47 protein-coding genes, 2 pseudogenes and 2 CRISPR repeat arrays (2 of these 51 running past the window's edge) are annotated in these 57671 nt (G+C 50.3%); of the genes and pseudogenes, 33 read left to right on the top strand and 16 right to left on the bottom strand.

All coding sequences use genetic code 11. The features are described from left to right. The 4 genes from sdaB to queF form a co-directional block, all read right to left on the bottom strand. A protein-coding gene (sdaB, locus tag HEN33_RS07360; protein WP_000626401.1) for an L-serine ammonia-lyase II crosses the window boundary here: on the bottom strand, positions 1 to 561 show its start. The gene continues 807 nt to the left of window position 1, outside the view; 561 of the gene's 1368 nt are visible here — the first part of the coding sequence; its start codon is at positions 559 to 561; its stop codon lies beyond the left edge, outside the window. Positions 562 to 618: 57 nt separating this feature from the next. Then, complete coding sequence (sdaC, locus tag HEN33_RS07355; protein WP_000450486.1) at positions 619 to 1908, bottom strand: HAAAP family serine/threonine permease SdaC; 1290 nt, start codon at positions 1906 to 1908, stop codon at positions 619 to 621. 556 nt (positions 1909 to 2464) lie between these two features. Next, entirely contained in the window at positions 2465 to 3829 is a 1365-nt protein-coding gene (gene ppnN / locus HEN33_RS07350; protein ID WP_000627995.1) for a nucleotide 5'-monophosphate nucleosidase PpnN, read from the bottom strand. 111 nt (positions 3830 to 3940) lie between these two features. After that, entirely contained in the window at positions 3941 to 4789 is an 849-nt protein-coding gene (gene queF, locus HEN33_RS07345; RefSeq protein ID WP_000100430.1) for an NADPH-dependent 7-cyano-7-deazaguanine reductase QueF, read from the bottom strand. Positions 4790 to 4856: 67 nt separating this feature from the next. Between queF and syd the strand changes: the two genes are divergently transcribed. From syd to gudD, 7 genes are all read left to right on the top strand, one after another. Further along, positions 4857 to 5402 (top strand): SecY-interacting protein, encoded by a 546-nt coding sequence (gene syd, locus HEN33_RS07340; protein ID WP_176262674.1) that lies wholly within the window; start codon positions 4857 to 4859, stop codon positions 5400 to 5402. A gap of 621 nt (positions 5403 to 6023) precedes the next feature. Beyond that, positions 6024 to 6353 (top strand): YqcC family protein, encoded by a 330-nt coding sequence (locus HEN33_RS07335; protein WP_000206991.1) that lies wholly within the window; start codon positions 6024 to 6026, stop codon positions 6351 to 6353. After that, a complete protein-coding gene (gene truC, locus HEN33_RS07330) occupies positions 6353 to 7135 on the top strand; it encodes a tRNA pseudouridine(65) synthase TruC (protein WP_032303690.1) in 783 nt (260 codons plus the stop codon). The genes HEN33_RS07335 and truC overlap by 1 nt, the downstream gene beginning before the upstream one ends. Before the next feature lie 17 nt (positions 7136 to 7152). Continuing rightward, complete coding sequence (locus tag HEN33_RS07325; protein ID WP_000807751.1) at positions 7153 to 7602, top strand: flavodoxin; 450 nt, start codon at positions 7153 to 7155, stop codon at positions 7600 to 7602. A 419-nt stretch (positions 7603 to 8021) separates the two neighbouring features. Next, positions 8022 to 9374 (top strand): galactarate/glucarate/glycerate transporter GudP, encoded by a 1353-nt coding sequence (gudP, locus tag HEN33_RS07320; RefSeq protein ID WP_000097090.1) that lies wholly within the window; start codon positions 8022 to 8024, stop codon positions 9372 to 9374. Between the two features lies 1 nt (position 9375). Beyond that, positions 9376 to 10716 carry an enolase C-terminal domain-like protein gene (locus HEN33_RS07315; RefSeq protein ID WP_176262673.1) on the top strand — a complete coding sequence of 447 codons (1341 nt, stop codon included), beginning with the start codon at positions 9376 to 9378 and terminating at the stop codon, positions 10714 to 10716. A gap of 20 nt (positions 10717 to 10736) precedes the next feature. Next, the gene (gene gudD / locus HEN33_RS07310; protein ID WP_176262672.1) at positions 10737 to 12077 is read left to right on the top strand and encodes a glucarate dehydratase; all 1341 of its coding nucleotides are present in this window, start codon (positions 10737 to 10739) and stop codon (positions 12075 to 12077) included. Between the two features lie 57 nt (positions 12078 to 12134). Here gudD and barA read toward each other — a convergent pair whose 3' ends face one another. Beyond that, complete coding sequence (gene barA, locus HEN33_RS07305; RefSeq protein ID WP_176262671.1) at positions 12135 to 14891, bottom strand: two-component sensor histidine kinase BarA; 2757 nt, start codon at positions 14889 to 14891, stop codon at positions 12135 to 12137. A 56-nt stretch (positions 14892 to 14947) separates the two neighbouring features. Between barA and rlmD the strand changes: the two genes are divergently transcribed. From rlmD to eno, 7 genes are all read left to right on the top strand, one after another. Then, entirely contained in the window at positions 14948 to 16249 is a 1302-nt protein-coding gene (gene rlmD, locus HEN33_RS07300; RefSeq protein ID WP_000046780.1) for a 23S rRNA (uracil(1939)-C(5))-methyltransferase RlmD, read from the top strand. A 47-nt stretch (positions 16250 to 16296) separates the two neighbouring features. Further along, positions 16297 to 18531 carry a GTP diphosphokinase gene (gene relA, locus HEN33_RS07295; RefSeq protein ID WP_000226815.1) on the top strand — a complete coding sequence of 745 codons (2235 nt, stop codon included), beginning with the start codon at positions 16297 to 16299 and terminating at the stop codon, positions 18529 to 18531. 77 nt (positions 18532 to 18608) lie between these two features. After that, positions 18609 to 18857 carry a type II toxin-antitoxin system antitoxin MazE gene (mazE, locus tag HEN33_RS07290; protein ID WP_000581937.1) on the top strand — a complete coding sequence of 83 codons (249 nt, stop codon included), beginning with the start codon at positions 18609 to 18611 and terminating at the stop codon, positions 18855 to 18857. Next, positions 18857 to 19192 (top strand): endoribonuclease MazF, encoded by a 336-nt coding sequence (mazF, locus tag HEN33_RS07285; RefSeq protein WP_000254750.1) that lies wholly within the window; start codon positions 18857 to 18859, stop codon positions 19190 to 19192. The genes mazE and mazF overlap by 1 nt, the downstream gene beginning before the upstream one ends. Positions 19193 to 19263: 71 nt before the next feature. After that, positions 19264 to 20055: a nucleoside triphosphate pyrophosphohydrolase gene (mazG, locus tag HEN33_RS07280; RefSeq protein WP_001071655.1), complete on the top strand. Its 792-nt coding sequence runs from the start codon at positions 19264 to 19266 to the stop codon at positions 20053 to 20055. Positions 20056 to 20282: 227 nt separating this feature from the next. Then, positions 20283 to 21920 (top strand): glutamine hydrolyzing CTP synthase, encoded by a 1638-nt coding sequence (gene pyrG, locus HEN33_RS07275; protein ID WP_000210878.1) that lies wholly within the window; start codon positions 20283 to 20285, stop codon positions 21918 to 21920. 87 nt (positions 21921 to 22007) lie between these two features. After that, on the top strand, positions 22008 to 23306 hold the full coding sequence (gene eno, locus HEN33_RS07270) for a phosphopyruvate hydratase (RefSeq protein WP_000036723.1): 1299 nt from the start codon (positions 22008 to 22010) through the stop codon (positions 23304 to 23306). Between the two features lie 59 nt (positions 23307 to 23365). On the opposite strand, the gene HEN33_RS07265 is transcribed toward eno, so the two are convergent. From HEN33_RS07265 to HEN33_RS07250, 4 genes and pseudogenes are all read right to left on the bottom strand, one after another. Continuing rightward, positions 23366 to 24268 carry a TPM domain-containing protein gene (locus HEN33_RS07265; RefSeq protein WP_176262679.1) on the bottom strand — a complete coding sequence of 301 codons (903 nt, stop codon included), beginning with the start codon at positions 24266 to 24268 and terminating at the stop codon, positions 23366 to 23368. Further along, positions 24265 to 25413 carry a TPM domain-containing protein gene (locus HEN33_RS07260; protein ID WP_176262670.1) on the bottom strand — a complete coding sequence of 383 codons (1149 nt, stop codon included), beginning with the start codon at positions 25411 to 25413 and terminating at the stop codon, positions 24265 to 24267. Before HEN33_RS07260 ends, HEN33_RS07265 begins: the two co-directional genes overlap by 4 nt. Positions 25414 to 25664: 251 nt before the next feature. Next, a pseudogene (locus HEN33_RS07255) lies at positions 25665 to 26336 on the bottom strand (TPM domain-containing protein); the annotation flags it as partial. Positions 26337 to 26349: 13 nt separating this feature from the next. Beyond that, a complete protein-coding gene (locus HEN33_RS07250) occupies positions 26350 to 26952 on the bottom strand; it encodes a LemA family protein (RefSeq protein WP_032185013.1) in 603 nt (200 codons plus the stop codon). 172 nt (positions 26953 to 27124) lie between these two features. Here HEN33_RS07250 and queE point away from each other — a divergent pair, with 172 nt between their 5' ends. After that, positions 27125 to 27796: a 7-carboxy-7-deazaguanine synthase QueE gene (gene queE / locus HEN33_RS07245; protein ID WP_001199973.1), complete on the top strand. Its 672-nt coding sequence runs from the start codon at positions 27125 to 27127 to the stop codon at positions 27794 to 27796. Positions 27797 to 28134: 338 nt separating this feature from the next. Further along, positions 28135 to 29017: a CRISPR direct-repeat array (repeat unit 29 nt; unit sequence GAGTTCCCCGCGCCAGCGGGGATAAACCG). A 637-nt stretch (positions 29018 to 29654) separates the two neighbouring features. Here queE and HEN33_RS07240 read toward each other — a convergent pair. Both HEN33_RS07240 and HEN33_RS07235 read right to left on the bottom strand, forming a co-directional pair. Further along, entirely contained in the window at positions 29655 to 31133 is a 1479-nt protein-coding gene (locus HEN33_RS07240; protein WP_176262980.1) for an FGGY-family carbohydrate kinase, read from the bottom strand. Positions 31134 to 31159: 26 nt separating this feature from the next. Next, entirely contained in the window at positions 31160 to 32437 is a 1278-nt protein-coding gene (locus tag HEN33_RS07235; RefSeq protein ID WP_176262979.1) for an MFS transporter, read from the bottom strand. A gap of 318 nt (positions 32438 to 32755) precedes the next feature. Between HEN33_RS07235 and HEN33_RS07230 the strand changes: the two genes are divergently transcribed. From HEN33_RS07230 to HEN33_RS07210, 5 genes are all read left to right on the top strand, one after another. Next, on the top strand, positions 32756 to 33541 hold the full coding sequence (locus HEN33_RS07230) for an SDR family oxidoreductase (protein ID WP_000021331.1): 786 nt from the start codon (positions 32756 to 32758) through the stop codon (positions 33539 to 33541). A 69-nt stretch (positions 33542 to 33610) separates the two neighbouring features. Beyond that, positions 33611 to 35065 (top strand): FAD-binding oxidoreductase, encoded by a 1455-nt coding sequence (locus HEN33_RS07225; RefSeq protein ID WP_176262978.1) that lies wholly within the window; start codon positions 33611 to 33613, stop codon positions 35063 to 35065. Positions 35066 to 35086: 21 nt separating this feature from the next. After that, complete coding sequence (locus HEN33_RS07220; RefSeq protein ID WP_176262977.1) at positions 35087 to 36496, top strand: MFS transporter; 1410 nt, start codon at positions 35087 to 35089, stop codon at positions 36494 to 36496. Then, positions 36474 to 37253: an electron transfer flavoprotein subunit beta/FixA family protein gene (locus tag HEN33_RS07215; RefSeq protein WP_105271779.1), complete on the top strand. Its 780-nt coding sequence runs from the start codon at positions 36474 to 36476 to the stop codon at positions 37251 to 37253. Before HEN33_RS07220 ends, HEN33_RS07215 begins: the two co-directional genes overlap by 23 nt. Continuing rightward, the gene (locus HEN33_RS07210; RefSeq protein ID WP_176262976.1) at positions 37250 to 38110 is read left to right on the top strand and encodes an electron transfer flavoprotein subunit alpha/FixB family protein; all 861 of its coding nucleotides are present in this window, start codon (positions 37250 to 37252) and stop codon (positions 38108 to 38110) included. Before HEN33_RS07215 ends, HEN33_RS07210 begins: the two co-directional genes overlap by 4 nt. A gap of 145 nt (positions 38111 to 38255) precedes the next feature. Here the strand turns inward: HEN33_RS07210 and HEN33_RS07205 are convergent, their stop codons facing one another. From HEN33_RS07205 to queD, 4 genes are all read right to left on the bottom strand, one after another. After that, the gene (locus tag HEN33_RS07205; protein WP_098401305.1) at positions 38256 to 38831 is read right to left on the bottom strand and encodes a glycerol-3-phosphate responsive antiterminator; all 576 of its coding nucleotides are present in this window, start codon (positions 38829 to 38831) and stop codon (positions 38256 to 38258) included. Between the two features lie 16 nt (positions 38832 to 38847). Next, positions 38848 to 39108, bottom strand: coding sequence for a ferredoxin family protein (locus HEN33_RS07200; protein WP_000109506.1), 261 nt, complete (start codon positions 39106 to 39108; stop codon positions 38848 to 38850). Further along, positions 39099 to 40370 carry an FAD-dependent oxidoreductase gene (locus tag HEN33_RS07195; RefSeq protein WP_176262975.1) on the bottom strand — a complete coding sequence of 424 codons (1272 nt, stop codon included), beginning with the start codon at positions 40368 to 40370 and terminating at the stop codon, positions 39099 to 39101. Before HEN33_RS07195 ends, HEN33_RS07200 begins: the two co-directional genes overlap by 10 nt. A gap of 77 nt (positions 40371 to 40447) precedes the next feature. Beyond that, entirely contained in the window at positions 40448 to 40813 is a 366-nt protein-coding gene (queD, locus tag HEN33_RS07190) for a 6-carboxytetrahydropterin synthase QueD (protein WP_001329795.1), read from the bottom strand. A gap of 315 nt (positions 40814 to 41128) precedes the next feature. Between queD and cysJ the strand changes: the two genes are divergently transcribed. The 12 genes and pseudogenes from cysJ to cas2e all read left to right on the top strand — a co-directional run bounded on the left by cysJ (position 41129) and on the right by cas2e (position 54637). Next, positions 41129 to 42928, top strand: coding sequence for an NADPH-dependent assimilatory sulfite reductase flavoprotein subunit (cysJ, locus tag HEN33_RS07185; protein WP_176262974.1), 1800 nt, complete (start codon positions 41129 to 41131; stop codon positions 42926 to 42928). Next, the gene (gene cysI, locus HEN33_RS07180; RefSeq protein ID WP_001003081.1) at positions 42928 to 44640 is read left to right on the top strand and encodes an assimilatory sulfite reductase (NADPH) hemoprotein subunit; all 1713 of its coding nucleotides are present in this window, start codon (positions 42928 to 42930) and stop codon (positions 44638 to 44640) included. Before cysJ ends, cysI begins: the two co-directional genes overlap by 1 nt. A gap of 73 nt (positions 44641 to 44713) precedes the next feature. After that, positions 44714 to 45448 carry a phosphoadenosine phosphosulfate reductase gene (gene cysH / locus HEN33_RS07175; protein ID WP_176262973.1) on the top strand — a complete coding sequence of 245 codons (735 nt, stop codon included), beginning with the start codon at positions 44714 to 44716 and terminating at the stop codon, positions 45446 to 45448. A 266-nt stretch (positions 45449 to 45714) separates the two neighbouring features. Continuing rightward, positions 45715 to 45867, top strand: coding sequence for a Hok/Gef family protein (locus HEN33_RS07170; RefSeq protein ID WP_000956458.1), 153 nt, complete (start codon positions 45715 to 45717; stop codon positions 45865 to 45867). A 192-nt stretch (positions 45868 to 46059) separates the two neighbouring features. Next, positions 46060 to 48760, top strand: a pseudogene (gene cas3 / locus HEN33_RS07165) (CRISPR-associated helicase Cas3'). A 97-nt stretch (positions 48761 to 48857) separates the two neighbouring features. Then, complete coding sequence (casA, locus tag HEN33_RS07160; protein WP_176262899.1) at positions 48858 to 50420, top strand: type I-E CRISPR-associated protein Cse1/CasA; 1563 nt, start codon at positions 48858 to 48860, stop codon at positions 50418 to 50420. Beyond that, positions 50417 to 50953, top strand: a complete 537-nt coding sequence (gene casB / locus HEN33_RS07155) for a type I-E CRISPR-associated protein Cse2/CasB (protein WP_176262898.1) — start codon at positions 50417 to 50419, stop codon at positions 50951 to 50953. Before casA ends, casB begins: the two co-directional genes overlap by 4 nt. Positions 50954 to 50964: 11 nt before the next feature. After that, entirely contained in the window at positions 50965 to 52038 is a 1074-nt protein-coding gene (gene cas7e / locus HEN33_RS07150) for a type I-E CRISPR-associated protein Cas7/Cse4/CasC (protein WP_176262897.1), read from the top strand. Between the two features lie 10 nt (positions 52039 to 52048). Further along, complete coding sequence (gene cas5e / locus HEN33_RS07145) at positions 52049 to 52795, top strand: type I-E CRISPR-associated protein Cas5/CasD (RefSeq protein ID WP_176262896.1); 747 nt, start codon at positions 52049 to 52051, stop codon at positions 52793 to 52795. Then, positions 52777 to 53427: a type I-E CRISPR-associated protein Cas6/Cse3/CasE gene (cas6e, locus tag HEN33_RS07140; protein WP_176262895.1), complete on the top strand. Its 651-nt coding sequence runs from the start codon at positions 52777 to 52779 to the stop codon at positions 53425 to 53427. The genes cas5e and cas6e overlap by 19 nt, the downstream gene beginning before the upstream one ends. Next, positions 53424 to 54347 carry a type I-E CRISPR-associated endonuclease Cas1e gene (cas1e, locus tag HEN33_RS07135; RefSeq protein WP_000144850.1) on the top strand — a complete coding sequence of 308 codons (924 nt, stop codon included), beginning with the start codon at positions 53424 to 53426 and terminating at the stop codon, positions 54345 to 54347. Before cas6e ends, cas1e begins: the two co-directional genes overlap by 4 nt. Next, positions 54344 to 54637: a type I-E CRISPR-associated endoribonuclease Cas2e gene (gene cas2e / locus HEN33_RS07130; RefSeq protein ID WP_000063171.1), complete on the top strand. Its 294-nt coding sequence runs from the start codon at positions 54344 to 54346 to the stop codon at positions 54635 to 54637. The genes cas1e and cas2e overlap by 4 nt, the downstream gene beginning before the upstream one ends. A gap of 96 nt (positions 54638 to 54733) precedes the next feature. Further along, positions 54734 to 56287: direct repeats of the CRISPR family, unit length 29 nt; unit sequence GTGTTCCCCGCGCCAGCGGGGATAAACCG. 82 nt (positions 56288 to 56369) lie between these two features. Here cas2e and iap read toward each other — a convergent pair. Continuing rightward, positions 56370 to 57407: an alkaline phosphatase isozyme conversion aminopeptidase gene (gene iap, locus HEN33_RS07125; RefSeq protein WP_176262894.1), complete on the bottom strand. Its 1038-nt coding sequence runs from the start codon at positions 57405 to 57407 to the stop codon at positions 56370 to 56372. A 251-nt stretch (positions 57408 to 57658) separates the two neighbouring features. Here iap and cysD point away from each other — a divergent pair, with 251 nt between their 5' ends. Next, on the top strand, positions 57659 to 57671 hold the 5' portion of the coding sequence (cysD, locus tag HEN33_RS07120; protein WP_000372392.1) for a sulfate adenylyltransferase subunit CysD. It continues 896 nt past the right edge of the window; only the first 13 of its 909 coding nucleotides appear in the window; the start codon lies at positions 57659 to 57661; the stop codon falls past the right edge of the window.

The following is a 57671-nucleotide window of genomic DNA, read 5'->3' as shown; positions in this document are numbered from 1 at the left end:
TGACAGCCCGGTCTCCTGACAATGTTTTTGAAGATCGGCAGCGGAACTGTACGGATAAGGAACTTCAACCGGTGCGCTATCCTGCTGGCCAAAATGTTCTTCATCAACGATAAAGCCACCGCCGATAGAGTAGTAAGTCTGGCTGTAAACGACTTTATCGCCCGCCAGCGCGGTAATGCGCATGCCGTTTTCATGCAGAGAAAGGTTATCGGCATGGAAGTTCATGCACTGATCAACCGGGAACTCCACTTCGTGCTGACCGTTTGCCAACATCAGGCGACCATGAGTATTCACATCCTGAATAAAACCAGGGATGGAATCGATATCCACGGTATCCGGCAGGTTACCCGCCAGACCCATAATTATGGCGATATCTGTGTGGTGGCCTTTACCGGTCAGAGAGAGCGAGCCGTACACGTCAACCACCACGCGGGTCACGTCTTTAAGCAGGTTACGGGCAATCAGATCGTCGGTAAATTGCTTACCCGCTTTCATTGGTCCAACGGTATGGGAACTGGAAGGGCCAATGCCGATTTTGAAAATATCGAATACGCTAATCATAGGAAATACATCGCGTTAAAACGAAGGAAGCGCCGCCCGAAAGCGGCGCGAAAGAACTTAGCTGAACAGGGAGTAGAAGATTGCGGAGATTGCAATCAGACCCATCACGACAACGAATACGTTGCTGATGTGACCGCTGTACTTACGCATTGCCGGTACTTTCTGGATTGCGTACATCGGCATCAGGAACAGGATCATCGCGATGATTGGGCCGCCCAGGGTTTCAATCATACCCAGGATGCTCGGGTTCAGGGTGGCAACAATCCAGGTCGTTACCAGCATGAACAGCGCAGTGATACGGTTCAGCTTGTTGATTTCGATAGACTTACCTTTACCACGCAGAGATTTAATCACCATACCGTTGAAGCCTTCACGTGCGCCCAGGTAGTGGCCGAGGAAGGATTTGGTGATAGCGATAATCGCGATAATCGGAGCCATCCAAGCGATAACCGGTGCGTTAAAGTGGTTAGCCAGGTAAGACAGAATCGAGATGTTCTGCTCTTTAGCCGCAGCCAGGTCTGCCGGAGTCAGGCTCAGTACACAGCTGAAGACGAAGAACATTACGGTCAGCACCATCATGATGTGTGCGAATGCCAGGATCTTCGAGCATTTCTGTTCTGCCATATCGCCGTACTCTTCACGCTTCGCAACGGCGAAAGAAGAGATGATCGGAGAGTGGTTGAACGAGAACACCATGACCGGAATCGCCAGCCACAGGGTCATCCACAGACCGTTGCCGGTTGCCGATGCAGTGTCCAGAGACAGCGTTTCCAGTGCTGCGCCGTTCCACTGCGGGATCAGGTACAGAGCCAGCAGCATCAGTACACCAACAAACGGGAATACCAGAATACTCATTGCCTTCACGATCATCTGCTCACCGAAGCGAACAATGGTCATCATACCCACAATCAGGATCAGAGACAGAATCGCACGCGGCGGCGGCGTCATACCCAGCTGGTGAGACATGAAGCTTTCAACCGTGTTGGTGATTGCCACACTGTAAACCAGCAGGATCGGGTAGATAGCAAAGAAGTAGAGCAGGGTAATCAGTTTACCTGCACCAATACCAAAGTGTTCTTCTACAACCTCGGTGATGTCTTCGCCTGGGTTTTTACCAGACAGTACGAAGCGAGTCAGGCCGCGGTGAGCAAAAAACGTCATCGGGAACGCAAGGATAGCCATGATGATCAGCGGGATCATACCGCCAACACCGGCGTTGATTGGCAGGAACAGCACGCCCGCGCCGATTGCCGTGCCGTAAAGGCCCAGCATCCACATGGTGTCTGTCTTGCGCCATGCACTACGTGAGTCTTTCGACACAATCGTGCTGGTTTGAGTCGTTTCCATCAATTTCTCCTGGAGGAATGCAAATAATTCAGCTTTTAGCCAGTTCAGCCCGGGAAGGTGCCTGACCGTAAAAATGAAATCTGTCTATCGGCGATGGCTTAATCATTTTCCGCCGTAATAATTTGAGGGCGGAAAGATACACACAAGTTATGTATCTATCAGTGATCTTGATCTCAAATACAATAATCTACTTGGAAGATAGATAATCTCAACGCTTTACTCTGTAAATCAAAAGTAAAAGAGAATTTAAGGGCAATATTTGCCCATTAAACGACATCTGACCTCTTCCGGGGCGCGCAATATATGTAGGTTGAGCTGAAAAAATCAATACTTTTAGTGAATAATGGGGATAATTTATTTTTCATAGCGATAAAATGTGGTTTGTGAAAACAGGGAAACGTTTGCTTTGCAATATAAATTGTATGACATATTAACTGTGATGATATTTATCGCGTGAGGACGGTAAGAAACATTTATATAACAAATGAAATGAGTTGATGAGTATGTAACCAATAACGAGAAAACCCGGCAACAAACGTCACCGGGGAAGGGGAGATTACGTGCAGATTTCGTAGCAAGGGATGTACGCTGAGCCTGGCAACTTCATACGATGCTGGGCAACAAAACCCTGTAGCAGGTCGTCCATACGACGCATAATCTCTTTATCGCCGTTGATTTTATAAGGACCAAACTCTTCAATGGCGCGAATACCGACTTCTTTTACGTTACCCGCCACAATACCGGAAAACGCACGGCGCAGGTCGGCAGCCAGCACTTCAACGGGTTGATCCGGGTAAAGCTTCAGATTAGCCATATTCTCGTGAGACGGCTCAAACGGCATTTGCAAATCTGGCGCAATGCGCATTGACCAGTTAAAGCTGTAGGCATCGCCTGTGTCGCGGCGATTTTCTTTCACCAGCGGCATCGATTTTTTCATCTGACGAGCGACTTCAGCGGCATCATCAATGATGATGCGGTAATGGCGGCGCGCGTTTTCACCCAACGTATGCACGACAAACTCGTCCAGTACGCGGAAGTAGTCTGCGCTCTCTTTCGGGCCGGTGAGGATCAATGGTAAAACCTGATCTTTGTTGGCCGGGTTCATTAAAATTCCCAGCAAATACAGCAACTCTTCTGCCGTACCCACACCGCCAGGGAAGATAATGATACCGTGAGCGATACGGACAAACGCTTCCAGACGTTTTTCGATATCTGGCATGATGATCAATTCGTTGACCAGCGGGTTAGGCGGTTCAGCGGCGATAATCGACGGCTCTGTCATACCAATAAAACGACTGTCTTTGTAACGCTGCTGTGCGTGTCCGACCGCAGCACCTTTCATCGGCGCTTCCATCGCTCCCGGACCACAGCCGGTGCAGATATTCAGCTCACGCAGGCCCAGCTGATTCCCGACGCGACGGGCATACAAATACTCGTTTTCGTTAATTGAGTGCCCGCCCCAGCAGACCACCATATTTGGCGCTTCACCGACATGCAGTGCGCGAGCGTTACGCAAGATGGAAAAGACCAGGTTAGTGATGTGGACGGAGTTGTCGAGATTCAGGTTGGGAAAACGAACGGTGTTATGGATTTGCCCGTAAACGAAGAGAATGTCACGCAGAACCGCGAACAAGTTGGCCTGCAAAGCGCGAATAATTCGCCCATCGACAAAAGCTTCTTCCGGGGGATTAATCAGTTCCAGCTTTACGCCGCGTTCACGGCGCAGGACGTTAATATCGAAATTTTCAAAACGAGACAGCAATTCTTTGCTGTTATCGGTCAAACTACCGGAGTTCAGTACGGCAAGTGAACAGTTGCGAAACAGTTGATAGAGGTCGCTGCTGGCGGTGCGTTTAAGCATATCCACTTCCAGCTGCGACAGCATATCCATGGAGCCAAGCGGGCTAATATGTGTAATCAAGAAAAACTCCTTATGGGACGAATATCGTCATTCCCTTTGATTACAATAGCCCTGCCTGATGACCTTTCACAACCTTCTGCGTGAATCCAGCACGCAAAATTGAGAAAAAATTTATTGCCGAACCAGTCTTGTGGTCGATGGGACAAAATCGCTATTACTGCGCCACGGGTTAATGTCCAGACCGCCACGACGGGTATAACGTGCGTAAACGCTCAATTTCTCTGGCTGGCAGAAGCGTAACAGGTCATTAAAGATGCGTTCCACGCACTGTTCGTGGAACTCGTTGTGATGACGGAAAGAAACCAGGTAACGCAGCAGTTTTTCTCTGTCAATTTGGCGTCCACGATACTGAATTTGGATCGATCCCCAATCTGGTTGATGGGTGATCAGGCAATTTGATTTCAGCAGATGGCTGACGAGCGTCTCTTCTACTACTTTTTCGCCACTGGTGGCATTCTCCAGATAGTCAGTAGTGAATTCATAGTTATCGATAGTGATATCCTGGTCATCAATGCAAGTGCCATTGAAATGACCTATCGGTTGGCCTTCCAGTTCATCAAGACGATATAACGCCACGCTAACCTTACCTTGGGCGCAAGTGCTTAAGTCGCGCTCCAGCGTCTGGCGCACCTCATCCCAGTTATTAAAACGCGTCTGGTTAAAACTGTTGAGATAGAGCTTAAAACTCTTCGACTCAATCAGGTTCACGCTGGTGTAATCAAGTTCAACATGACCGACGGCGACCTGCGGCAAACCTTTCGCATTCAGCCAGGAAAGTTCATATAGCGTCCAGATATCCGTACCATGAAAAGGCAGGTTATCCGCTTTCAGACCCAGTGGATCGCGATTCAGACTACGCGGAACGCCTTGCAGTAGGCTGGCGTCATAGGTATCCCGGTAATCGGTTGATTTTCCAAGAGTCAGGCCCGCAAGTGCCTGATGGTTTGCATAAGAAGACATGTTTCACCGTCATAAACCAGATAAACTAAACGACAAGTGTATCTGGTTTAAGTGAAGAGAGAAATTAGTGGACGATTTGACCGCACAAGCCTTGAAAGATTTTACTGCACGCTACTGCGATGCGTGGCATGAAGAGCATAAAAGCTGGCCGTTAAGTGAGGAACTGTACGGCGTTCCTTCACCGTGCATTATTTCAACTACTGAAGATGCCGTATACTGGCAACCCCAGCCGTTTACCGGGGAACAAAATGTAAACGCGGTTGAACGCGCTTTTGATATTGTGATACAACCCACAATTCATACCTTTTATACGACTCAGTTTGCCGGGGATATGTACGCGCAGTTTGGCGATATCAAACTGACATTGCTGCAAACCTGGAGTGAAGACGACTTCCGTCGGGTGCAGGAAAATCTGATTGGTCATCTGGTGACTCAGAAAAGGCTAAAACTGCCGCCCACGCTATTTATCGCGACGCTGGAAGAAGAGTTAGAGGTCATCTCGGTGTGTAATCTCTCCGGTGAAGTGTGCAAAGAGACGCTGGGAACACGCAAACGGACGCATTTAGCCTCAAATCTTGCGGAATTCCTTAATCAACTTAAGCCTCTTCTGTAATCCAAATACCCCATCTTGTTGTGAGAGATCTCTTACAGACTCTGTAGGAGATCGCCAGGAAATAAGCGAATACTTAAAAAGATAAGAATCATTATTTTCATTTAAAATCAATATATTGCTTGTTAATTCTTAACTTTCATATGAAATTTTCCTTAAGGCATTGTCTGTAAGCGCCTTGTAAGACTTCGCGAAAAAGACGATTCTATCTTCGTCGACAGGGAGTCAGACAACGAAGTGAACATCAGGATGATGACACTTCTGAAGGACACACCAGGAGGGTGTTTCAGGGAAAGGCTTCTGGATGAAGCGAAGAGGATGACGCAGGACGCGTTAAAGGACACCTCCAGGATGGAGAATGAGAACCGGTCAGGATGATTCGGTGGGTCAGGAAGGCCAGGGACACTTCAGGATGAAGTATCACATCGGGGTGGTGTGAGCAGGAAGCAATAGTTCAGGATGAACGATTGGCCGCAAGGCCAGAGGAAAAGTTGTCAAGGATGAGCAGGGAGCAACAAAAGTAGCTGGAATGCTGCGAAACGAACCGGGAGCACTGTGAATACAGTGCTCCCTTTTTTTATTCCTGCTATCCTTCGCGGCAGTTTTTCTTATTGAGGTTGCTTTATGACCACTCATGACCGCGTTCGTCTCCAGTTGCAGGCGCTTGAAGCGTTACTGCGTGAACATCAGCACTGGCGAAACGATGAACCCCAGCCGCATCAATTTAACAGTACCCAACCGTTCTTTATGGACACCATGGAACCACTGGAGTGGTTGCAGTGGGTGCTGATCCCGCGAATGCACGATTTGTTAGATAATAACCAGCCATTACCGGGCGCTTTTGCTGTTGCACCCTATTATGAAATGGCGCTGGCGACGGACCATCCGCAACGCGCGCTTATTCTGGCTGAGCTGGAAAAACTGGATGCTCTTTTTGCGGATGATGCGAGCTGATGCTGGAAATAATCTACCAGGATGAATGGCTGGTTGCGGTAAATAAACCCTCCGGCTGGCTGGTTCACCGCAGCTGGCTGGATCGCGACGAGAAAGTAGTGGTCATGCAAACCGTGCGTGACCAGATTGGTCAGCATGTATTTACCGCGCATCGGCTGGATCGACCGACGTCCGGCGTATTGCTGATGGGACTATCCAGCGAGGCCGGACGGCTGCTGGCACAACAGTTTGAACAGCACCAAATCCAGAAACGTTACCATGCGATTGTGCGCGGCTGGCTGATGGAAGAGGCTGTGCTGGATTATCCGCTGGTGGAAGAACTGGACAAAATCGCTGATAAATTCGTCCGCGAAGATAAAGGTCCACAGCCAGCGGTGACACATTATCGCGGTCTGGCGACCGTAGAAATGCCTGTAGCGACCGGACGTTACCCGACTACGCGCTACGGTCTGGTGGAACTGGAGCCGAAAACAGGACGCAAGCATCAGCTCCGTCGCCATCTTGCCCACTTGCGCCATCCGATTATTGGCGACAGCAAACATGGTGATTTACGTCAGAATCGTAGCGGTGCTGAACATTTTGGCCTTCAGCGGTTAATGCTGCATGCCAGTCAGTTGTCATTGACACATCCATTTACTGGCGAGCCGCTGACTATTCACGCGGGCCTGGACGGCACCTGGATGCAGGCGTTATCACAATTTGGCTGGCGGGGTCTGCTTCCTGAAAATGAAAGGGTTGAGTTCAGTGCGCCATCGGGTCAGGATGGAGAGATAAGTTCCTAATCCAGGGAGAAAACGGTATGGCGGAAATTGGTATTTTTGTGGGCACAATGTACGGAAATTCGCTGTTAGTGGCGGAAGAAGCGGAAGCAATTCTGACCGCGCAGGGCCACAAAGCAACGGTATTTGAAGATCCTGAATTAAGCGACTGGCTGCCCTATCAGGATAAGTATGTTCTGGTGGTTACGTCCACGACCGGGCAGGGCGACCTTCCTGATAGCATTGTGCCGCTTTTTCAGGGAATCAAAGATAGCCTGGGCTTCCAGCCGAATCTGCGTTATGGCGTGATTGCGCTCGGCGACAGTAGTTATGTGAATTTCTGCAATGGCGGCAAACAGTTCGATGCCTTGTTGCAGGAACAGAGCGCTCAGCGAGTTGGCGAAATGCTGTTGATTGACGCCAGTGAGAACCCGGAACCGGAAACGGAATCAAATCCGTGGGTCGAACATTGGGGCACGCTGTTGTCCTGAAAAATTGCCGTTTTAAGCAAACTGAATCGAATCTTTTCAGGCAAATGCCAGTAAAAACTGCTTCATAGCGCGGATTTTTACTGGCGTTTGCCTGGAGTCAAGCGATCCATTTCATACTCTTCTTTATTTCTTCGTTTTAATCCTTCCTTTCTTGTTCTTGTTTTCATTTCCGTGAAGTGGATTCCACCGTCCAGGGCTAATGCCAAAATCGGGCCTCATTGAACGCATTAATGTTGTGTTGTTGCACGGTGAGCCGCTATGGCGCGCTTTTTATACTGCTATTGCCAGATATAAACACGCGCCGTATTCGGCGAACGACCTATAAAAACGGCAAAAAACACCCTACGTCACCTCTGATTTCCTGGCGATGTCGCAGTCCAGAGTGAGCGTGGCTAACGCGAATTTTCAGGAGTGCAACAATGAGTTCTTTAAGTCAGGCTGCGAGCAGTGTGGAAAAACGCACGAATGCTCGTTACTGGATAGTGGTGATGTTGTTTATCGTCACATCCTTCAACTACGGCGACCGCGCTACGCTCTCTATCGCCGGTTCGGAAATGGCCAAAGATATCGGCCTTGATCCTGTGGGAATGGGCTATGTGTTCTCTGCTTTCTCATGGGCTTATGTTATCGGGCAGATCCCTGGTGGCTGGTTGCTGGACCGTTTTGGTTCAAAACGCGTCTACTTCTGGTCGATCTTTATCTGGTCGATGTTTACCTTGCTGCAAGGCTTCGTCGATATCTTTAGTGGATTCGGCATTATCGTTGCCCTGTTTACGCTGCGCTTCCTGGTCGGGCTTGCTGAAGCGCCATCTTTCCCCGGTAACAGTCGCATTGTAGCGGCCTGGTTTCCGGCGCAGGAAAGGGGAACTGCAGTGTCTATTTTTAACTCCGCCCAATACTTCGCAACGGTGATCTTCGCGCCGATTATGGGCTGGCTGACTCATGAAGTGGGTTGGTCACATGTCTTCTTCTTCATGGGCGGTCTGGGCATTGTCATCAGCTTTATCTGGTTGAAAGTCATCCATGAGCCAAATCAACATCCGGGCGTAAATCAGAAAGAGCTGGAGTACATCGCCGCGGGTGGTGCGCTGATCAATATGGATCAGCAAAATACCAAAGTTAAAGTGTCGTTCAGCGTGAAGTGGGGGCAGATCAAACAGCTGCTCGGGTCACGGATGATGATCGGCGTTTATATCGGTCAGTACTGTATCAACGCCCTGACTTACTTCTTCATTACCTGGTTTCCGGTTTATCTGGTGCAGGCACGCGGGATGTCGATTCTGAAAGCGGGCTTTGTGGCTTCCGTACCGGCGGTTTGCGGTTTTATCGGCGGCGTGTTGGGGGGGATTATTTCAGACTGGCTGATGCGCCGCACAGGTTCGCTGAACATTGCGCGTAAAACACCGATCGTGATGGGCATGTTGCTATCAATGGTGATGGTGTTCTGTAACTACGTCAACGTTGAGTGGATGATCATCGGCTTTATGGCGCTGGCCTTCTTCGGTAAGGGCATTGGGGCGCTGGGTTGGGCTGTAATGGCAGATACCGCGCCAAAAGAGATCAGCGGTCTTTCCGGTGGCCTGTTCAATATGTTTGGTAACATTTCCGGTATCGTCACGCCAATCGCAATTGGTTATATCGTTGGCACGACTGGCTCCTTTAATGGGGCGCTGATTTATGTTGGTGTTCATGCCCTAATCGCGGTACTGAGCTACCTGGTGCTGGTGGGCGATATCAAGCGTATCGAGTTGAAACCTGTTGCGGGGCAATAAGATGGCGACACAATCCAGTCCTGTTATTACTGATATGAAAGTCATTCCGGTGGCCGGGCATGACAGCATGTTGCTTAATATTGGTGGTGCACATAACGCATATTTCACCCGCAATATTGTGGTACTCACCGATAACGCCGGGCATACCGGTATTGGTGAAGCGCCCGGCGGAGAGGTGATTTATCAGACACTGGTCGATGCTATTCCGATGGTGCTGGGCCAGGAGATCGCACGACTGAATAAAGTGGTTCAGCAGGTGCATAAAGGTAATCAGGCAGCCGATTTTGATACCTTCGGCAAAGGTGCCTGGACTTTTGAATTGCGCGTTAATGCCGTGGCGGCGCTGGAAGCCGCCTTGCTTGACCTGCTAGGTAAGGCGCTGAATGTTCCGGTCTGCGAACTGTTAGGGCCAGGCAAGCAACGCGATGCTATTACCGTCCTCGGTTATCTGTTTTATATCGGTGATCGGACCAAAACCGATCTTCCTTATCTGGAAAATACGCCGGGCAACCATGAGTGGTATCAATTGCGGCATCAGAAAGCGATGAACAGCGAAGCCGTTGTGCGTCTGGCGGAAGCTTCACAGGAACGCTATGGCTTTAAAGATTTCAAACTTAAGGGCGGAGTGTTACCTGGCGAGCAAGAAATCGACACTGTTCGTGCATTGAAGAAACGCTTCCCGGATGCGCGAATTACCGTTGATCCCAACAGTGCATGGCTGCTTGATGAAGCCATTTCTCTGTGCAAAGGGCTGAATGATGTTCTCACCTATGCGGAAGACCCGTGCGGCGCTGAGCAGGGTTTCTCCGGACGTGAAGTGATGGCGGAGTTTCGACGGGCGACCGGCTTGCCCGTCGCGACTAACATGATCGCCACCAACTGGCGCGAAATGGGCCATGCGGTGATGCTCAATGCGGTAGATATTCCACTTGCCGATCCGCATTTCTGGACGCTTTCCGGTGCAGTCCGCGTGGCGCAACTTTGCGACGACTGGGGGCTGACCTGGGGCTGCCATTCTAATAACCACTTTGATATCTCTCTGGCGATGTTTACCCATGTGGGCGCGGCGGCACCGGGTAATCCTACCGCTATCGATACCCACTGGATTTGGCAGGAGGGAGATTGTCGCCTGACCAAAAATCCGCTGGAGATTAAAAACGGAAAAATTGCCGTTCCTGATGCGCCCGGTCTGGGCGTGGAACTGGACTGGGAGCAGGTACAAAAGGCGCATGAGGCCTATAAACGTCTGCCTGGCGGTGCGCGTAACGACGCGGGCCCGATGCAGTACCTGATCCCCGGCTGGACCTTTGACCGTAAACGTCCCGTTTTCGGCCGTCATTGATTTTGAAAAAGGACATAGATATGAGTTTTCAATTTACGACGCCTGTTGTTACTGAAATGCAGGTCATCCCGGTGGCGGGCCATGACAGTATGCTGATGAATCTGAGTGGTGCACACGCACCGTTCTTCACGCGTAATATTTTGATTATCAAAGATAATTCTGGTCACGCTGGCGTAGGGGAAATTCCCGGCGGCGAGAAAATCCGTAAAACGCTGGAAGATGCAATTCCGCTGGTGGTGGGTAAAACGCTGGGTGAATACAAAAACGTTCTGACGCTGGTGCGTAATACATTTGCCGATCGTGATGCCGGCGGGCGCGGTTTGCAGACATTTGATTTGCGTACCACTATTCATGTAGTTACCGGGATAGAAGCGGCAATGCTGGATCTGTTGGGGCAGCATCTGGGGGTAAACGTGGCATCGCTGCTGGGCGATGGTCAACAGCGTAGCGAAGTCGAAATGCTCGGTTATCTGTTCTTCGTCGGTAATCGCAAAGCCACACCGCTGCCGTATCAAAGCCAGCCGGATGACTCATGCGACTGGTATCGCCTGCGTCATGAAGAAGCGATGACGCCGGATGCGGTGGTGCGCCTGGCGGAAGCGGCATATGAAAAATATGGCTTCAACGATTTCAAACTGAAGGGCGGTGTACTGGCCGGAGAAGAAGAAGCCGAATCTATTGTGGCACTGGCGCAACGCTTCCCGCAGGCGCGTATTACCCTCGATCCTAACGGTGCCTGGTCGCTGAACGAAGCGATTAAAATCGGTAAATACCTGAAAGGTTCGCTGGCTTATGCAGAAGATCCGTGTGGTGCGGAGCAAGGTTTCTCCGGGCGTGAAGTGATGGCAGAGTTCCGTCGCGCGACTGGCCTGCCGACCGCAACCAATATGATCGCCACCGACTGGCGGCAGATGGGCCATACGCTCTCGTTACAATCCGTTGATATCCCGCTGGCGGATCCGCATTTCTGGACGATGCAAGGTTCGGTACGTGTGGCGCAAATGTGCCATGAGTTTGGCCTGACCTGGGGTTCACACTCTAACAACCACTTCGATATTTCCCTGGCGATGTTTACCCACGTTGCCGCTGCTGCGCCGGGTAAAATTACTGCTATTGATACGCACTGGATCTGGCAGGAAGGTAATCAGCGCCTGACCAAAGAACCGTTTGCGATCAAAGGCGGTCTGGTTCAAGTGCCGCAAAAACCAGGATTGGGCGTAGAAATCGATATGGAGCAGGTGATGAAAGCCCACGAGCTGTATCAGAAGCACGGACTTGGTGCGCGTGACGATGCGATGGGAATGCAGTACCTGATCCCAGGCTGGACGTTCGATAACAAGCGTCCGTGCATGGTGCGTTAAGACAGAAAACCAAAACCGGCTCTGTCTGGAGCCGGTTTTTACTGGATAACATATTTATTACCCAAGAATTTTGCTGGCTTCGCGCGCCACATTATCCATCTCGTCCAGCAGTTCCAGAAGCTCTGGCTCCAAATCTTCTTCTTTAGTACCGCTGCGTAGCTGTTGTTCGATCAGTTGGCAGAGATTCTTCATACGCGGCACACCGCTATAGCCGCAACTGCCATGCAGTTTATGAATCAAATCAACCAGGCCTTCCGGGTTTTCTCCAACCAGCTGTTCCTCAACTTTGTTGCGAACTTCAGGCAGGAAATCGAGTAACATTTGCAGCATATCGCGCGCTAAATCGGTTTTTCCTGCTGTCTGGCGTAGTGCCAGTTGCCAGTCGAGGGTCGCATTCGGGTTCACCACAATTTCATTGACTTCAGGGGTCACGACGCGAGAGGAAATACCGCTGCCAGGCTTGTAGCGCAACAGCAAATTATGCAATCGTTCTTCTTCAATCGGTTTCGCCAGATAATCGCTCATCCCTGCGCCAAGCAGCTTCTCTTTTTGCCCGGCCATTGCATGCGCCGTTACCGCGATAACCGGCGTTTGTTGCTGATGTGGGAGCTGGTGGATGAGTTCGCAGGCCCGAATTCCGTCCATGTCCGGCATTTGAATATCCATTAAGATCAGATCGAACGGCATCTGTTTCGCCCGTTCAACGGCCTGATGCCCGCTATCGCAAAGCTCTACATGTTGCACCATATCTTCCAGTAACGCGCCGATAAGTTTCAGGTTAGCGGGGTTGTCATCAACCGCCATGACAGTCATTGCCAGCTTACTTTCATCGGTAACAGGCAAAAGCGTGTTTTGTTTGTGATGACAAAATTCCGTCAGGGCAGGGAACAGGCGCGTAGGTGTTAATGGTTTCAGCAGACACGCGCCGATACCATCTTGCTTAAGTTTTTCAGCATTGACTTGTGCATGGCAAGGAAGTTCCAGCATCAGAAAATCGGTCATCGATACCGCTTTCGCTAATCGCTCATGTTGCATTGTTAGCGGCTCGCGGAAGGTCACCGCAATGCCTAATAACATCATGTCGTAATGCGCGGGAGGCAGCGCGGAGAACGTTGGGCTATAAACCACTTCCAGCGGCGTTTCACTTAAAATATCCAGCGTGCATTGCGCTGCTGCGGAGTTTGGTTCGACATAGGCCAGGCGCTTGCCGGCGAGGCACTGGGTGGATGGCCCTTCGATAATAATGTTCGGATTCAGATCGAGATTAATGTGGAACCAGAAAGTTGAACCGCGATTCGGCTGGCTATGGAACGAAATATCGCCGCCCATTTCATTAACCAGTTTTTGTGTAATCACCAGCCCCAGCCCGGTGCCACCATGACGGCGGGAAATACTGGCATCAGCCTGTCGGAAGGCCTGGAATAAGCGCGATTGATCGCGTTCAGGAATACCAATGCCGGTATCCCGAATCTGCACTTCAATCTGCACTTTGGTATTACTCAGCGCACGTTTTTCTACCAGAATATCAATGTTGCCATTCTCGGTGAATTTAATTGCATTCCCTACCAGGTTAGTGATGATTTGCTGTAATCGCAGTGGGTCGCCAATTACGTTATCGGGCACGTCGCTCTTAATATTGAGCGTCAGTTCCAGCCCTTTATCGTGAGAAGAATGTGCCAGCAGGGTAACGACTTCATCCAGCGTGCTGCGTAGTGGGAATGGAATACTTTCCAGAATCAGCTTACCTGCTTCCAGTTTCGAGAAGTCGAGAACATCATTAATAATTGCCAGCAAATTATTTGCCGAACGTTCAATCGTATTCAGGTGATCGCGCTGCGTTGGCGTTAATTCTGTTTTCAGCGTCAGGCGGGTAAAGCCAATAACACCATTCAGTGGTGTACGCAGCTCGTGTGACATATTTGCCAGAAACTCGGATTTAATACGCGCCGCTTCCTGGGCGCGCTTTTTCGCCAGATCCAACTCAACGTTCTGAATTTCCATCTGCTCCAGCGTTTCACGTAGATCGGACGTCGCCTGGTCGATATTGTGCTGCATCTCTTCGTGATAAGCTGCCAGCGACATTGCCATCGAGTTGATACCGTTTTTCAGCATATCCAGCTCGCCGAGCATAAATCCTTCCACCCGGCTGTCGAGTTGCCCGCGACGGATGCGGTCGACGGTATTCACCATGTTGCGAATCGGACCGGTTACATCGCGCATTAAGCGCCAGCCAAAAATAAGCGCAATACCGATACAAAACAGCATCATCACGCTGGAAATAAAGATCTCTTTATATTGCTGCAAGCGAACCGATTTAAGATCCAGCTCAAGCGCAATATATCCCAACATATTTTGACTATTTTTGGCATCGCTACTGGGCGATTCGTCGGGGGAGTAACTCTCAGAAATAATCGGCGTGCGGAGGATCATAATATCGCCGTCACGAGTGACAGTGAGCTGGCGAGGAAACGGCACGTTGCTGCCGAGCTGCATTGATGAGGGATCAAGATGAAAATTGGAGGTGACAAAGAGTCGGTTATTTTCATCATAAACCGAAATCGCGCGAACAATATCGGAATGGCGACGATGCAGTACGCTTATTAACTGACCGATAGATTCGCGATTTTGCAGGCTCATGCCATATTCAGTAGAAACTGCAAGCGGCTCAATAATGCTGGCTCCGGCATCTTCCAGTTGACGCTGCAAGTCGTTATAGCGATGCACGACGAAAAAGATACTCAGCAATAAACCAATAAGGACGGTCGGTGCCAGGATCAGAATCATCATGCGTGCGCGCAGGCTGTAGTTGGTCATGGAGTTCCGTTATGGGACAATTAAGGTCACACTGTTAAATTGAGAAAGTCTCGCCAATGGCGCAATTCTACTCTGCAAAACGACGCACGACGACGCGTCAGATCATAACTGTTTCAGTCAACGACCTCGACTCTTTTGGTCAGGGCGTGGCACGACATAACGGCAAAGCGTTATTTATTCCTGGATTATTGCCACAGGAAAACGCGGAAGTTACTGTTACTGAAGATAAAAAACAGTACGCCCGCGCTAAAGTCGTGCGCCGGTTAAGCGATAGCCCGGAACGCGAAACGCCACGCTGCCCTCATTTTGGCGTATGCGGTGGCTGTCAGCAACAACACGCCAGCGAGGATTTACAGCAGCGAAGCAAAAGTGCGGCACTCGCCCGATTAATGAAACACGAAGTCTCTGAAGTGATCGCCGATGTTCCCTGGGGCTATCGCCGTCGCGCGCGTTTAAGTTTGAACTACTTACCGAAAACACAGCAACTTCAGATGGGGTTTCGCAAAGCGGGCTCCAGTGACATTGTCGACGTTAAACAATGCCCCATTTTAGTGCCCCAACTTGAAGCATTGCTGCCCAAAGTCAGGGCATGCCTTGGCAGCTTACAAGCTATGCGCCATCTTGGTCATGTTGAACTGGTACAAGCAACCAGCGGTACGCTGATGATTTTGCGCCATACCGCACCGCTAAGTTCGGCAGATCGCGAAAAACTGGAACGCTTTTCGCATTCTGAAGGCCTGGATCTGTATCTCGCCCCCGATAGTGAGATACTCGAAACCGTCTCTGGTGAGATGCCCTGGTATGACTCAAACGGGTTGCGCTTAACTTTTAGCCCGCGCGATTTTATTCAGGTCAATGCGGGTGTGAACCAAAAAATGGTAGCGCGTGCGTTGGAATGGCTGGATGTACAACCTGAAGATCGCGTACTGGATCTGTTCTGCGGTATGGGCAACTTTACACTGCCATTGGCGACACAAGCTGCCAGTGTGGTGGGTGTAGAAGGCGTTCCGGCGCTGGTTGAAAAAGGCCAGCAGAATGCGCGTCTTAATGGCTTACACAATGTGACGTTTTATCACGAAAATCTTGAAGAAGATGTCACAAAGCAGCCGTGGGCGAAAAACGGCTTCGATAAAGTGTTGCTGGACCCGGCGCGAGCAGGTGCCGCAGGTGTTATGCAGCAAATTATAAAACTGGAACCTATTCGTATAGTTTATGTATCCTGTAATCCTGCAACGCTGGCTCGGGATAGCGAAGCGTTATTAAAAGCAGGATATACCATTGCGCGACTGGCGATGCTGGATATGTTCCCACACACGGGACATCTGGAATCGATGGTACTTTTCTCGCGCGTTAAATAGTTACGATTTGCCGATTTCGGCAGGTCTGGTCCCTAAAGGAGAGGACGATGGTTGCGGTAAGAAGTGCACATATCAATAAGGCTGGTGAATTTGATCCGGAAAAATGGATCGCAAGTCTGGGTATTACCAGCCAGAAGTCGTGTGAGTGCTTAGCCGAAACCTGGGCGTATTGTCTGCAACAGACGCAGGGGCATCCGGATGCCAGTCTGTTATTGTGGCGTGGTGTTGAGATGGTGGAGATCCTCTCGACATTAAGTATGGACATTGACACGCTGCGGGCGGCGCTGCTGTTCCCTCTGGCGGATGCCAACGTAGTTAGCGAAGATGTGCTGCGTGAGAGCGTCGGTAAGTCGGTCGTTAACCTTATTCACGGCGTGCGTGATATGGCGGCGATCCGCCAGCTGAAAGCGACGCATACTGATTCTGTTTCCTCCGAACAGGTCGATAACGTTCGCCGGATGTTATTGGCGATGGTCGATGATTTCCGCTGCGTGGTCATCAAACTGGCAGAGCGTATTGCTCATCTGCGCGAAGTAAAAGACGCGCCGGAAGATGAGCGCGTACTGGCGGCAAAAGAGTGCACCAATATCTACGCGCCGTTGGCGAACCGTCTTGGGATTGGACAACTGAAATGGGAGCTGGAAGATTACTGCTTCCGTTATCTCCACCCGACCGAATACAAACGCATCGCAAAACTGCTGCATGAACGCCGTCTCGACCGCGAACACTATATCGAAGAGTTTGTCGGTCATCTGCGCGCTGAGATGAAAGCTGAAGGCGTTAAAGCTGAAGTGTATGGTCGTCCGAAACACATCTACAGTATCTGGCGCAAAATGCAGAAAAAGAACCTCGCCTTCGATGAGCTGTTTGATGTGCGTGCGGTACGTATTGTCGCCGAGCGTTTACAGGATTGTTATGCCGCACTGGGGATAGTGCACACTCACTATCGCCACCTGCCGGATGAGTTTGACGATTACGTTGCTAACCCGAAACCAAACGGTTATCAGTCTATTCATACCGTGGTTCTGGGGCCGGGTGGCAAAACCGTTGAGATCCAAATCCGCACCAAACAGATGCATGAAGATGCAGAGTTGGGTGTTGCTGCGCACTGGAAATATAAAGAAGGCGCGGCAGCTGGCGGCGCACGTTCGGGACATGAAGACCGAATTGCCTGGCTGCGTAAACTGATTGCGTGGCAGGAAGAGATGGCTGATTCCGGCGAAATGCTCGACGAAGTACGCAGCCAGGTCTTTGACGACCGGGTGTATGTCTTTACGCCGAAAGGTGATGTCGTTGATTTGCCTGCGGGATCAACGCCGCTGGACTTCGCTTACCACATCCACAGTGATGTCGGACACCGCTGCATCGGGGCAAAAATAGGCGGGCGCATTGTGCCGTTCACCTACCAGTTGCAGATGGGCGACCAGATTGAAATTATCACCCAGAAACAGCCGAACCCCAGCCGTGACTGGTTAAACCCAAACCTCGGTTACGTCACAACCAGCCGTGGGCGTTCGAAAATTCACGCTTGGTTCCGTAAACAGGACCGTGACAAAAACATTCTGGCAGGGCGGCAAATCCTTGACGACGAGCTGGAACATCTGGGGATCAGCCTGAAAGAAGCAGAAAAACATCTGCTGCCGCGTTACAACTTCAATGATGTCGACGAGTTGTTGGCAGCGATTGGTGGCGGGGATATCCGTCTCAATCAGATGGTGAACTTCCTGCAATCGCAATTTAATAAGCCGAGTGCCGAAGAGCAGGATGCCGCCGCGCTGAAGCAACTTCAGCAAAAAAGCTATACGCCGCAAAACCGCAGTAAAGATAACGGTCGTGTGGTGGTAGAAGGTGTCGGCAACCTGATGCACCACATCGCGCGTTGCTGCCAGCCGATTCCTGGAGATGAGATTGTCGGCTTCATTACCCAGGGGCGCGGTATTTCAGTACACCGCGCCGATTGCGAACAACTGGCGGAACTGCGCTCCCATGCGCCAGAACGCATTGTTGACGCGGTATGGGGTGAGAGCTACTCCGCCGGATATTCGCTGGTGGTCCGCGTGGTGGCTAATGATCGTAGTGGGTTGTTACGTGATATCACGACCATTCTCGCCAACGAGAAAGTGAACGTGCTTGGCGTTGCCAGCCGTAGCGACACCAAACAGCAACTGGCAACCATCGACATGACTATTGAGATTTACAACCTGCAAGTGCTGGGCCGCGTGCTGGGTAAACTCAACCAGGTGCCGGATGTTATCGACGCGCGTCGGTTGCACGGGAGTTAGGCCGAAATTAGCTCGTATCTACAATGTAGATTGATATATACTGTATCTACATATGATAGCGGTTTGAGGAAAGGGTTATGATCCACAGTAGCGTAAAGCGTTGGGGAAATTCACCGGCGGTGCGGATCCCGGCTACGTTAATGCAGGCGCTCAATCTGAATATTGATGATGAAGTGAAGATTGACCTGGTGGATGGCAAATTAATTATTGAGCCAGTGCGTAAAGAGCCCGTATTTACGCTTGCTGAACTGGTCAACGACATCACGCCGGAAAACCTCCACGAGAATATCGACTGGGGGGAGCCGAAAGATAAGGAAGTCTGGTAATGGTAAGCCGATACGTACCCGATACGGGCGATCTGATTTGGGTTGATTTTGACCCGACAAAAGGTAGCGAGCAAGCCGGACATCGTCCGGCTGTTGTCCTGAGTCCGTTCATGTACAACAACAAAACAGGTATGTGTCTGTGTGTTCCTTGTACAACGCAATCAAAAGGATATCCGTTCGAAGTTGTTTTATCCGGTCAGGAACGTGATGGTGTAGCGTTAGCTGATCAGGTAAAAAGTATCGCCTGGCGGGCAAGAGGAGCAACGAAGAAAGGAACGGTTGCCCCAGAGGAATTACAACTCATTAAAGCCAAAATTAACGTGCTGATTGGCTAGGTGTTACTAACTCACTTCTATTCTGGTCACAGGTTTCCACCTGACAGACCCGCAATTTTCAGGACATTCTAATGAATCAAATCGACCGTTTGCTCACTATCATGCAGCGTCTTCGCGACCCGGAAAACGGCTGCCCGTGGGATAAAGAGCAGACATTTGCCACCATTGCACCTTACACCCTTGAAGAAACCTACGAAGTGCTGGACGCCATCGCCCGCGAAGACTTTGACGATCTGCGCGGTGAACTCGGCGATCTGTTGTTCCAGGTGGTGTTTTACGCGCAAATGGCTCAGGAAGAAGGGCGCTTTGATTTTAATGATATCTGCGCCGCGATTAGCGATAAGCTAGAACGTCGCCATCCACATGTTTTTGCTGACAGTTCTGCCGAAAACAGTAGTGAAGTGCTTGCCCGTTGGGAGCAAATCAAAACCGAAGAGCGCGCGCAGAAAGCGCAGCATTCGGCGCTGGACGATATTCCTCGTAGTTTACCGGCTTTAATGCGTGCGCAAAAAATCCAGAAACGTTGCGCCAACGTTGGCTTCGATTGGACGACGCTTGGTCCGGTAGTCGATAAAGTCTACGAAGAGATCGACGAGGTGATGTACGAGGCGCGGCAGGCTGTTGTCGACCAGGCTAAACTTGAGGAGGAAATGGGTGACCTGCTGTTTGCCACGGTCAACATGGCCCGCCATTTAGGGACAAAAGCAGAGATTGCACTACAAAAAGCCAATGAAAAATTCGAGCGCCGTTTTCGCGAAGTGGAGCGTATTGTTGCCGCGCGTGGACTGGAAATGACAGGTGTTGACCTCGAAACAATGGAAGAAGTCTGGCAACAGGTAAAACGGCAGGAAATTGATCTCTAAGGGAATTACGCGGTCAAGCGCGATTTGTGTCATTTTTTAAATGACAAGCGCTTGATTTGCGTCAAAAACATTTACCCCAAAGGGGCTATTTTCTCACTCCTGATTTCAATGGTGCGCTGGCGAAGAGGAGGGATAATGAAAGTTTGTGGCACAGGTCATGTTCGGGTATACTGCTTTCCCGTCCTGGTTATTCCATCGTCTTTTCAACCTAACTTCTCAGGTTCAGCATGACAACGAACTATATTTTTGTGACCGGCGGGGTCGTATCCTCTCTGGGTAAAGGCATTGCCGCAGCCTCCCTCGCAGCCATTCTTGAAGCCCGTGGCCTCAATGTGACCATCATGAAACTGGATCCGTACATCAACGTCGATCCAGGTACTATGAGCCCAATCCAACACGGGGAAGTGTTCGTTACTGAAGACGGCGCTGAAACCGACCTGGACCTGGGGCACTACGAGCGTTTCATTCGTACCAAAATGAGCCGCCGCAACAACTTCACCACGGGTCGTATCTACTCTGACGTTCTGCGCAAAGAACGCCGCGGCGACTACCTCGGCGCAACCGTACAGGTTATTCCGCACATCACTAACGCTATCAAAGAGCGCGTGCTGGAAGGCGGCGAAGGTCATGACGTGGTACTGGTCGAAATCGGCGGTACTGTAGGTGATATCGAATCCTTGCCGTTCCTTGAAGCGATTCGCCAGATGGCTGTTGAAATTGGCCGTGAGCACACCCTGTTTATGCACCTGACGCTGGTGCCGTACATGGCAGCGTCTGGTGAAGTCAAAACCAAACCGACTCAGCACTCTGTAAAAGAACTGCTCTCCATCGGTATCCAGCCTGACATCCTGATTTGTCGTTCAGATCGCGCTGTTCCGGCGAACGAACGTGCGAAGATTGCATTGTTCTGTAATGTTCCGGAAAAAGCGGTTATTTCTCTGAAAGACGTCGATTCCATCTATAAAATTCCGGGCCTGTTGAAATCGCAGGGGCTGGACGATTATATTTGTAAACGATTCAGCTTAAACTGCCCGGAAGCGAATCTGTCCGAATGGGAACAGGTTATCTTCGAAGAAGCGAATCCGGTAAGTGAAGTCACCATTGGTATGGTCGGCAAGTACATTGAACTGCCGGACGCTTACAAATCCGTGATCGAAGCACTGAAACACGGTGGGCTGAAGAATCGTGTCAGCGTCAACATCAAACTGATCGATTCACAAGATGTTGAAACGCGCGGTGTTGAAATCCTTAAAGGTCTGGACGCGATCCTCGTACCTGGCGGTTTCGGCTATCGTGGCGTTGAAGGCATGATTACGACCGCGCGTTTTGCGCGTGAGAACAATATTCCTTATCTGGGCATTTGCCTGGGTATGCAGGTGGCGTTAATTGATTACGCTCGCCATGTTGCCAACATGGAGAACGCCAACTCTACGGAATTTGTGCCAGACTGTAAGTACCCGGTTGTGGCGCTGATTACCGAGTGGCGCGATGAAAACGGCAACGTTGAAGTTCGTAGCGAGAAGAGCGATCTCGGCGGTACCATGCGTCTCGGCGCACAGCAGTGCCAGTTGGTTGACGATAGCCTGGTTCGCCAGCTGTACAATGCGCCGACAATTGTTGAGCGTCATCGTCACCGTTACGAAGTCAACAACATGCTGTTGAAACAGATTGAAGATGCAGGTCTGCGCGTTGCGGGCCGTTCCGGGGATGATCAGTTGGTCGAGATCATCGAAGTTCCGAATCATCCGTGGTTCGTGGCTTGTCAGTTCCATCCGGAGTTTACTTCTACTCCACGTGATGGCCACCCGCTGTTTGCAGGCTTTGTGAAAGCCGCCAGTGAGTTCCAGAAACGTCAGGCGAAGTAAGTAAAAAAGTTAGAACGGCAACGCGTACCCAGGGTACGCGTTGTTTGTCTGGAGTTTCAGTTTAACTAGTGACTTGAGGAAAACCTAATGTCCAAAATCGTAAAAATCATCGGTCGTGAAATCATCGACTCCCGTGGTAACCCGACTGTTGAAGCCGAAGTACATCTGGAGGGTGGTTTCGTCGGTATGGCAGCTGCTCCGTCAGGTGCTTCTACTGGTTCCCGTGAAGCTCTGGAACTGCGCGATGGTGACAAATCCCGTTTCCTGGGCAAAGGCGTAACTAAAGCTGTTGCTGCAGTTAACGGCCCGATCGCTCAGGCGCTGATTGGCAAAGATGCCAAAGATCAGGCTGGCATTGACAAGATCATGATCGACCTGGACGGCACCGAAAACAAATCCAAATTCGGCGCGAACGCAATCCTGGCTGTATCTCTGGCTAACGCCAAAGCTGCTGCTGCCGCTAAAGGCATGCCGCTGTACGAGCACATCGCTGAACTGAACGGTACTCCGGGCAAATACTCCATGCCGGTTCCGATGATGAACATCATCAACGGTGGTGAGCACGCTGACAACAACGTTGATATCCAGGAATTCATGATTCAGCCGGTTGGCGCGAAAACTGTGAAAGAAGCCATCCGCATGGGTTCTGAAGTTTTCCATCACCTGGCAAAAGTTCTGAAAGCGAAAGGCATGAACACTGCTGTTGGTGACGAAGGTGGCTATGCGCCGAACCTGGGTTCCAACGCTGAAGCTCTGGCTGTTATCGCTGAAGCTGTTAAAGCTGCTGGTTATGAACTGGGCAAAGACATCACTCTGGCGATGGACTGCGCAGCTTCTGAATTCTACAAAGACGGTAAATACGTTCTGGCTGGCGAAGGCAACAAAGCGTTCACCTCTGAAGAATTCACTCACTTCCTGGAAGAACTGACCAAACAGTACCCGATCGTTTCTATCGAAGACGGTCTGGACGAATCTGACTGGGACGGTTTCGCATACCAGACCAAAGTTCTGGGCGACAAAATCCAGCTGGTTGGTGACGACCTGTTCGTAACTAACACCAAGATCCTGAAAGAAGGTATCGAAAAAGGTATCGCTAACTCCATCCTGATCAAATTCAACCAGATCGGTTCTCTGACCGAAACTCTGGCTGCAATCAAGATGGCGAAAGACGCTGGCTACACTGCAGTAATCTCTCACCGTTCTGGCGAAACTGAAGATGCTACCATCGCTGACCTGGCTGTTGGTACTGCTGCAGGCCAGATCAAAACGGGTTCTATGAGCCGTTCTGACCGTGTTGCTAAATACAACCAGCTGATTCGTATCGAAGAAGCTCTGGGCGAAAAAGCACCGTACAACGGTCGTAAAGAGATCAAAGGCCAGGCATAAGCCTGACTTTATCTGATTTAAAAATGCCAGCCTTCGGGCTGGCATTTTTTATGGTTGAGTTACCAGCGGCCAGACGCGCCGCCACCGCCAGAAGAACCGCCACCTCCGCTAAATCCGCCGCCACTTGAGCCGCCACCGGAAGAGGATGAAGAAGAACCTTTTCTTGAAGCTCTTTCTTTACCGAGCGTCTTGTATTTGGCTCGTAGCTTTTTATTAACGATAAGCCAAAAGATAAGCAGCGCTACGATCGCAAAAGGCGTTAACATACCGCAGGCAACGATTAAACTCGTCCATGGTCCTGGCTCGGCAACATAGAGGAATACCATCCCGTAAATTGCGGCAGTGAGAGTTATCCAGGGTAAATTCGACGGATCGGTAAAAACAATAAAATATGAAAGCACTGCCAGCAATATAATTACAGCAAGCGAAAATGGGATAGGGGGATTGATACTGTAATAATTCCCCCTGCCTTCCGGTAATTCACCATTCATCAGAAGTGCGCCGATATTTTCGCTTGCCAGTGTTAACCCCCCCATCAGGTCATCACTTTTGAAAGCAGGGATTAATATATCACGGATAATCTTTGCCGCTTGCAGGTCGGTAACCACCCCTTCCAGCCCATAGCCGACTTCTATACGAACAGCATGATCTTCCCAGGCAACCAGAAGTAAAATGCCATCGTTTCGCTGCTTATCTCCCAGTTTCCAGCTATCAAAAACGCGTGTTGCATATTGTTCAATGGTATCGTCTCCGGTGGATGGCACTATTAATACGGCAACCTGTGCCCGTGTTTTTTGTGTAATATCCTGCAGCTGTTGTGTCAGTGATTGTTGTTCAGACGTGCTTAAGGTACCAGTAATATCGGTCACCTGTTGGCGCAGCTCCGGCACAGCAATTTGCTGGGCAAGCACAGGAAGGCACCATAAAGTGAGTAGAAAAAGGATTATACGCATAACGATCACCAACGGTCGGATGAACCGCCACCGCCAGAAGAACCGCCGCCACCGCGGAAAGAGTTTTTCGACGAAGAACGAGAATGAGCATTACGATTCCCCGTTTTCTTGTTGCTTTTATGCCCTGATCCCAGTTTAAGATTGCCAGTAAATTTGGCCACAATGATCAGCAGAACGATGCCAGCAATGGTTATTGGGCCGATAAAATGATCAATTAGCCCAATAATTGTTGAGATGAACGCAATATCTTTATTACTGGCAAATACCAGGCACCATCCCACAACAATTATCAGCAGCACGACAAACAATGAATTTCGTCCTGATTCACGAACCTGCGGAGCCTTCTTTTGTTTTTTCACTTTAGCGTTTTTATTTTGGGGGGCCAGCATCATAGGAAATGCGCGGCATATATTAAAAACTACCGCGAGACGCTGCCAGCAGATTGCTGCGAAAAATAAACTAAAACAAACGACCGATATCCGTCGAATGATGACATCGTTCTGAAAGCAGAAAAACCAGACCATAGGGGTAATCATCGATATCATCCATATGCCAGGCCCTGGATGGGTGGTAAATCGCCAGAGGACAACGATGGCAACGATCATCAGCAGTGTCCAGGCAAGACATGGCAGAGAGCGTTGCGGATTAGCAAACAGATGATTGGCTAAAGCATCCAAAGGGCTAAGATTCGCTTTTATATAGGTAAACTGTGCGATGCCTTCAATTCCCTGCGTTAACCCGGAGAAGAGATTATTTTTTTTGAATTCCGGTTGCATATGGTAATGAACAATTTGCGCAGCTTGTTCCGGTGGCAGCATCTCTTCCAGTCCATGCCCAATCTTCATTGACGCCAGCCCTTCCGGCCAAACGACGAGAATTAAGATACCTTCGCCGTACCGCTTCTCTCCAACAGGTTTCCAGTGATATAACCCGTAGCTCTGCGAGGCTGCAAGTTTAATGTCTTTACCCCCAGTGGTCGGCGTTACCAACACGGCCACCTGAAAGTGGTTTTGCTGCTCGAGAGTCTGTAATTGTTGAGTTAAAGCAGTTTGTTCTTCTGTCGTTAATGTCCCGGTTAAGTCAGTTACTGAAGGCAATTGTTCAGCGAATGCCTGGAAACCACATAGCATCAGAAGTAAGAGAAAAATACGCATTTCAATTCCTTTTGTTACCAGCGCCCGGAGGCGCCACCGCCGCCAGATGAACCGCCGCCGCCGCTGAAATTATCATTGTCAAAAGAGGATGAAGAGGAAGATGACGACGATGATGAAGAACGCCAGGAGGCCGAGTTACTTCTTTCGTAGCGTGACGGTCGGTTGGCACTGCGCATCGAATCCCGAACCTTTTTGCCGAAGGGGGTAAAAGCGATAGCGACAGCCAGGAACGGTGTGGCGAAGCAGAGTAATGTTGCGAGTACTCCCCAGCTTCCGCCGAAACCTGCTATAGGTAAAACAAAGGCCAGTACAATAGCTGTGAAGCAAATTAGTCCCAGCGTTTTGAAATATCCTCTGGCGGAAATAAAGGTCAGTACTATTGCCCAGACTAACAAAGCCCACCAACCGCTAAAGGGCAAAGGGTGATCGGTCGGTGTTATCGTTGCTAAATTATTCCCCGTCAGACGATTATCAATATCGCTTATTCCCTTTTGCAAGCCGCCAGCAAGGTCGCCATTTTTAAATGCCGGAATAATACTGTTGCGAATAATTTTCCCGGACTGCGCATCCGTAATAACGCCTTCCAGTCCGTAACCGATTTCAATACGCACGGTATGATCCTGCCAGGCGACTAACAGTAGAACGCCATCATCGCGGTCTTTATCACCCGGTTTCCAGCTATCGAATACCCGCGTAGCGTACTGCTCGATGGTTTCATCGCCCGTTGTTTCAACCACTAACACGACCAGTTGTGCGTGGCTTTTTTGCGTCAGCTCTTTAATCTGATTGGTCAAAGTATTTACTTCATCGTTCGTCAATTTACCGGTTAAGTCATTCACATACCTGGGTGATTCAGGCACTGGAATTTGTATGGCAAACACAGATGAACAAAAGAAAGCCATAAGGAAGATAAAATTTCGCACAGGACTTCCTCGCTTAATGAGCATTAGTATTCTGGCTAAAATCTATTGTCGGGGCTTTACTCACAGCGGCGACATCATCCGGCAAATAATTTTTCTTTGGTGTGTAATCCATGACTTTTGCGGTTAACACTGCGGGGAATTTGCGGATAGTGACATTATATTGTTCGATGGCTTTAATATATCTTCCTCGCGCAACGGCAATTCGATTTTCACTTCCTTCGAGCTGTACCATCAAATTTTGATAGAGTTCCTGGGCCTTTAGCTCAGGGTAACGTTCACTAATTATCGTTAACTGACCGAGAGTGCGAGACACCTGCGCCTGAGCTTGTTGCCAGGTTTGTAATTTTTGTTCATCTCCCGGAGTTTGCTGAAGAGCGTTACTGGCGCGATTAGCCTGACTACGTGCCAATGTTACGGCTTCCAGTACCTCTTGTTCATGGCTGGAATAACCTTTAATACTGGCGACAAGATTAGGAATAAGATCGGCGCGACGTTGATATTGATTTAATACCTCAGACCAGGAAGCGTTAACCTGCTCATCATAGGTTTGAATATCGTTATATCCACAGCCTGATAAATTGAAAATAAATATAATTACGATGAATGTTCTGAGCATGGTTAAATCCCTTTTAATTAATTCCTTAAAACATAATACGCCACTTCATTTTATTCTTTATGATCTAATCCACTTTTTGCCTTAAACCTGCCTGTAACAGAATGTTAATAAGGCATGATTGTTGTGGCAGGATCTGCAATAATTAACAATTATCCACTTCACAGAGAATGCTATGCAGTACCCGATTAACGAGATGTTCCAGACCCTGCAAGGTGAGGGTTACTTTACCGGCGTCCCCGCCATTTTTATTCGTTTACAGGGATGCCCGGTCGGCTGTGCCTGGTGCGACACCAAACACACCTGGGAAAAGCTTGAGGATCGGGAAGTCTCCCTTTTCAGCATTCTGGCGAAGACCAAAGAGAGTGATAAGTGGGGGGCGGCGAGCAGTGAAGATTTGCTGGCTGTCATTGGTCGTCAGGGATACACCGCGCGGCATGTGGTGATTACGGGTGGTGAGCCTTGCATTCATGATTTGCTGCCACTGACTGACCTGCTCGAAAAGAACGGTTTTAGCTGCCAGATCGAAACCAGCGGTACTCATGAAGTACGCTGCACGCCGAATACCTGGGTTACCGTATCGCCAAAGCTGAACATGCGCGGCGGCTATGAAGTGTTGTCACAGGCACTGGAACGAGCCAACGAAATCAAGCATCCAGTGGGACGCGTACGTGATATTGAAGCACTGGATGAACTACTGGCAACGCTGACCGATGATAAACCACGAGTCATTGCACTGCAGCCAATTAGCCAGAAGGACGATGCCACACGTTTGTGCATTGAAACCTGTATTGCGCGTAACTGGCGTTTATCGATGCAAACACATAAATATTTAAATATTGCCTGATTAAACATTTATAAGCGTTATAAATGGGTGGAACCTGTAAAGACTTCCACTCATTTATATTCTTTGTCGCCTCTGAAAAAACTCCATTTTGCCCATTCTGGACTAATCATTATCATTCTCTACAAATTCTGTGGCGTTAATTTTTCGTTGGAGTGAAAATTATTGCGGTAAAGTTTGGTAGATTTTAGTGGGTATAGAGTTATTTTAAATATTTACTTTTTTAATCAATGGATTAAGTGTTCTTTAACATAATGGATGTGTTGTTTGTGTGATCCTGTAAAGTTGGTAGATTGTGACTGGCTTAAAAAATCATTAATTAATAATAGGTTATGTTTAGAGAGTTCCCCGCGCCAGCGGGGATAAACCGGGGATGGACGCCAGCAAATACGCGGAATCTTTGAGTTCCCCGCGCCAGCGGGGATAAACCGGCATTACCGTTTCGATAGAGAAAAAGCCGAGCGAGTTCCCCGCGCCAGCGGGGATAAACCGCAGTTATTAAAGCGGCCGGTTGAAGCGTTAACGAGTTCCCCGCGCCAGCGGGGATAAACCGTTTGCTTTCTTCGCTATTAGCGTGCCGTCGTCGAGTTCCCCGCGCCAGCGGGGATAAACCGCAGGTTATCTGCGTCGGTTTTCGTCAACTCCAGAGTTCCCCGCGCCAGCGGGGATAAACCGCCACTTAACCGAACTTCATCGCAAAACACGCGGAGTTCCCCGCGCCAGCGGGGATAAACCGAAATTTATCATCATTGTGGTGCTCTTAGTTATGAGTTCCCCGCGCCAGCGGGGATAAACCGCGCCGGTAATCAAAACTGGTGCCTGGGCGACCGAGTTCCCCGCGCCAGCGGGGATAAACCGGGCATCTATCTTTTTTAGAACATCTTTATGATGAGTTCCCCGCGCCAGCGGGGATAAACCGAGGTTCTGTGGCCTATCGTCTGGACTGAGAAAGAGTTCCCCGCGCCAGCGGGGATAAACCGCCGAAGCCGGTTTCGAAAACGGCTGGATCATTGAGTTCCCCGCGCCAGCGGGGATAAACCGCATCACTGGACGCCCATTTGAATAACTCACAGGAGTTCCCCGCGCCAGCGGGGATAAACCGATTCAGCAAATAGCGAATTTCATAAATATGATGTGTTCCCCGCGCCAGCGGGGATAAACCGTACGTTAAACGCCATCTGTCATGGGTCGTCATGTGTTCCCCGCGCCAGCGGGGATAAACCACCATATAACCCGTTATCTCTTTCTCAAGTTTTTATATTAGCTGTACTTGTAATAAGCAACATATCCACATAACACCTCATGTTCAAAATAGTTCCCCATGCCAGATAAGTTCACAATTATCGATACAAAAAATCAAATTTAATCAAAGTGTTATATGTATAATCCTTAAACCGTTAAGAAATTTTAATATATTATTTTTTTAATATTAATTAATGCCTGTTAATTTTTTCTTTAGAATAACAGTGTATTTTTTAAGCTTGTTATTCATTGATTAAGTAATAAATCTGGAAGTTTGTCTTTGTTTTGAGGCTAATGAGTGGTTTTACATAACCGCCTCTATACGCTGTTGATGAATAGTTCTTATGAATAAAGATATCCAGTTCATACTTTAAGTGAAAATTGATAAAGTGCGATTCGTATTGTCTTTTATTCTAAAGACATCGAGTGTAGTTAATATTCCTTGTAAAAACAGGGATAAACCGAACTAGTTAAAGTTTTTATTATGTTCCCTGCATCAGCGGGGATAAACCGGACTTGTTATCATTTTTTAAGTTGTCGAACTTATGTTCCCCGCGCCAGCGGGGATAACCATTCAGGTATGTTCAGGCCGGGCAGTTTCCCGCCCGGTCTTCCTCACTTACGCATTAGACCAGCTCAGGATCGAATCTGCATTCCCCAACTCACCATGCATCACTTCATACGATTTTTTCAGGATCACATCAGTGTGTTTGGTTAGGTCTTTGAAAATGCTTTTATTCATCGCGTCGTAGCGTTTGGCATTGCTCTCAATCGGCATAAAGATATCTTTCACGCGAACCATTTTGTCGACAGCCGTTGCGTAATCCGGGTATAGCCCCAGACCTACCGCCGTATTAATCGCTGCCCCCAGGCTTGCACAACCATTAATGGCGTTACGGCGTGCCGGAAGGTTGAATACATCGGCAAAAATCTGCATAAACAGATCGCTGTTCGAACCGCCGCCAGTAATGATCACATGTTTCGCAAAGTGATTCATTTCATGACACATATTGTCGTAATTGTTCTTCAGCGTCAGCGCCACGCTTTCCAGTATCGAACGATATATCCATGCGTAATCCATGCTGGAATCAAAGCCGATCATAATCCCGCGTTTGTACGGTTCCCACGGATTGGTCAGCCAGTCCAGCACCGTCATCAGACCATTACAGCCAGGCGGCACACAAGAAGCTTTTTTGTTGAGCAAATCTTCCGGTGAAAGATCCTGTGCTTTGGCATCCTGAATTAACGACTCGCCTAACATGTCGCGTAGCCAGCTCACCGTCCACATGCCTTTGCGAATACCGTAACCTTCATACAGCAAGGTTTGCGGAATAGAAGACATAATCGGCCAGTACGCTACCGGATCTTTCGGCAGTACTTTGCCGTTCATCATCAACGCGATGTAAGTGCCAAGAGAAATTACCGCAGTTTCATCATCCAGTAACCCGGCTCCCAGTGCTTCTACCGGTTTATCACTGGTGGTACAAACAACCGGCAGCCCAGCTGGGAAATGTGTCGCCAGCGCGGCTTGTGGTGTGATATGCCCAAGAACAGTGCCCGGCATTTGCACATCAAAAAGCATCTGTCGGGGAATATTAAACTTCTCCATTACCGCGGTATCTTCGCTCCATGCCCAGGTCTTATAATCCACCGGCCACTGACCAAAATAGTTGGCGATATTGTCTCTAAACTCGCCGGTTAAACGGTGTGTCAGATAACCTGAAAAAGAGGTGACATATGCCACATCAGGATTGGTGTGCTCGTAGGGACGGGTTACGCGTGCATCCTGCCAGCTAATCAACGGCGCAGCTGGCGTGCCATCGGCTTTCAATAACGCACGGCAGCAACGGATAGATCCCAGACCAATGCCGACAATATCTTCTTTATTCCCGGCAAACTGGCTCATCAAATCGTGACCAGCAAAACATAATGATGCCCATAAATCATCGTCAGGATGTTCTGCGGTATCGGCATCTGGAGTGTGCATCGGTTGTAATAAGCCTTTGCCTTCGCAAACCACGTTACCTTCCAGATCGTACATCACCACTTTTGTGCTCTGACTTCCGCCATCAATCCCTATGATGTATTTTTTCGACATGATTTTTCTCCTGTAATTTTCCTGGCTTACTTGCTGCTAGCCATTGCGGGGGTGCTATCAGCAGTACGAATTTTTTGGAACAGCAAAAAGGTAAAGACGATCACCATGCCAAGCGCCGCCATGCCCATCAGCCACATATTGCGGTAGGCTTCTGCAGCGGGCAGGGTGTCTTGCCAGTAGCCGATAATTGGGTAAACGAAGACATCCGGCAGGAATCCAATCACCGAACAAATACCTACCGTGGTGCCCATAATGTAAGACGGTGTTCTCGCTTCGCCGGGGCAGGCCCAGTACAGCCCGCGGGAGGCGTAGCAGGTGAATCCCAGTAGTAAAATCAGGCCAATCCCCATCGCGACCGATTGCGGGTTAGAGTTTGTGACGAGCAGGGCAGTCAACGCCAACAAACCGATTACGGAAAGTATTTGAATCACGCGGGTAGGGGATTTCACTTTGCTGTAGGTGGTGATAATGCCACCAAGTGGGCCGCACAGTGCGCGGAAGATTTTGTTGATCACAATCCCCATGTAGCTCGCCGCCACCAGCGACATGCCGTACATTTCGGTCAGATAATTGGTGGAGTAACTCAGAATGGCGTAGATGGTGAAGACGCCAAAAATCACCATGCTGCAGTACCATGTGGTGCTGATGCGCAAAACGGCCAGGATGTCGCTAAGCTGGAATGACTGTTTTTCTTCGTTATTGGCATTGCGCAGGTTGTTGTTATCGCTAACAAAAAACCAGCACAGAATCCCCAACAAGATGTAAACCACACTATAGATGATAATGACCATTTTCAGGCTGGCGCTGTCATCCGGTGCAAAGCGAGAAAAGACCCACATGGTAAACACCGCCAGCGACATTACACCGACGCCGCGCAGCCCTTCCATCCAGCCCATAATTTTCCCCTGCTCGCTATGATCGCCAAGCAACGATGCGGCTTTAATCGACACCGACCACAGCATTAAAATCGTCGTTATCGCAAAGGCGACCTGAATACAGAGCATTACCCACAGCGGTGGATACGTTGCCATTAACAGACCCAGCAATCCGGTAATGATCATCGCGGAAGTAATCATTTTGCGATGCGAAAATTTATCGGCAATAACGCCGCTGGGGGCATAAAGAATAATAGCCGCAATACCAAAGGTACTCATTATTAAACCTATCTCGGTATTGCTGAATCCCATAAATTTAGCCATGGGAATTTGATAAATATAACGTAAATAAGCCAGATCAAAACTAACGCCGCCACTAAAACTAATTATCGCGAGGGTTATCCAACGGCGATATGAGTTGTGTTGCATATCGTATTCCCATTTGTAATAGACAAAAAAAAGAGAAAAGTAAGCCGCCCTTTCAGGTGGATTACTTTTCTCAGGTCTCTAGTAATTGCAATAAGAAATAACATGGAAAGCAGGGGTGTTGTGTGAGAGTAGTCACGCTTCTGCTTTTTAAAATTATTTGATAATACGAATATCACACTGTGATTACGATCACATTAGCGTTTATGCCCTTATGCTAAAAATTATCTCCAGTTACCAGAGATAATGAGAAAGGTAACTTCCCTCTCGCGGGGGAAGTTACCTTTCTTTTTTTTTGCCTTACGGAAATTGGAGCTAACTATGTCAATCGAATCTCTCAATGCGTTCTCAATGGATTTTTTCTCCCTGAAAGGTAAAACCGCAATTGTTACCGGCGGGAATAGCGGTTTAGGCCAGGCATTTGCCATGGCACTCGCAAAAGCAGGCGCAAATATCTTTATTCCAAGTTTCGTTAAAGATAATGGCGAAACAAAGGAAATGATTGAAAAACAGGGTGTTGAGGTGGACTTCATGCAGGTGGATATCACCGCAGAAGGCGCGCCGCAGAAGATAATTACCGCCTGTTGTGAACGTTTCGGCACCGTCGATATTCTGGTTAACAATGCCGGTATATGTAAGCTGAATAAGGTGCTGGATTTCGGTCGTGCCGACTGGGACCCGATGATTGACGTGAACCTGACCGCCGCATTCGAGTTAAGCTATGAAGCGGCAAAAATTATGATCCCGCAGAAAAGCGGTAAAATCATTAATATCTGTTCACTGTTTTCCTACTTAGGTGGTCAATGGTCTCCTGCTTATTCTGCCACTAAACACGCCCTTGCCGGATTTACCAAAGCCTATTGCGATGAATTAGGTCAATATAATATTCAGGTAAATGGTATTGCCCCAGGATATTACGCTACCGATATCACCCTGGCGACACGCAGTAATCCAGAAACCAATCAGCGCGTTCTTGATCATATTCCAGCAAACCGTTGGGGCGATACTCAGGATTTAATGGGCGCAGCCATATTTCTCGCAAGTCCGGCATCGAATTATGTCAACGGGCATTTATTAGTGGTCGATGGCGGTTATTTAGTGCGCTAATCCATAACGGTGGTTTCTGTTTTCTCTTATTAATGATTATTCCATTTTTATTATCAGGAAGGAATTACTATGTCTTTATCTCGCGCAGCGATTGTCGACCAGCTAAAGGAAATTGTTGGTGCAGATCGCGTAATTACCGATGAAACGGTATTGAAGAAAAACAGTATTGATCGTTTTCGTAAATTTCCGGATATTCATGGTATTTATACTTTGCCTATTCCGGCAGCGGTCGTAAAACTCGGTTCCACAGAGCAAGTGTCCCGTGTGTTGAATTTTATGAATGCACACAAAATTAACGGTGTGCCGCGTACCGGGGCTTCCGCTACCGAAGGTGGACTGGAAACTGTTGTGGAAAACTCGATAGTGCTTGATGGCTCTGCAATGAATCAAATCATTAATATTGATATAGAGAATATGCAGGCGACGGCGCAATGTGGCGTTCCTCTGGAAGTGCTGGAAAACGCGTTGCGTGAAAAAGGTTACACCACGGGGCACTCTCCGCAGTCAAAACCGTTGGCGCAGATGGGGGGACTGGTGGCGACCCGTAGTATCGGGCAGTTCTCCACACTCTACGGCGCAATCGAGGATATGGTCGTTGGCCTGGAAGCAGTACTGGCTGATGGCACCGTGACACGCATTAAAAACGTGCCACGACGCGCGGCGGGTCCGGACATTCGTCACATCATCATCGGCAACGAAGGCGCATTGTGCTATATCACTGAAATAACAGTGAAAATCTTTAAATTTACTCCCGAAAACAACCTCTTTTATGGCTATATCCTGGAAGACATGAAGACCGGCTTCAACATCCTGCGTGAAATCATGGTGGAAGGATATCGTCCGTCGATCGCTCGTTTGTATGACGCTGAAGATGGCACCCAACACTTCACCCATTTTGCCGACGGAAAATGCGTGCTGATCTTTATGGCTGAAGGTAACCCTCGCATTGCGAAGGCGACGGGCGAAGGGATTGCAGAAATCGTGGCACGTTACCCGCAATGCCAGCGCGTGGACAGTAAGCTGATCGAAACCTGGTTTAACAACCTGAACTGGGGACCGGATAAAGTGGCTGCCGAACGTGTGCAGATCCTCAAAACCGGCAACATGGGCTTTACCACCGAAGTGTCCGGCTGCTGGAGTTGCATACACGAAATCTACGAAAGCGTTATTAACCGTATTCGTACCGAGTTCGCGCACGCCGACGACATCACCATGCTGGGCGGTCACTCCTCTCATAGCTATCAGAACGGCACCAACATGTACTTCGTCTACGACTACAACGTTGTTGACTGTAAGCCGGAAGAGGAAATCGACAAATACCACAATCCGCTCAACAAAATCATCTGCGAAGAAACCATTCGCCTCGGCGGTTCGATGGTACACCATCACGGTATCGGTAAACATCGTGTTCACTGGAGCAAACTGGAACACGGCAGCGCGTGGACATTGCTGGAAGGGCTGAAAAAACAGTTCGATCCTAACGGTATTATGAATACGGGTACTATCTATCCGATTGAAAAATAATGTGTCAGGCAGCGTTTCGCGATGACGGGGCGTTGTCTTTTCGGCTTCTCAACAGGGAAGCCGTTCTTATTACCGGACAATGAAGGGGTAAAGATGAACACTTCACCGGTGCGAATGGATGATTTACCGCTTAACCGTTTTCACTGTCGAATTGCTGCGCTCACTTTCGGCGCGCACCTGACCGACGGTTATGTTCTCGGCGTCATTGGTTACGCCATTATTCAGCTTACGCCCGCCATGCAACTGACGCCGTTTATGGCGGGAATGATTGGCGGCTCGGCGCTACTTGGCCTGTTTATCGGTAGCCTGGTTTTGGGGTGGATCTCCGACCATATTGGTCGGCAAAAAATCTTCACCTTCAGCTTTTTGCTGATTACGCTCGCTTCGTTCCTGCAATTTTTTGCCACCACGCCAGAGCATCTTATTGGACTACGCATTTTGATCGGCATTGGTCTGGGAGGCGACTATTCAGTAGGTCACACCTTGCTAGCTGAATTTTCCCCGCGCCGCCATCGCGGTATTTTGCTGGGCGCTTTCAGCGTGGTGTGGACCGTAGGTTATGTGTTGGCAAGTCTTGCCGGACATCACTTTATTAGCGAAAGCCCCGAAGCCTGGCGATGGTTACTTGCATCGGCGGCATTTCCTGCCCTGTTGATTACGTTGTTACGTTGGGGAACGCCAGAATCGCCACGCTGGCTACTGCGCCAGGGGCGTTTTGCAGAAGCTCACGCTATCGTGCATCGCTATTTTGGTCCCCATGTTTTACTGGGCGATGAAGTGGCAACGGCGACCCATAAACACATCAAAACCTTGTTCTCTTCGCGCTACTGGCGGCGCACGGCTTTTAACAGCGTCTTCTTTGTCTGCCTCGTAATCCCATGGTTTGTAATTTACACCTGGCTGCCAACTATCGCCCAGACTATTGGACTGGAAGATGCGCTGACTGCCAGCCTGATGCTTAATGCGTTGTTAATTGTGGGGGCACTGCTGGGATTAGTTCTGACGCACCTGCTGGCACATCGCAAATTTTTGCTGGGAAGTTTTTTGCTGCTGGTGGCAACGCTGGTAGTGATGGCCTGTTTGCCTTCTGGCAGTTCATTAACGCTGCTGCTTTTTGTTCTCTTCAGCACCACCATTTCGGCAGTCAGTAATCTGGTGGGCATTTTGCCTGCGGAAAGTTTTCCTACTGACATTCGCTCGCTGGGTGTCGGTTTTGCCACCGCCATGAGTCGGTTGGGGGCGGCGGTAAGTACTGGCCTGCTGCCGTGGGTGCTGGCGCAGTGGGGAATGCAAGTCACCTTATTGCTCCTGGCGGCAGTGTTGTTGGTTGGTTTTGTTGTGACCTGGCTATGGGCGCCAGAAACCAAAGCACTCCCGCTGGTGGCGGCGGGAAATGTAGGAGGTGTGAATGAACATTCTGTTAGCGTTTAAAGCCGAACCGGATGCCGGAATGCTGGCGGAAAAAGAGTGGCAGGCGGCGGCTCAGGGTAATAGCGGACCGGATGTTTCGCTGCTGCGAAGTTTACTCGGTGCTGATGAACAGGCCGCTGCCGCGCTTCTGTTAGCGCAGAGAAAAAACGGTACGCCGATGTCTTTAACCGCGTTGAGCATGGGGGATGAACGGGCGTTGCACTGGCTGCGCTATCTCATGGCTCTTGGGTTTGAGGAAGCTGTATTGCTGGAGACGGCGGCAGATCTGCGCTTTGCGCCGGAATTTGTCGCTCGCCATATTGCCGAATGGCAGCGCCAGAATCCGCTGGATCTGATCATTACTGGCTGCCAGAGCAGCGAAGGGCAGAACGGGCAAACGCCATTTTTGCTGGCGGAAATGCTGACCTGGCCCTGTTTTACCCAGGTGGAGCGTTTTACTCTCGACGCACCGTTTATCTCGCTCGAACAGCGTACTGAACATGGATTACGCTGTTGTCGGGTTCGCTTGCCTGCGGTGATTGCCGTGCGCCAGTGTGGCGAGGTGGCCTTGCCAGTACCGGGAATGCGCCAGCGAATGGCTGCGGGGAAAGCTGAAATTATCCGCAAAACTGTTACTGCTGAATCGTCAGCGATGCAGTGCCGGCAACTGGAAAGGCCAGAGCAACGACGCGGTGCAACGCTTCTTGATGGGCAAACGGTAGCAGAAAAAGCGCAAAAGCTATGGCAGGACTATTTACGCCAAAGGATGCAGCCATGAATATCGCCATTGTGACAATAAATCAGGAACATGCCGCAATAGCGGGCTGGCTGGCGGAGCAGGATTTCAGCGGCAGCACATTAACGCACTGGCAAATCGAGCCGCAGCCGATGGTCGCGGAACAGGTGCTGGATGCGCTGGTAGAACAGTGGCAGCGAACGCCTGCGGACGTTGTTCTCTTTCCGCCGGGAACGTTTGGCGATGAACTGGCTACCCGCCTGTCCTGGCGTTTACATGGTGCCAGTATATGCCAGGTGACTTCATTAAATATTCCAACCGGAAGCGTACGCAAATCCCAGTGGGGAAATGCGCTAACGGCGACGCTGCAAACAGAAAAACGCCCGCTATGCCTTTCCCTTGCCCGCCAGTCGGGAGCAGTGAAAAATGCCACGTTGCCCTCTGGTATGCAGCAACTGAACATTGTCCCCGGCGCGCTTCCCGACTGGCTGGTTAGCACAGAGGATCTGAAAAATGTTACCCACGACCCATTAGCTGAGGCCAGACGGGTGCTGGTGGTGGGTCAGGGCGGAGAGGCAGATAACCAGGAAATCGCTATGCTGGCAGAAAAGCTGGGAGCCGAAGCGGGCTACAGTCGGGCGCGAGTAATGAACGGTGGCGTTGATGCCGAAAAAGTGATTGGTATTTCCGGACATCTGCTGGCACCTGAGGTGTGTATTGTTGTTGGCGCTTCCGGCGCAGCAGCGTTAATGGCGGGCGTCCGCAATAGCAAGTTTGTGGTGGCGATTAATCATGACGCCAGCGCGGCGGTATTTTCACAGGCAGATGTTGGCGTGGTAGATGACTGGAAAGCGGTGCTGGAGGCACTGGTGACAACCATTCACGCAGATTGCCAATAACGTGCTGCCGGATGATCCTGTCTACGGTTCTGGGCTGGGGACTGTAGGCCTGATAAGACGCGTCAAGCGTCGTATCAGGCGCTGAATGCCGGATTTGGCATGTGGCCTACAAATCAGACAAATTCAACTCGTTACGAGTATCCCGTCAAAGCAATTTTTTCGCTAACGTCCAGACCCCGGTATTCGTGGTGGAAAGCGCCACGACACCGGCGTTAATCGCATTACGCGCATCTTCTTCATCGCACACCAGCCCGCCAGCAATCAGCGGCTGGTGGATTTTCTCCGTTACCCAGCCCAGCACTTTAGGCATACAGCCTGGCAGAATTTCAATACAATCAGGATTCGATTGCGCAACCTGCTTATCAATGTTGTGAAAAGAAATCGAGTCGACAATAAACAAGCGATGAATACAGAAAAAGCCTTCCGCTCTCGCCGCTTTTAGCATTGACGCTTTGGTACTGATAATGCCGTCCGCCTCGGTCACCAGTTTCAGAAACTGAATTACTACTTCTTTATTTGATGCGCCTTCCAGCAAATCGACATGAATAAAGGCATATTTCCCGGCACTTTTAATCTTTTTGACGATATGACTGATGGTGCAGATATTGCCGTATAACACGGAAATAAACTGGCATTCAGAATCGATTGCCAACTGCAGGCTGGCATTATCTTTAACGGCAGCAATCACCGGATTCTGGCGGAGCAGGTGTAAGAGGGGCATAAATTATCCTTATTATTTATCCAAAGCGGTAGGTGATGCCGAATCCGGAAGGCGGATAGCGCCACTGTTGTAGGTTTTTTTCATCACACAGTAAACGGCAGGTGCCACACTCCAGGCAGCCGCGATAATCAACGCGTAAGTCGCCTTCCGGCGTGAGCGAAAAAAGACCAGCCGGACAAGCGTTAATCAACCGTTCTGCCGTCTGGCGCTCAACGGAGTCTGCCGGAACAATATGTGGCGCATCAGCAGCGCGCCAGAGATTACGGGCTACAGACATCGAATACTCCTGACAACATCGCCCGCCAGATGCCACAAGCCATGACGACGTAAATGACGCCAGAGCAACTGACGCAGCGGCGGAACAGGTTTATCACCCTGATCCCATAAATCACGGGAAATATCCTGCATTAACACAGGCCACTTACGGTACCAGCCCGGGCGTTGCAAAAGCGCCGGAACATGCTGATAGCGCTGTAGAACATCCCACAGCAGGCTGCGCTCTACGTTGTAATGATAAAGCGGAAACAGATTTTGCGGCTCGCGGTGCTGGCAGGCGCTTATCAGCGTTTGTGCCGCCGCCTGTGCGCCAGCCAGCGCCATATCCATGCCGCGCACGGAAATTCCGGTATTGACGCAACTGCGCAACGTATCGCCCACCAGCAGCCAGCCGTTACCGGCGTATTGCACCGGCATACTGTGCAAGCCACCTTCTGGCACCAGATGCGCACTATACTCCAGTGATTCCGTGTTTTTGATAAGCGGGCGCACTGCCGGATGCGTTTTAAAGCGAGCCAGCAGCTCGCTTGCCGGAACACGACTTTGCGTAAGTGAAGAGAGCGGGCAAACAATCCCTAACGAGAGCGTTTGTTGATTAGTATAAAGAAATGCGCCGCCGGGTAAGTCATCACAGATTCCGCCGCTGAACAGCAACGCTGCGCCTTCGTTATTCTCCAGATGAAAACGTTCTTCAATAGCGGATGTTTCCAGTGAAAGAACTTCTTTGATCCCCAACGCCATCGCTTCGCCAGCAGGACGAGTCACTAACCCGTGACGCTCAGCCAGGACGCTGTTGGCACCTTCTGCCAGCGCCACATAACGGGCGCGGAGAATATCGTCACCGCAAATGACACCACACACCCTGCCGTTTTCTTCATACAGCGCATCTACCGTCGCACCAGGGATGCATTCGACACCTTCTTTTTCGGCTTCGGCAACCAGCCACGGATCGAACCGTGCACGTAATACGCTCCAGGATTCACCGCCGGGCTGTAAGCTGGAAAACGTCGTTGCGCCATCCGGCGTTAGCAGAGAAAGACTTTCGTGAGTGATGCGTCGTTCAAGAGGCGCGGTCAGGTGAAACTGAGGGAGGAGTTCCGCGAGCGCATGGGTGTATAAACGCCCGCCGGAAAGGTTTTTACTGCCGGGAATTTCAGCGCGTTCCAGTAACAGAACGGATAAACCTGCCCGCGCGCAGCGTAAAGCACAAGCGGTGCCTGCTATACCCGCACCAATAATAATAATGTCGCAGTCGTCTTCCATGTCATGCCCCAGATATCCAGAGCGCAACACCCTAACATAGCGTTACTTAAGGGAAATTGACCGCCGACACACTCTTATCATTCGCCGCGATAGATGCAACCTGCGGTGCAGGTTTCTTTCACCATAACCGCACTTAACAGCGGAACAACCGGTTTAACCTGATCCCAAATCCATTTTGCTAAAACCTCGCTGGTCGGGTTTTCCAGGCCAGGAATATCATTGAGATAATAGTGATCGAGGCGATCATAGGTTGGTTTAAATGCCGCTTTCAGTTCAGCGAAATCGATAATCCAGCCCGTATGCGGATCGACTTCCCCGGTAATTTCCAGTCGCACCATAAAGGAATGCCCGTGCAGGCGACCACATTTATGTCCTTCCGGGACGTGTGGTAAGCGGTGAGCGGCTTCGAAGGTGAAATCTTTAAATAACGTGGTGGACATCATAATTTCTCTACATGACGATAAAACCGCCGTAGAGTACCGGAAAGGCTGTTTTTTCGCATTATCTAAAACGACTTTGTTGCGCAAAATCGCTGATTTATCTTAATGATTGGCTAAATTCATTTGTTTTTCATTGGGTTGGTTAATCTGTTTTGTTGTTAAAGACTATTGCTAAAACAGGTTAGTCGATTTGGTTATTAGTTATCGCTATCCCGTCTTTAATCCACACCGTTCACCCCGTTAACCTTACCTTCTCTTCTGTTTTATGGGCGCTGACAGGGCGCAGAAACAGCTTTGCTTACTGGAACATAACGACGCATGACGACACAGGTCCCACCTTCCGCGTTGCTTCCGTTGAACCCGGAGCAACTGGCACGCCTTCAGGCGGCCACGACCGATTTAACTCCCACCCAGCTTGCCTGGGTTTCTGGCTATTTCTGGGGCGTGCTCAATCAGCAGCCTGCTGCGCTTGTAGCGACGCCAGCGCCCGCCGCAGAAATGCCGGGTATAACTATTATCTCCGCTTCGCAAACCGGCAATGCGCGCCGGGTTGCTGAAGCATTACGCGATGATTTATTAGCGGCAAAACTGAACGTTAAGTTGGTGAACGCGGGCGACTATAAATTCAAACAAATCGCCAGCGAAAAACTGCTCATCGTGGTGACGTCAACGCAAGGGGAAGGGGAACCGCCGGAAGAAGCCGTCGCGCTGCATAAGTTCCTGTTCTCCAAAAAAGCGCCAAAGCTGGAAAACACTGCATTTGCCGTGTTTAGCCTCGGCGATAGCTCTTATGAATTTTTCTGCCAGTCCGGGAAAGATTTTGACAGCAAGCTGGCGGAACTGGGCGGTGAACGCCTGCTCGACCGTGTCGATGCCGACGTTGAATACCAGACCGCTGCCAGCGAGTGGCGCGCCCGCGTGGTTGATGCGCTTAAATCGCGCGCGCCTGTCGCAGCACCTTCACAATCCGTCGCCACTGGCGCGGTAAATGAAATCCACACCAGCCCGTACAGCAAAGAAGCGCCGCTGGTGGCGAGCCTCTCTGTTAACCAGAAGATTACTGGACGTAACTCTGAAAAAGACGTTCGCCATATCGAAATTGACCTGGGCGACTCTGGCCTGCGTTACCAGCCGGGTGACGCGCTGGGCGTCTGGTATCAGAACGATCCGGCACTGGTGAAAGAACTTGTCGAACTGCTGTGGCTGAAAGGCGATGAACCTGTCACCGTCGAGGGCAAAACGTTGCCTCTGAACGAGGCCCTACAGTGGCACTTCGAACTGACCGTCAACACCGCCAACATCGTTGAGAATTACGCCACGCTTACCCGCAGCGAAACGTTGCTGCCGTTGGTGGGCGATAAAGCGAAGTTACAGCATTACGCCGCGACGACGCCGATTGTCGACATGGTGCGTTTCTCTCCGGCGCAGCTTGACGCTGAAGCCCTGATTAACTTGCTGCGCCCGCTGACCCCGCGCCTGTACTCCATCGCCTCATCGCAGACGGAAGTCGAGAACGAAGTACACGTCACCGTTGGTGTGGTGCGTTATGACGTGGAAGGCCGCGCCCGTGCTGGCGGTGCCTCCAGCTTCCTTGCGGACCGTGTGGAAGAAGAGGGCGAAGTCCGCGTATTTATCGAACATAACGACAACTTCCGCCTGCCGGCCAACCCGGAAACGCCGGTGATTATGATTGGTCCAGGCACCGGCATCGCGCCGTTCCGCGCCTTTATGCAGCAACGTGCCGCTGACGAAGCGCCGGGTAAAAACTGGCTGTTCTTTGGCAACCCACACTTTACGGAAGATTTCCTCTACCAGGTGGAGTGGCAGCGCTACGTCAAAGAGGGCGTGCTGACACGTATCGATCTTGCCTGGTCGCGCGATCAAAAAGAAAAAATTTACGTACAAGACAAACTGCGCGAACAGGGCGCAGAGCTGTGGCGCTGGATCAATGACGGTGCCCACATTTATGTCTGCGGCGACGCTAATCGCATGGCGAAAGACGTTGAACAGGCACTTCTGGAAGTGATTGCCGAATTTGGTGGCATGGACACCGAAGCGGCGGATGAATTTTTAAGTGAGCTGCGCGTAGAGCGCCGTTATCAGCGAGATGTCTACTAATGAACGAAAAACATCCAGGGCCTTTAGTGGTCGAAGGAAAACTGACAGACGCCGAGCGCATGAAGCTTGAGAGCAACTACCTGCGCGGGACCATTGCGGAAGATTTAAACGACGGTCTGACCGGCGGCTTTAAGGGCGACAACTTCCTGCTGATCCGTTTCCACGGTATGTATCAGCAGGATGACCGCGATATCCGCGCGGAACGTGCTGAACAGAAGCTGGAACCGCGTCATGCGATGCTGCTGCGCTGCCGTCTGCCGGGTGGGGTGATCACCACTAAACAGTGGCAGGCAATTGATAAATTCGCCGGTGAAAACACCATTTATGGCAGCATTCGCCTGACCAACCGCCAGACGTTCCAGTTCCACGGCATTCTGAAAAAGAACGTCAAACCGGTGCACCAGATGCTGCACTCGGTCGGTCTTGATGCGCTGGCGACTGCTAACGACATGAACCGTAACGTACTCTGCACCTCGAACCCTTACGAGTCGCAGCTGCACGCGGAAGCCTATGAATGGGCGAAGAAAATCTCTGAACATCTGCTGCCGCGAACCCGCGCCTATGCGGAGATCTGGCTCGATCAGGAGAAAGTCGCCACCACCGATGAAGAACCCATCCTCGGTCAGACCTACCTGCCGCGTAAATTCAAAACCACGGTAGTGATCCCGCCGCAGAACGATATCGATCTGCACGCCAACGACATGAACTTTGTGGCGATCGCGGAAAACGGCAAACTGGTGGGCTTCAACCTGCTGGTGGGCGGTGGGCTTTCTATCGAACACGGCAACAAGAAAACCTACGCCCGTACCGCGAGCGAGTTTGGTTATCTGCCACTGGAGCATACGCTGGCGGTGGCGGAAGCGGTCGTTACCACTCAGCGTGACTGGGGTAATCGTACTGACCGTAAAAACGCCAAAACCAAATACACGCTGGAGCGCGTGGGGGTTGAGACGTTTAAAGCAGAAGTGGAACGTCGCGCGGGGATCAAATTTGAGCCGATCCGTCCATATGAATTTACCGGGCGCGGCGATCGTATCGGCTGGGTAAAAGGAATCGACGACAAATGGCACCTGACGCTGTTTATCGAAAATGGTCGAATTCTTGATTATCCGGGACGTCCGCTGAAAACCGGCCTGCTGGAGATCGCGAAGATCCACAAAGGTGATTTCCGCATTACCGCTAACCAGAATCTGATCATCGCCGGTGTACCGGAAAGCGAGAAAGCGAAGATTGAGAAGATCGCCAAAGAGAGCGGATTGATGAATGCCGTCACGCCGCAGCGCGAAAACTCAATGGCCTGCGTGTCATTCCCGACTTGCCCGCTGGCGATGGCGGAAGCGGAGCGTTTCCTGCCGTCATTTATCGATAACATCGATAATTTAATGGCGAAACATGGTGTCAGCGATGAGCACATCGTGATGCGTGTAACAGGCTGCCCGAACGGTTGTGGTCGCGCGATGCTGGCGGAAGTTGGCCTGGTGGGTAAAGCGCCTGGGCGCTACAACCTGCATCTTGGTGGCAACCGCATTGGGACACGTATCCCACGGATGCATAAAGAAAACATCACCGAGCCGGAAATCCTGGCGACGCTTGATGAACTGATAGGGCGCTGGGCGAAAGAACGTGAAGCGGGTGAAGGCTTCGGCGACTTTACGGTGCGTGCGGGCATCATTCGCCCGGTGCTCGATCCGGCGCGCGATTTGTGGGATTAACCATCAGTCCAGTCTTGTAGGCCTGATAAGACGCGTAAGCGTCGCATCAGGCAAGGCAAACAGTGAGGAATCTATGTCCAAACTCGATCTAAATGCCCTGAACGAACTGCCGAAGGTAGATCGCATTCTGGCGCTGGCGGAAACTAACGCCGAGCTTGAAAAACTGGATGCTGAAGGCCGCGTTGCCTGGGCACTGGATAATCTGCCCGGTGAATATGTGCTTTCTTCCAGCTTCGGCATTCAGGCGGCGGTGAGCCTGCATCTGGTGAATCAGGTTCGCCCGGATATTCCGGTGATCCTCACCGATACCGGTTATCTGTTCCCTGAAACCTACCGCTTTATTGACGAGTTAACGGACAAACTCAAGCTCAACCTGAAAGTGTACCGCGCTACCGAAAGCGCTGCCTGGCAGGAAGCGCGCTACGGTAAACTGTGGGAACAGGGCGTTGAAGGCATTGAAAAGTACAACGATATCAACAAAGTCGAACCGATGAACCGGGCGCTGAAAGAATTGAACGCGCAAACGTGGTTTGCTGGCCTGCGCCGTGAACAATCCGGCAGTCGCGCTAATTTACCGGTGCTGGCAATTCAGCGTGGCGTATTTAAAGTGCTGCCGATTATCGACTGGGATAACCGAACTATTTATCAGTATCTGCAAAAACATGGCCTGAAATATCACCCATTATGGGATGAAGGATATTTATCGGTTGGTGATACCCATACAACCCGTAAATGGGAACCTGGTATGGCGGAAGAAGAAACGCGTTTCTTTGGCTTAAAAAGGGAATGTGGGCTGCACGAAGGGTAAATATATTGCCGGATAAATTAAACGCCTCTGTCAGAAATGATGGGGGCGTTTTTATTTTGCGAGCAGCATTCCGGCATTTAAAGGTGAACATCGCAGGGGAAATTAACAGGTATAGAATGGCGTTGGGTGCTTGAGGCTGTCTGGCGTTAAGCATTCGCGAGGTTCCAGATGGACAAAAGCCCCAGGCGATATTTCTATCAACCTGAGGCCAGCGTTCGAACCTAAGCAATTCGGATGTTAGTCTCTTCTTTGCAGGGAGGCAAGACATGCTGACAAAATATGCCCTTGTGGCAATCATCGTACTGTGTTGTACAGTACTGGGATTCACGCTGATGGTAGGCGACTCGTTGTGTGAGTTGAGTATCAGAGAACGTGGTATGGAGTTTAAGGCAGTTCTCGCTTACGAATCGAAGAAGTAGCCACCACGCGGGGGTAAAACCCCGCGTACTGAATTGTGATGGTTTGGTCTCCTGCACCCTTTTTTAAATTTATATTTTTTATGTGAATATTTTGTCTCTATTTATTATTATGAATTTCAAATGAAAATCATTAATTTATTCATAATATAAATGTTTTATTGGTTGATATATATCACAGATAATTTTTAATATATGCGTAAATATCCTTTAAGTTTCACTGAAGGATAAAAACATTGTGACTTTCTTTGATTTCTGGGGAAAAACCCGACGTGGCGAGAAAGAGGGTGGTGACGACTATCACCTTCTTTGCTGGCATTCGCTGGATGTAGCCGCAATGGGCTATTTAATGGTTAAAAGCAACTGCTTCGGGCTGGCTGACTATTTTCGTCAATTAGGTTTCGCTGACACGGAGCAGGCAGCACAATTTTTCGCCTGGTTGTTGTGCAGGCACGATACTGGAAAATTTGCCCGCTCATTTCAGCAACTTTACCTGCACCCACAACTCAAGGTTCCGGAAGGCGCAAGAAAGAATTACGAAAAGATCTCTCATTCAACGCTGGGTTACTGGTTGTGGCATCATTATTTAAGAGGATGCGAAGAGTTGCTTCCTTCATCTTCACTCTCTCCGCGCAAGCTCAAACGGGTAATAGATATGTGGATGCCCGTAACTACCGGGCATCATGGTCGGCCTCCTGACCGTATTGATGAACTGGATAATTTTCTGCCTGAAGATAAAGCTGCTGCACGAGATTTTCTCATTGCAATCAAACCACTGTTTCCGCTCATCGAGATCCCCGCATTCTGGGATGAGGACGAGGGCGTTGAACTTATAAAACAACTTTCCTGGTATATCTCTGCAACCGTCGTACTTGCAGACTGGACGGGATCGTCAACGCGATTTTTTCCACGCGTCGCACAGACAATGGATATTGAAGATTACTGGCAGAAAACTTTAGTTCAGGCTCAAAACGCCTTAACTGTCTTTCCTCCAAAAGCAAAAGTCGCGCCTTTCACCGGAATTAATACGCTGTTTCCTTTTATTGAGCACCCGACACCGTTACAGCAAAAGGTGCTGGAACTGGATATCAGCCGGCCCGGGCCGCAGTTATTTATTCTGGAAGATGTAACTGGTGCAGGTAAAACAGAAGCGGCGCTTATCCTGGCGCACAGGTTGATGGCTGCGGGGAAAGCGCAGGGTTTGTTTTTTGGCCTGCCAACAATGGCAACGGCCAATGCCATGTACGAGCGACTGGTCAAAACCTGGCTTGCTTTCTATTCGCCACAATCCCGCCCCAGCCTGGTGCTGGCACACAGTGCCCGAACATTAATAGACCGCTTTAATGACTCACTCTGGTCCGGTGATTTAGTCGGGTCAGAAGAACCGGATGAACAAACATTCAGTCAGGGATGTGCGGCCTGGTTTGCTGACAGTAACAAGAAGGCGTTGCTGGCTGAAATTGGCGTCGGCACGCTGGATCAGGCGATGATGGCGGTGATGCCGTTCAAACATAATAATCTGCGGCTTCTGGGGCTGAGTAACAAAATCCTGCTAGCCGATGAGATCCACGCCTGTGACGCTTATATGTCGTGCATTCTTGAAGGGCTGATCGAGCGGCAGGCGCGTGGCGGAAACAGCGTTATTTTGCTTTCTGCTACGTTGTCTCAACAGCAGCGTGACAAACTCGTCGCCGCCTTTGCGCGTGGTGCAGAGGGCCAGCAAGAAGCTCCGTTGCTGGAAAAAGATGATTATCCCTGGCTGACGCATGTCACGAAATCCGATGTGCATTCGCACCGGGTTGCGACGCGCAAAGACGTTGAGCGCAGCGTGAGTGTGGGTTGGCTTCATAGCGAACAAGAGTGTATTGCGCGTATCGAATCGGCGGTAAGCCAGGGGAAATGCATCGCCTGGATTCGGAATTCTGTCGATGACGCCATCCAGGTTCATCGTCAGTTACTTGCCCGCGGCGTCATTCCTGCTTCCAGCCTTTCACTTTTTCATAGCCGCTTTGCTTTTAGCGATCGCCAGCGAATTGAAACGGAGACGCTGGCACGCTTTGGTAAAGAAGACTGTTCACAGCGTGCCGGAAAAGTCCTCATTTGTACTCAGGTCCTGGAGCAGAGCGTCGACTGCGACCTGGACGAAATGATTTCCGACCTTGCCCCTGTTGATTTGCTGATTCAACGAGCAGGGCGTTTGCAGCGGCATATCCGCGATATGAATGGCCAGTTAAAGCGTGACGGTAAAGACGAGCGTCACCCTCCTGTATTGCTGATTCTGGCCCCCGTCTGGAACGACTCTCCGGGTGAAGAATGGTTTGGCAGTGCCATGCGTAACAGTGCATTTGTCTATCCCGATCATGGGCGAATCTGGTTGACGCAGCGTGTGCTGCGTGAACAAGGCGCGATTCAGATGCCACACTCAGCCCGGCTTCTGATTGAATCAGTCTACGGTGAGGATGTGGTAATGCCGGAAGGGTTTGCCCGCAGCGAGCAGGAGCAAGTGGGCAAATACTACTGCGATCGTTCAATGGCTAATAAGTTTGTGCTGAACTTCAGGCCCGGCTATGCCGCCAATATCAACGATTACCTTCCGGAAAAACTGTCGACACGTCTGGCTGAGGAGTCTGTTTCCTTGTGGTTGGCTACCTGTATTGACGGTGTGGTGAAGCCTTATGCCACTGGCGCTCACGCATGGGAAATGAGCGTTGTCAGAGTGCGCCAAAGCTGGTGGAAAAAACATCGGGATGAGTTTTCTTTACTGGAAGGGGATGCGTTCAGGCAGTGGTGCGTTGAACAGCGGCAAGATCCGGAGATGGCAAACTTGATTTTAGTCACCGATGACGAAAGTTGTGGATATTCGGCTACGGAGGGATTGATTGGCAAGGTTGGTTGAGATGCCTGCGACAGGATTCTCTGAATAGTTGATACACAAAAAAGGATGGAAGGATGGATAACCGACCTGGGATGGTCTTTTTTACGAGAGGATGCGTATGAACTCGTTTTCACTTCTGACAACCCCGTGGTTGCCTGTTCGTTATAAAGACGGAACGACAGGCAAACTGGCGCCAGTCGATCTGGCGGATGAAAATGTTGTCGATATCGCTGCGCCGCGGGCAGATCTCCAGGGGGCGGCATGGCAGTTTTTGCTGGGACTACTACAAACCAGCTTCGCGCCCAAAAATCACGGTCGTTGGGATGATATCTGGGAAGACGGGCTGGAGGTTGAAAAGCTACGGGAAGCATTGCTGTCTTTAGAATACGCTTTCCAGTTTGGCCCAGATTCCCCTTCATTTATGCAGGATTTTGATGAATTAAAAGTTAAGGCAACTTCTATTGCTTCGCTTCTTCCTGACGCACCAGGAAAACAAACAAAAGAACGAAATACAGACCATTTTATTAAGCGAGACACAACTCAGCATCTGTGCCTACATTGTGTGCCTTTAGCGCTTTTTTCAATCCAGTTGAATGCACCTATAGGTGGGCGCGGTTACTATCCTGGGCTACGTGGCGGAGGGCCTCTGACGACACTTATAGAATTGCTGGAGTACCAGGGCAATCAACAAACCCCTTTGTGGCGAAAGCTGTGGCTAAACGTAATGCCGCAAGATGAAGCCGATTTACCTTTACCAAAAACCTTTGATGACCTGGTCTTTCCCTGGCTTGCACCGACGCGTACCAGCGAACTGGACGGTGCTGTGGTAACGGATGAACAAGTCAATAAACTTCAGGCCTACTGGGGAATGCCACGACGTATACGTATTGATTTTAAGACAACCTCAATAGGTAACTGCGACATTTGCTGTAGGCAGAGCGATGCTCTTTTGGGCTTGATGTCACTCAAAAACTATGGTGTTCAATACGTCATGTGGCGCCATCCTCTAACACCTTACCGTCTGCCGCTTAAAGAGGGTGGAGATTTTTACTCAGTTAAACCACAACCTGGTGGTTTAATCTGGCGCGACTGGTTAGGTCTCATAGAGGTAGGTAACTCAAAAAACAATACTGAACTCCCCGCACAGGTCGTGAAACTTTTGAATGCCAGCAATCTAAAGCAAACAAAGGTGGGCTTATGGGGATTTGGTTTTGATTTTGAAGATATGAAGGTTCGTTGTTGGTATGAACACCATTTCCCGCTGTTGTTAAACAAAAAAGAAGACCTAATACCTAAGTTGCGTCTGGCAGCGCAAGCGGCATCACACATTCTAAGCTTGTTACACCGAGCGTTGAAAGAAGCATGGTTCTCTGAGAAGAAAACCACAAAACTTGATTTCGGTTTTGTGGATATTGGCTTCTGGAACAAAACTCAGCATCGATTCCTGAGATTAGTGCGCCAAATTGAAGAAGGTCAGGATCCGGACGAATTACTCAGCAAATGGCAAAAGGAAATGTGGTTATTCGCGCGTCAGGATTTTGACGAGCGTGTATTCACCAATCCATATGAGCCCGTTGATTTAGAACGCGTCATGACCGCGCGCAAGAAATATTTTACAACATCGGCGGAGAAGCAAAATGCTAACGCCGCCAGGGAGAAAAAGCAGGAGGCTGCTGAATGAGTATTGTAAAAGATGAGCATAAAGTTGCGCTGCGTAAATGGCATGAAGAGTTGCAGGATAAACGCGGCGAGCGTGCCAGTCTGCGGCGTAGTACGACGGTTAATGATGTTTGTCTGACGGATGGATTTCGCCTGTTTCTTAAGAACAGACAAATAAAGTGGCAGGATGAACCCGAGTGGCGTATCACCGCACTAGCGCTGATAGCAGCAGTTAGCGCCAATGTTAAAGCCATTGATGAACGGCAGCCTTTTGCTGCTCAGCTGGCGGCGGTAATGAAAAAGGGGCGGTTTACTCGTTTGCTGGCAGTAAAAACGTCGGATGATTTATTGCGGCAGTTATGCCGTGCGGTCAAATTATTAAACGGTTCCGTCAATCTTGACTCTCTTGCAGAAGGGGTCTTCCGCTGGTGCCAGGAGAGCGATGACCTGCTCAATCATCACCGCCGCCAGCAACGGCCAACAGAATTTATCCGTATCCGCTGGGCGCTGGAATATTACCAGGCTGGCGACGCCGATAACGAACAAAATCAATAAAGGACTATCTCATGACGACATTTATTCAGCTTCATTTGTTAACCGCTTACCCTGCTGCCAATCTTAACCGTGATGATTCCGGCTCTCCGAAAACTGTGATACTGGGTGGAGCAACGCGTCTGCGCGTTTCCTCGCAAAGTCTGAAGCGTGCGTGGCGCACTTCTGCACTTTTTGAACAGGCGCTGGCGGGTCATATTGGTATTCGTAGCGGGCGTATTGCGCGCGAGGCGGCAACGATTCTGATTAATAAAGGAATCGAAGATAAAAAAGCCATCGAATGGGCAGTAGAAATAGCCGATTATCTTGGGAAAGCCAAAAAAGACAAAAAACAAAAAAACGACAAAAAACCAAAAGATCCGCTCACTAATGCCGAAACTGAACAGCTCGTCCATATCAGCCCGGCAGAATTTGACGCCGTAAAAGCGCTGGCCCATCAACTGGCAGAAGAAAAGCGCGCGCCAAAAGAGGACGATCTCGCTTTGTTACGTAAAGACCGTATGGCGGTAGATATCGCTATGTTTGGTCGTATGCTGGCGAAAAAACCCGGGTTTAATGTAGAAGCCGCCTGCCAGGTCGCGCATGCGTTTGGTGTCAGTGAAACGATTGTCGAAAATGATTTTTTCACCGCCGTAGATGATTTACGCCAGGCTTCTGAAGATGCCGGTGCCGGTCATGTAGATGAAACCGGATTCGGTTCTGCGCTGTTCTACACCTATATCTGCATTGATAAAGATCTGCTGGTCGAAAACCTCGGCGGTGACGAAGCGTTGGCTAATCAGACTATACGCGCCTTTACGGAAGCCGCGCTTAAAGTCTCCCCAACCGGTAAACAAAACAGTTTTGCCAGCCGTGCCTACGCCTCCTGGGCGCTGGCAGAAAAAGGCACCGAACAACCGCGTTCTCTGGCGGCGGCTTTCTATGAACCCATTAATGGCACACGTCAGTTAGATGTGGCGGTGCAGCGTATTACAACGCTTCGCGAAAACATGAATACGGTTTACGAACAGAAGACCGAATGCTCAAGTTTTGACGTGATGAACAAACAGGGAAGCATGAAGGACGTGCTGGACTTTATCTGCGCGTAAGGGGCGGCTTATGAGCCAATATTTGATTTTTCAGCTTCATGGGCCAATGGCATCCTGGGGCGTTGATGCACCCGGTGAGGTGCGTCATACCCATGAACTGCCTTCGCGTTCAGCATTGCTGGGGCTGCTGGCTGCCGGGGTAGGGATACGGCGTGATGACACCGAATGCTTAAACGCGTTTAATCGCCACTATTCACTGGTGGTTTGCGCCAGCCGTAACCCGCGCTGGGCACGGGATTATCACACGGTCCAGATGCCAAAAGAGGTGCGTAAAGCGCGTTATTTCAGCCGTCGCGAAGAGTTGAGGGACCCTGATCTTCTGAGCGCGATTATCTCCCGGCGCGACTACTACACCGATGCCTGGTGGATGGTGGCCGCGGCAACAACAGCTGATGCGCCTTACAGCCTCGAACAGTTGCAGGAAGGTTTACGCCATCCGGTTTTTCCGCTTTATCTGGGGCGAAAAAGCCATCCGCTGGCATTACCCCTTGCGCCGTTACTGCTCGAAGGCAACGCGTCTGATGCCTTACGTAACGCATACCAACAGTATCAGGATCGTTTCCACGAACTAAAAGTCTCACTCCCGAAACTTCAGGATGAATGCTGGTGGGAAGGGGAGCACGATGGCCTGGTCTCGAGCAAAATATTACGCCGCCGGGATGTTCCTTTAAATCGTCAGCAGTGGCTTTTTGGGGAACGTACCGTCAATCAGGGGCCGTGGCTCAGCAAGGAGGAACCATGTACCTCTCAAGAATAACCTTACATACCGGCCAGCTTTCGCCTGCGCAGTTGCTGCATCTGGTGGATCGCGGTGAATATGTGATGCATCAGTGGCTGTGGGATCTTTTCCCTGGCGGCAAAGAAAGGCAATTTCTTTATCGTCGGGAAGAACTCCAGGGCGCGTTTCGCTTTTTTGTCCTGTCGCAGGAACGCCCGGCGGAAAGTGAAACGTTTACCATCGAATGCCGGTCATTTGCGCCGGAGCTGCGTACCGGACAATCCCTTTTTTTCAACCTGCGAGCGAATCCAACATTCTGTAAAGCGGGTAAGCGCCACGATCTGCTGATGGAGGCGAAACGGCAGGTGAGGGGGCAGGCGGAAGGAAGTGATGTCTGGTTGCATCAACAACAGGCGGCGCTGGGCTGGCTGGCTGCGCAGGGAGAGAGAAGTGGTTTTACACTGCTGGATACCTCGGTCGATGCCTACCGACAACAGCAACTGCGGCGGGAAAATGCCCGGCAACTGATCCAGTTCAGTAGCGTGGATTATACGGGGATGCTGACGGTCACCGAGCCAGGGTTATTTCTGCAACGTCTCTGCCTGGGGTATGGCAAAAGCCGGGCGTTCGGCTGTGGTCTGATGTTAATCAAACCCGGAGCAGAGGCGTGACGTTTGTACCACTGAGTCCGATCCCGTTAAAAGATCGCACCTCCATGATCTTCCTCCAGTATGGTCAAATCGACGTACTGGACGGGGCTTTCGTGCTGATCGACAAAACAGGGATCCGCACGCATATTCCGGTGGGATCGGTCGCCTGCATTATGCTCGAACCAGGAACGAGAGTTTCCCACGCGGCGGTGCATCTGGCCGCCACGGTGGGGACACTGCTGGTCTGGGTTGGTGAAGCGGGCGTTCGCGTTTACTCCTCCGGACAACCCGGAGGGGCGCGGGCAGATAAATTACTCTACCAGGCAAAGCTGGCTTTAACGGAAGATCTACGGTTGAAGGTGGTGCGCAAAATGTATGAATTACGTTTTCGTGAACCACCGCCAGCTCGCCGTTCAGTGGAGCAGCTACGGGGAATTGAGGGAGCCCGAGTACGCCAGACCTATGCATTACTGGCGAAGCAATATGGTGTGAAATGGAATGGTCGCAACTACGATCCTAAAGACTGGGAAAAAGGCGATGTTGTGAATCGCTGCATCAGTGCTGCCACATCATGCCTGTACGGTATTTCTGAAGCGGCAGTATTAGCCGCGGGATATGCGCCCGCTATTGGTTTTATCCATGGTGGCAAACCGCTTTCATTTGTTTATGACATAGCCGATATCATTAAATTTGATACGGTTGTGCCAAAGGCATTTGAAATAGCGGCGAGGCAACCCGCAGAACCAGATAAAGAAGTCAGGTTGGCCTGTCGCGATATTTTCCGTAGCACTAAGTTAACGGGCAAATTAATCCCGTTAATTGAGGAAGTCCTTGCCGCCGGTGAAATTGAACCACCACAACCCGCGCCGGATATGTTACCGCCAGCTATCCCGGAACCTGAAACGCTGGGTGATAGTGGTCACCGGGGGCGCAGCGGATGAGCATGGTCGTGGTTGTTACAGAAAATGTCCCGCCGCGCTTACGTGGACGGCTCGCGATCTGGCTACTGGAAGTGCGTGCTGGTGTTTATGTTGGTGATACATCCAAACGTATTCGGGAGATGATCTGGCAGCAAATCTCCCAACTGGCAGGTTGCGGAAATGTGGTCATGGCCTGGGCGACCAATACCGAGTCGGGTTTTGAATTTCAGACCTGGGGTGAAAACAGACGTATTCCGGTGGATTTGGATGGGTTACGGTTGGTTTCGTTTCTTCCTGTTGAGAATCAATAAGTTACCCGTTCTTTAAAAATAAGGAAATGTTTGAATTTAGTTGGTAGATTGTTGATGTGGAATAAAATTGTTTAAAAACAGATACGTATGCTTAGTGTGTTCCCCGCGCCAGCGGGGATAAACCGTTCCTGTAGGGTGCCATCAGATTTTCTGATCTGTGTTCCCCGCGCCAGCGGGGATAAACCGGCTGTAAAGACAGTGTAGTCCAGCTTAGTGAAGTGTTCCCCGCGCCAGCGGGGATAAACCGCGATTCCTGCGGCCAGCGCCTGTCATGGTTATGTGTTCCCCGCGCCAGCGGGGATAAACCGGCGTTTGAACCGGAATTTTACCGGGTTTTCATGTGTTCCCCGCGCCAGCGGGGATAAACCGGAAAATCAACCCGGCGACAATATATACAATCGGTGTTCCCCGCGCCAGCGGGGATAAACCGACACCATAAAGAAAAGAAAGAATTTCTTGGAAGTGTTCCCCGCGCCAGCGGGGATAAACCGTTATCCTTTATTTATATATGAGGTTTAATCCAGTGTTCCCCGCGCCAGCGGGGATAAACCGTCTAATGAAGCGCCATAATATTGCAGGGTTAAGTGTTCCCCGCGCCAGCGGGGATAAACCGAACGATAACGATAAAAACTACTGGTTGCTTGAGTGTTCCCCGCGCCAGCGGGGATAAACCGGGAGAAATTAACGCCATTCACCCTTTCAGAGAGTGTTCCCCGCGCCAGCGGGGATAAACCGGCGAGTGCCCCATCTGTAAACGCCGGGGAAAAGTGTTCCCCGCGCCAGCGGGGATAAACCGATGTGAGTTTGATCCGGTCAGTACGCTGGTCTGTGTTCCCCGCGCCAGCGGGGATAAACCGTTAATATTGTTCCCTCAAACGTCGTCTTACCTGTGTTCCCCGCGCCAGCGGGGATAAACCGATTTTTACTGAGATGACGGCTCGATTTACAGCGTGTTCCCCGCGCCAGCGGGGATAAACCGAAACCCCCTGGTGTGCTGCGTTCACCGGAGCTGTGTTCCCCGCGCCAGCGGGGATAAACCGCGAACCCTTGAACCGATAAGTGCGCTGTTTTGGTGTTCCCCGCGCTAGCGGGGATAAACCGTGTAATAGGGGTGTTATATGACAGACGAAGAAGTGTTCCCCGCGCTAGCGGGGATAAACCGGTCACGATAGCTGCGCAAGTTCTTCTCGCCAGGTGTTCCCCGCGCTAGCGGGGATAAACCGTAGAAGAGGAGGGCGCTGATTTCCGGGGCCAGGTGTTCCCCGCGCTAGCGGGGATAAACCGTGCCCACTCAACCCGTCGCCGATCCCCGCCGCGTGTTCCCCGCGCTAGCGGGGATAAACCGGCAACCTGGAATATGCGGTTGGCAATGGAGAAGTGTTCCCCGCGCTAGCGGGGATAAACCGGATAAATACAGTATATTCCCACGCTCCGCTGGGTGTTCCCCGCGCTAGCGGGGATAAACCGTTGCGACGCGCTAAAAACTCTCTGAAGCGTTAGTGTTCCCCGCGCCAGCGGGGAAAAACCGATTGATTGTTTTTCATTCTGTCGAATGACAATGTGTTCCCCGTGCCAGCGGGGATAAACCGTTTTATGCAGCTCCATCGTCAGCACATCAAACGTGTTCCCCGCGCCAGCGGGGATAAACCGCTCTCGGTTCTGGGGTACTGTTACCCATAACTGAGCTCCCCCGCGTCAGTGGGGGAACTCCCAGCTCCCATTTTCAAACGCCTCATGACGCCTTCGCCAGTTCCTTCACCAGCGGTAGCATTATCCGCATAACGTCACGGCAGTGACGTTCTATTCTTCCAGGAAGCGCCTTATCAATATGCTGTTGATTATCAAGCCTTACATCATGCCAGCTATTTCCCGCCGGGAAGGCCGGTGTTTTTGCGCGTTGCTGATAACCATCCTTATTTCCAAGATTCCAGTTGGTCGCCTCCACCGAAAGTACCGCAATACCGGCTTTGTCGAAAACTTCTGCATCGTTACAACACCCGGTGCCTTTCGGATAGTTTTTATTCAAACCTGGATTTGTTGTCGCTGCAATCCCATGATTACGCGCAATTGCCAGCGCTCGATCACGGGTTAATTTCCTGACAGCTTCTGGTGTATTTACGCCACTATTAAAATAAAGCTTATCGCCCACGATCAAATTATCGAGATTAATCACCAGCAGGGTATTTTTCTTTTCAGTATCGCTCATGCGCTTGAGTAAATTCTCAGCACCTAATTTCCCTTCCTCTTCACCACTGGTGGCAATAAAACGAATCCCATACTCAGTCGGAATATCTTTCAGGCGCTCTGCCAGTTCAAGCATAACACCAAGGCCTGCGGCATTATCATCCACACCTTGTAATGTTAACCCCCCAAGGTTGGCATCAATATCTGCATCGCTTTGCGGAGCATAGGTATCAAGATGCGCCATGATGATGATTTGCTGGGGCACTTTTCCTTCATGAGCGGCAATCACCGTACTTCCTGTCACGTTATGCCAGCTTTTACGCTTGTTTTTATCGGTGAAGATATATCGGCTATTAAATGTCCGAATATCACTGCGATAACCCATCTGTTGAAACTGTTGGCGAATATAATCGGCGGATAACATTTCTGCAGGAGTTCCGGTCATGCGTCCCGGAAAGAAAGTAGCAATATGTCGTGCCTGTGTATTAGCAAAATCACCAGGTTTAGGTGACGAGGCGTGTACGGGGAGAATAAAGCATACGCCGAGCGCCAGGGCAGCGGTACGGTGGCGCAATGCGGAAAACATAGTGAGTCCTTAAATACCATGCAAATTTTTTTACCGCCATAGTATGAAACTGCCGCTGCGCTAAAACAATTTCAAATCTTCCTAAACGCCCGAAATCCGGTGCCTTAAGCACTTTTTGATATTAGCTTTGCCAAATCGTTATTCCGTTAAGGAACTACTCATTCTAATTGGTAATTTCATTCGTTCTCTTACGCTCCCTATAGTCGAAACATCTGATGGCAAGAAAATAGCGGTATTGCAAAGGAACGGTTATGGATCAAAAAC

Source organism: Escherichia sp. 94.0001, assembly GCF_013369155.2.
GTDB classification, from domain to species: Bacteria; Pseudomonadota; Gammaproteobacteria; order Enterobacterales; family Enterobacteriaceae; genus Escherichia; species Escherichia coli_F.
This window is presented reverse-complemented; position numbering and strand designations above follow the sequence as displayed.

What these genes read in the sequence shown, in the direction of transcription:
- casB (WP_176262898.1), top strand. Translation starts at nt 50,417, where the DNA reads ATGAGTATTGTAAAAGATGAGCATAAAGTTGCGCTGCGTAAATGGCAT.
- queF (WP_000100430.1), bottom strand. Translation starts at nt 4,789, where the DNA reads ATGTCTTCTTATGCAAACCATCAGGCACTTGCGGGCCTGACTCTTGGA.
- HEN33_RS07225 (WP_176262978.1), top strand. Translation starts at nt 33,611, where the DNA reads ATGTCTTTATCTCGCGCAGCGATTGTCGACCAGCTAAAGGAAATTGTT.
- HEN33_RS07250 (WP_032185013.1), bottom strand. Translation starts at nt 26,952, where the DNA reads ATGCTCAGAACATTCATCGTAATTATATTTATTTTCAATTTATCAGGC.
- HEN33_RS07215 (WP_105271779.1), top strand. Translation starts at nt 36,474, where the DNA reads ATGAACATTCTGTTAGCGTTTAAAGCCGAACCGGATGCCGGAATGCTG.
- casA (WP_176262899.1), top strand. Translation starts at nt 48,858, where the DNA reads ATGAACTCGTTTTCACTTCTGACAACCCCGTGGTTGCCTGTTCGTTAT.
- HEN33_RS07210 (WP_176262976.1), top strand. Translation starts at nt 37,250, where the DNA reads ATGAATATCGCCATTGTGACAATAAATCAGGAACATGCCGCAATAGCG.
- mazG (WP_001071655.1), top strand. Translation starts at nt 19,264, where the DNA reads ATGAATCAAATCGACCGTTTGCTCACTATCATGCAGCGTCTTCGCGAC.
- gudD (WP_176262672.1), top strand. Translation starts at nt 10,737, where the DNA reads ATGAGTTTTCAATTTACGACGCCTGTTGTTACTGAAATGCAGGTCATC.
- eno (WP_000036723.1), top strand. Translation starts at nt 22,008, where the DNA reads ATGTCCAAAATCGTAAAAATCATCGGTCGTGAAATCATCGACTCCCGT.
- sdaC (WP_000450486.1), bottom strand. Translation starts at nt 1,908, where the DNA reads ATGGAAACGACTCAAACCAGCACGATTGTGTCGAAAGACTCACGTAGT.
- cas6e (WP_176262895.1), top strand. Translation starts at nt 52,777, where the DNA reads ATGTACCTCTCAAGAATAACCTTACATACCGGCCAGCTTTCGCCTGCG.
- mazF (WP_000254750.1), top strand. Translation starts at nt 18,857, where the DNA reads ATGGTAAGCCGATACGTACCCGATACGGGCGATCTGATTTGGGTTGAT.
- HEN33_RS07195 (WP_176262975.1), bottom strand. Translation starts at nt 40,370, where the DNA reads ATGGAAGACGACTGCGACATTATTATTATTGGTGCGGGTATAGCAGGC.
- cas2e (WP_000063171.1), top strand. Translation starts at nt 54,344, where the DNA reads ATGAGCATGGTCGTGGTTGTTACAGAAAATGTCCCGCCGCGCTTACGT.
- relA (WP_000226815.1), top strand. Translation starts at nt 16,297, where the DNA reads ATGGTTGCGGTAAGAAGTGCACATATCAATAAGGCTGGTGAATTTGAT.
- truC (WP_032303690.1), top strand. Translation starts at nt 6,353, where the DNA reads ATGCTGGAAATAATCTACCAGGATGAATGGCTGGTTGCGGTAAATAAA.
- rlmD (WP_000046780.1), top strand. Translation starts at nt 14,948, where the DNA reads ATGGCGCAATTCTACTCTGCAAAACGACGCACGACGACGCGTCAGATC.
- cysI (WP_001003081.1), top strand. Translation starts at nt 42,928, where the DNA reads ATGAACGAAAAACATCCAGGGCCTTTAGTGGTCGAAGGAAAACTGACA.
- HEN33_RS07205 (WP_098401305.1), bottom strand. Translation starts at nt 38,831, where the DNA reads ATGCCCCTCTTACACCTGCTCCGCCAGAATCCGGTGATTGCTGCCGTT.
- HEN33_RS07230 (WP_000021331.1), top strand. Translation starts at nt 32,756, where the DNA reads ATGTCAATCGAATCTCTCAATGCGTTCTCAATGGATTTTTTCTCCCTG.
- HEN33_RS07235 (WP_176262979.1), bottom strand. Translation starts at nt 32,437, where the DNA reads ATGCAACACAACTCATATCGCCGTTGGATAACCCTCGCGATAATTAGT.
- HEN33_RS07240 (WP_176262980.1), bottom strand. Translation starts at nt 31,133, where the DNA reads ATGTCGAAAAAATACATCATAGGGATTGATGGCGGAAGTCAGAGCACA.
- mazE (WP_000581937.1), top strand. Translation starts at nt 18,609, where the DNA reads ATGATCCACAGTAGCGTAAAGCGTTGGGGAAATTCACCGGCGGTGCGG.
- gudP (WP_000097090.1), top strand. Translation starts at nt 8,022, where the DNA reads ATGAGTTCTTTAAGTCAGGCTGCGAGCAGTGTGGAAAAACGCACGAAT.
- cysH (WP_176262973.1), top strand. Translation starts at nt 44,714, where the DNA reads ATGTCCAAACTCGATCTAAATGCCCTGAACGAACTGCCGAAGGTAGAT.
- cas5e (WP_176262896.1), top strand. Translation starts at nt 52,049, where the DNA reads ATGAGCCAATATTTGATTTTTCAGCTTCATGGGCCAATGGCATCCTGG.
- barA (WP_176262671.1), bottom strand. Translation starts at nt 14,891, where the DNA reads ATGACCAACTACAGCCTGCGCGCACGCATGATGATTCTGATCCTGGCA.
- HEN33_RS07220 (WP_176262977.1), top strand. Translation starts at nt 35,087, where the DNA reads ATGACGGGGCGTTGTCTTTTCGGCTTCTCAACAGGGAAGCCGTTCTTA.
- HEN33_RS07200 (WP_000109506.1), bottom strand. Translation starts at nt 39,108, where the DNA reads ATGTCTGTAGCCCGTAATCTCTGGCGCGCTGCTGATGCGCCACATATT.
- HEN33_RS07260 (WP_176262670.1), bottom strand. Translation starts at nt 25,413, where the DNA reads ATGCGTATTTTTCTCTTACTTCTGATGCTATGTGGTTTCCAGGCATTC.
- HEN33_RS07335 (WP_000206991.1), top strand. Translation starts at nt 6,024, where the DNA reads ATGACCACTCATGACCGCGTTCGTCTCCAGTTGCAGGCGCTTGAAGCG.
- HEN33_RS07325 (WP_000807751.1), top strand. Translation starts at nt 7,153, where the DNA reads ATGGCGGAAATTGGTATTTTTGTGGGCACAATGTACGGAAATTCGCTG.
- HEN33_RS07315 (WP_176262673.1), top strand. Translation starts at nt 9,376, where the DNA reads ATGGCGACACAATCCAGTCCTGTTATTACTGATATGAAAGTCATTCCG.
- iap (WP_176262894.1), bottom strand. Translation starts at nt 57,407, where the DNA reads ATGTTTTCCGCATTGCGCCACCGTACCGCTGCCCTGGCGCTCGGCGTA.
- queE (WP_001199973.1), top strand. Translation starts at nt 27,125, where the DNA reads ATGCAGTACCCGATTAACGAGATGTTCCAGACCCTGCAAGGTGAGGGT.
- pyrG (WP_000210878.1), top strand. Translation starts at nt 20,283, where the DNA reads ATGACAACGAACTATATTTTTGTGACCGGCGGGGTCGTATCCTCTCTG.
- cas7e (WP_176262897.1), top strand. Translation starts at nt 50,965, where the DNA reads ATGACGACATTTATTCAGCTTCATTTGTTAACCGCTTACCCTGCTGCC.
- queD (WP_001329795.1), bottom strand. Translation starts at nt 40,813, where the DNA reads ATGATGTCCACCACGTTATTTAAAGATTTCACCTTCGAAGCCGCTCAC.
- cysJ (WP_176262974.1), top strand. Translation starts at nt 41,129, where the DNA reads ATGACGACACAGGTCCCACCTTCCGCGTTGCTTCCGTTGAACCCGGAG.
- HEN33_RS07170 (WP_000956458.1), top strand. Translation starts at nt 45,715, where the DNA reads ATGCTGACAAAATATGCCCTTGTGGCAATCATCGTACTGTGTTGTACA.